Below are 57,671 nucleotides of genomic sequence, written 5' to 3'. Positions count from 1 at the left end.
ATTCTTCGTCAGCACAGTCACCATCAAAAGCAAGGCGATCGTGATCGCGAAAATATCGAACCGTGACAAGTACTTCGGCAGATTGACAAAGGCGCCATCAGGCAACACCAAGGTGATGATCCCCAAAGCGGAAATAAAGAAATCAGGTGAGATGATGATCCGCTTACGCATAATAAACATCTCAGACAAGCCGATCAAGGCCAACGCGATCGCCGCCACGTCGATCCAAACGCCACCTAAAATGATGACTGGAATAAAAATAATCAAGGCGACAACCGCCGTAATAACCCGTTGCTTCATAATCAATGAACTCCTGTCTGTACAATCTCAAAAAATCAAGCTAGCCCACCATAGCGACGTTGTCGTTTTTGGTAGGCCGCAAATGCCTGCTCAAGGTCCTGTTGACTGAAATCGGGCCAATGGACATCAGCAAAGTATAACTCGCTATATGCTAACTGCCACAACAAGAAGTTCGACAGGCGCAATTCACCACTTGTTCGGATCAAAAGGTCGGGATCAGCAAATTGACCTAGACTGGCAGTCATTAGCTGCTGCCCGATCATTTGTTCGTTGATCTCCTCTGGCTGGATCTGACCAGCCGCCACCGCTTGACCCAGTTGCTGGACAGCGCTGGTGATCTCTGCGCGACTGCCATAGTTTAACGCAAAATTCAAGATCATGCCAGTATTGTTGGCTGTCTGAGCCATGGCGTCATACGTAACTTGACGTGTTTTTTCTGGCAATTGATCGAGAAAGCCCATCACCTTGACTTGAACGTTTTCCGCCATTAATTCTGGTAAAAACGTATTGAAAAAGTCGATCGGCAATTGCATCAAATAGTTGACTTCTTCAGTTGGCCGTCGCCAATTTTCAGTGGAGAACGCGTAAAGCGTCAACACTTTGACACCTAAACGACTCGCGACCTTGGTGATCGTTTTGACATTATCCATGCCTGATTTATGACCAAATGCACGAGGGCGATGGTGGGCCTTCGCCCACCGCCCATTGCCGTCCATGATGATCGCCACGTGTTGAGGATTTTTTATGGGCTCCTGCGTCAAGATGTTGCCTCCTTCAGAATAGCCAGAATCAACCTTCAGTGATCTCAGTTTCTTTCAATTTAGCGATCTCGTCAACACCCTTGACAGCTTCATCGGTGACCTTTTGTAAGTCTTTTTCTAAAACATGAAGTTCATCTTCGGAGATCTCACTGCTCTTTTCTTGTTTTCGTAAAGCGTCGAGGGCCTCACGACGAACATTACGAACGGCGATTTTCGCGCTCTCAGCGTCCTTGCCGACCTCTTTAGCCAGTTCACGACGGCGTTCCCCTGTTAACTGTGGGATCACCAAACGGATCACATCGCCATCATTAGCTGGATTCAGACCTAAGTCAGAAGCCAAGATCGCCCTTTCGATCTCGCTCAGCGAGCCTTTATCGTAAGGCTTGATCATCAAAACGCGCGCTTCAGGCACATTGATCGCCGCCAATTGGTTCAACGGCGTTGGCGCACCATAATAATCGACATTGATTCGATTCAACAGGCTAGCGTTCGCCCGACCAGCGCGAATACTTTGTAGATCTCGTTGCAAAGCCTCTTGCGATTTTTTCATATTCTCGCGGGCTTTTTCGATAATTGGGTTCGACATTACTTCTTACCTCCACTGATTTTAGTCCCGATCGCGGCGCCTTCAACGACCCGCTTAATGTTGCCAGGAACGGTCATATTGAAAACAACGAACGGAATGTCATTGTCCATTGAGAGACTGCTGGCCGTGGAATCCATGACCCGTAATCCCTTATTAATAATATCCAGTTGGGTCAATTCGTCAAATTTAACGGCCTTCGGATCAACATTCGGATCAGCATTATAAACCCCGTCAACATTGTTCTTAGCCATTAAGATCACATCCGCGTCGATCTCAGCCGCGCGCAACGCCGCCGCTGAATCTGTTGAAAAATATGGATTCCCTGTGCCACCAGCAAAAATCACGATCCGGCCCTTTTCCAGATTGCGGATCGCCCGCCGCCGAATATAAGGTTCCGCGACTTGACGCATTTCGATCGCGGTCTGGACGCGAACTTCTTCGCCAAGGTTCTCCAAACCGTCCTGCAAAGCCAAGGCGTTCATGACCGTCGCTAACATCCCCATGGAGTCCGCTTGCGCACGATCCATGCCCATTTCCGCACCCGTTTCGCCGCGCCAAATATTGCCGCCACCAACAACGATCCCGATCTCAACACCAAGATCATGAACCTCTTTGATCTCTTGAGCGATCTTTTTGATGACAGGTGGGTGGATCCCAAAACCCTTTTCACCAGCTAGCGCTTCGCCACTCAATTTCAATACGATTCGTTTATATTTGATTTTTGTCATCATCATGCCTCCGTTATCTGCTAAATAACATTCTACCATATGTTGCCAGAAGTCCGAATTCTTTTTACAAAAAAGTTGGCTTAATGGGGGTTTGGTTGTGGGTTGTCGTTGGTGCACTTTATAGATGAAAGTAGGTTGGCCGCAGCTTGCGCTGCGAAATTCGGGGTGAGCTCGCTGTGGGCGTCACTTTGAGCTTCGCGAAGCCCGCGCGAATCTCAAAGCTGAGCCTTGTCCTAAGCGACAAAGCCGCCAAGGACAATTTCACGGCGATCTCACCCCGAATTTCTTCGCTCCAGCCGCTCAACGTTCTAACAGTCGCTTGAGCACTCACGCCGACTTGCAAGCGATGACCACTTGATGGGGAGCCACGCAATCGACGGCTAGAACTAGTGGTTACAAGCTTTAAATTGGTGACACCAGTATATTTTGTCTGATAAACAAACCTAGTTCTCAGTAAATCAGCTGAATCGGTCGGTTTTCAACCAGTGATTGTTGAGGAAACGAGTAGCGATGCTCAGCCTACCCAAAATGTCCCGACCTTCTAATTCAAACCCACCCCACCTCACCTCACCTGCAATCAAGCAAAAGATTAGGGCCAGAGCCAGCAATCTAATGAAAGAAATAGCGCAAAGTAAAAACTGAGCCCACACCCACGGTCGAGCGAACTGATAGATCACCACGATCATGCTCGACGATCGCTTTCGCCAAGGCTAGCCCGATCCCGACACTATTTTGGACGGGAGGTTGCCCGTCTAAGCGTTGAGCCTGATAGAAGCGCTCAAAAATATGAGGCAGATCTACCGACGCGATACCACTACCATGATCAGTCACGGTGATCGTGGTGAATAGCTTATTGCTCGTGAGCTGGATCGAGATCGTGGTTTGTGGTGCCGAATGTTCGATACAGTTTTTAAGGATATTGCTGAGCGCCTCACTTTGCCATTTAAGATCGCACTTGATCGGTATCCCTGTTCCACTTTGCTCAAGATCGACTCCCCGCAGATCGGCCAGCACACTGACTCGGTCGCAAGCCGCACTTATGATTTCCTCTGGTTTGGCCAGTTGAGGGTGAAATTGGACCGTCGCCGCGTCAAATTTTGATAGTTTAAGTAAGGCACTAACCAGAAAATTGATACTGGTGGTTTCGTGTTTGATCCGTTGGAGGAAATCGGTGCGGATCGCCGGCGTCATTTGAGGATCGTCCAAAATATTGTCGACCATCACCAAAATCGAAGTTAAAGGGGTTTTGATTTGATGGGAAATATCAGAAAGCGCGACCTTGAGTAATCTTTTATCCCGAAGCGAATTGTCAGCAGCTTCCCGCAATACCAAGGTAGTCTTGTGCAATTCATTGCGGAGGATCGATAGTTCATCTTCACTATAATCCGCTAGATCTAACTGATATTCACGGCGATTGATGGCAGCCACATCTGCGACGATCTGTTGCAGATCCGCGTCTTTGCGCCGATTATAACGCAAGAAAATAGCCACGATTCCGCCAACTAGCAAACCCACCAAGATCAAATCTCCAGCAATGAACACCCACTGCAGACGATTCAACCCGCCGATCACATTATCGGTCCGGAGATCAAGACCATAATCCAGTAGACTCGCTTGTGCGTTTGTCTTTGGCTGGGCCAACAACCCGATCAATTCACCTTTGGTCACTTGGGGATATTTTGTGGCAACTGTGGTGACGATCGTTGCCAAGGCCTGATTCACACGCACCTTGACCAAATGATCATGCCACCAGAACAGCCCAACTAGCAAGACAATACCAACGGCCACGACTATGCTGGCTTGACGCAACATCCGCTTGAATTCCACTTTATTCTGCATAATATTCACATTCCTCAGCGATCACGATCGATCCGATAGCCTTGCCCTTTGACTGTTTTGATCAACTCGCTACCCACCTTCTCACGGATCCGTTTCAGATAAACAGTCACCGCGTTGTCACTGATGTCATTGCCAGTCCATTCCCAGACCTTGTCAATGATCGTCGCTCGGCGCACGACCTGATTTAAATTCTCTAGTAATAAGATCAGGATCTTCAGTTCTAAACTGGTTAAGTTGACTGGCTGACCGGCCACAGCCACGGTCAACTTGCTTTGGTCAAAAACCAAAGTGCCAACCTTGATCTGACGATTTTCCGGACGCAAATATTTGGCGACACGAGCCAACAATTCCTTGGTGGAAAAAGGTTTGGTCATATAATCCGCCGCGCCTAGATCCAAGCCGTGGACCACATCGTCTTCGTCATCCCGGGCCGTTAAGAAGATCGTGGGTAATTGAGTGCCCGCAACTTCTTCTTGAAAAAAGTCAAAGCCATCGCCATCAGGCAACATCACATCCAAAATCAATAATCGCGGCCGCGTACGCGCTAAAAAATCCCGCGCCGCCGCTAATGTTGTGCAAGTTTGTAGGTGATAACCTTTTTGCTGAAACGAATAAGTTAAACCCAAGGCGATGTTGGGATTGTCTTCCACTAATAACAATGTCATGCTCTATTCCTCCTCTTTCATTATAACGGACTCCAGGCGGCTTCACTAGCCTGAACTGCGCTTGGTTGGTGCGCTTCGTCAAGCGCAGAAGTCAGTTGTGTGCGACACGTTTTAATGTTGTCCGCGGCTTGCGCTGCGCGTGGCAAGTGTGGTGGGGCTCCAGGTCGGGCTGGGAGTGGTGGAACGCGGCGGGCGCGACTTGAAGCTTTTCGGAAAACCACCGAAAATCTTCAAGCTCGGCCTTATTGTAGGCGATAAATCGCCAACAATAATATCGCGGCTGACTCACCCCCAGCCCGACCTTCCGCCAACTAGTAAACAGACCACCAACGCCAGAGTGCGCACCGACCCAGGTAGCTCCTGTGCATTAGCCTAGCAATTGTTTTGGAAGCCGCACTATGCTTCCAAAACAATTGCGTAGCTAAGCGCAAGGAGCTACCCGAGTCGGCGAACACGTTTCAACGCCACGCTCCGATCCAGCCGCTCAACGTTATAGCAGCCGTTTGAGCACTCACGCCGACTGACAAGCTACGGGTCAATGGATGGGGAACCACGTAATTGACGGGCGTGGTTAGTGGTCACACCAGCCTTGAATTGGTGACACCAGCACAGTCTGTCTGATGAACTAAGGCAAGTTCTTGTGAATCAGCTGAATCAGTTGACCTTCACTCAATTATTGTCTAAGGAGCAGGTAAAGTCGGTCAGCCTACACATGGTGGCCCGACCGACTGATTCAAATCCGTTGGTGTTGCTGTACCACCTCAAAAGTGGGCAATTGTTTTGACCTCTAGCCCGCAAAAGCATTTCGTCAAATCCTTCACCTTGATTGCAGATAGGCTCAATTATGTTCAGCAACCGCCTCAGGACGTGTGGCTCAGCGGTGAGATTATTCTTAGCGATTTATCGCTTAGAATAAGGCTCGATTTGAAGACAATTCCCGCTTTTGGAATTGGCTTCAAACGATGCCCACCGCGTTCCAGCCACAACAAACGTCCTGAGGCGGTTGCGTCACCACCAAACCCACCAAACCTGCAATTGGATGAGAAACTCCGATCAGCGGTAACGCTTTTGGAATTGGTTTCAAACGATGCCCACCACGTTCCAGTCCGCAACAGCAGTCCCAGCCGGTTGCGCCCACACCTAAACCCACCCCATCTGCAATCAAGCCAAAAATCAAGAATAGCAACTATACTTTTCAAATCGGTTCAAACCATCCCCATCAACAGACAAAAAGAGCCGCACGAGGCGACTCCTTTTTGACGACAAACGGACCGACGTCATCACAGCTCTGATAATCTAAACGTTCTCTTTGCGGATCGTCTCGATGATATTCTGCCGGTTGAACTTACTGAGTGAATAGCGCATGATCCAAAAGACCAGCAAGAAAACGAAGACGATGGCGAGACCGATCGCCAGCCAAGGGAGTTGGTAATGAACCTGTTCGGCTTGACCGCGATTGAAGCCCCAGTAGATCAGAAGCGCGACCCCGATCCCACTCACAATACCGATCAGCAATGACTTCAGGGAATAGAACAAGGTTTCCAGATTGACCATATGATCAAATTCTTTCTTCGTCATCCCCACAGACTTCAAAACGGCGAATTCCCGCTGTCGCAGGGCCATGTTGGCGGTGATCGTGTTGAAGATGTTGGTGATACCGATCAGTGTGATCACGATAATGAAGCCATACAAGAAAATGCTGATCAATAGCCGCATCGTTTTCTCTTCGCGAATTTGGCCATCAAGATTCCAACTGCCTAATTGCAAAGTGATCTTGCGGACCTCGCGAATGGTGTCTTCTGGTTTGCTCGCGTCCATGACGATCGATTGAAGCACCAGCGGTAATTGTTGCTGGGCCACTTGTTGATCGGCGATCAAGATACTCGGCATGGTCCAATAGAAGCTGACCATATCCGGCAGTTTCCGCGTCACCCCACTAAGGCGGAATTCAGCCTGATACTTCTTATGAGAACTACTTGAATGATCTTGATAGCTCCCGCTGATCAAATCGCCGGCTTGATACCGATAATTATGCACATTGATTTGTTTGCCATTGACGGTCTTGGTGTCATTGTCAAACAGAATCAGTCCCGAAGCCAATTGTTGCTCGGTCAACCCATTGGCCCGACCGTACTTGCGAAAAGCAGTCCGATCCAAAGCAAGCAACTGGAGCTCCTGATGATCCCTGGCCGCAAGACCCGGTGCCAAGTGGTTTTCAACCCCAGCTAATTTCAAGTTGCCGTTTTCCGCTAAGGCGGTCATCACTTGAACGTGCTTAGTGTCAGGCAGCTTGGTGATGGCTTGGATCTGAGCCTGAGTTTTGGCCGATTTGAGCGCCATTCCCTCATAATTCGGCGAGAAAGACAAGTTGAAATCAAGACTATGAAAACGCTGATAGGAAAAGTTAAACGCGGCGGTCACAAAAGCGCTCATTGCGATAAAGGTAAAGACACTGACCGCTAACGAGATCACGGTGGTGCGATATTTCTTCCGACTGCGCCGCAGATTCTTATACGCCAGGACGCCGCCGGACTTGAAGACACGCTGGATCCACTTCGGAACACGCAAATTCTTGCTGGTCAGTTTCACATCTTGCTCATTGCGGATCTGGGCGATTGGACTGACCTTGCTGGCACGCCGGGCTGAACTTGAGGCGGAAAAATAAATCGTTGCCCAGCCCAAGACCACCGCGATCAGTAACCCGATCCATGAGAATTTCAGTTGAAAACTGTTGGCGCGACCAAATAAAAATTGACTGCCGATGTGATTGACCACAAGTCCGAGAATATAAGACGCCAAGACACCCAATCCCAGCCCTAGCGGAATCCCAATCAGCCCTAACTGCCCACTTTGCAGCAAAACGATCCGTTTGATCTGCTTTTTAGTAGCGCCAACACTGGCCAGCATCCCATAGGTTTTCGTTTTCTCAGTGATCGAGATGGCGAAGGAATTACGAATGCAGAAAATACTTGTCAACATGATCACGGCGATCACAATAGTCGCAACAGTAACCAACATCAACAGAGTCTGATCAGAAAATTGTAAAACTTCCCAGTGCAACAAACCATCATTGAGATTATACCGATAACGTGCTTTTTTGCCCTCACGCATTTGTTGATAATTGCGGAGACCCAGCAATTCCGGCAGATCACGGCGAAAATGTTGAGGGTGTTTCAAGGCGAGATAGACGGTATAACTTTTGACGTTCGCCGCACATGTCAAACCTTGATAGCCATATTTATCGGCGCTTAAAACACCCGTGATCCGAAAATTTCGATTCTTGCCCTTGACGACCGTCGCTTGCTCGATCAGCGCATCGCTATCTGGCAATTTTCTTTTCTTGACCGTAGATTTACCGATTTTTAACTGGAGTTGATCACCGATCTTCAATCCACTGGCCAGCAAAGCCGATTCGGAAATAACGATTTCTTGATCCGTTTGCGGCCAAGTTCCCGAGCTGAGATGATAGCCTAAAGTAGCCGGCTTAGTCTGGTTCAGTGATGCCACCGTCATCAACGGGAATTGTTCAATCGCGGCATCCGCATGATCGAAGGCGGCCAGCCCTAAATCACTGGTTGTCTTGATTTGCTTAAAATCACGGTTCTGGCGAATTTTTTTGAGTTGTTGCGGCGTCACATCATACAGTTTGACATGATAATAACCACCCGTATCAATTTCGCGTTGAATCAACGTTTGTCGCAGACTGGTCAGCATCGTTGCCACCGCCATGATCAAAGCCACCGACAAGGTGATCCCAACGATCGTGCCGATGCTACGCTTGCGATTGAGTTTAAAATCCTGCCGGGCGATTTTATGAAGGATCGTCATTTTACATCACCTACCAAATGCCCATCTTCAATTTCGATCACCCGATCAGCTTGAGCGGCGATCTCCAAATCATGGGTGATCATTACGATCGTTTGTTGATAATCGCGATTGGCTTGGCGCAACAAGGCCAAAATTTCCGCGCTGGCCGCAGAGTCCAGATTGCCAGTGGGTTCATCGGCCAACAACAACGCTGGTTCAGTGATCAACGCTCGCCCGATCGAGACCCGTTGTTGCTGACCTCCTGACAATTCGTTGGGCAGATGATCCTGACGTTGCGTCAAACCCAAGCGCGCCAATAACTGCGCCAACTTCTCCGGATCCGCCTGCCGATTATCCAGATCCAGCGGCAAGGTGATATTCTCCGTCACGTTTAAAATCGGGATCAAATTATAGAATTGATAAATCAAACCAACCTGACGCCGGCGAAAAATCGCCAATTGATCATCATTGAAGGAATAAATATTCTGCCCATCGAGAAAAACGGTGCCTTCCGTCGGCCGATCGACGCCGCCGATCAAATGAAGCAAGGTCGACTTGCCACTCCCAGACGCCCCAACGATCGCGACAAATTCGCCCCGGGCCACCGTAAAACTGACATTGTCTAGCGCCACCACTTTCGTACTGTCTTGCCCGTATATCTTGCTTAGATTTGCTACTCGCAATAATTCCATCGCTACTGGTCCCCTTTTCTTGGCTCCTTGATTATCTTTAGTTTACCAAGCCAAAGTGACAACCAAGTGACTAAAAGTGTGAACCGACCCGGGTAGCTCCTGAGCATTAGCCTAGCAATTGTTTTGGAAGCTGTACTTTGCTTCCGGAACAATTGCGTAGCTAAGCGCAGGGAGCTGGGGCGGTGAACACGTTTCAAAGCAGCATGAACCGACCCGGGTAGTGCTTGAGCATTAGCCTAGCCAAAGTAGGTTGCACGCAGCTTGCGCTGCGAAATTCGGGGTGAGCTCGCTGTGGGCGCTGTTTTGAGCCAATCTGCAAAGGGCGCGGCTTGTCTCAAAATCAGGCCTTGGCCTAAGCGGCAGAGCCGCTAAGGCCAATTTCACGGCGATCTCACCCCGAATTTCTCCACTCCAGCCGCTCAACGTTTTAACAGCCATTTGAGCACTCACGCCATTTGGTAAGCTATGGCCAATTGATGAGGATCCACGCAATTGACGGCCGTGGTTAGTGGTCACAAGCGTGATATTGGCGACACCGGAATAATTGGCCAGATAAACCAAGACAAGTTTTGGATCACTGGTCATTAGTTCACGATTGGTGACACCAGAATGGTTTGCCTGATAAACTAAAATAGGTTCTGGCTAAATTAACCAAAGCGGTTGGTATTGTTCGTTTATTCCAAAAATCGCCGGTTGTTTGACCTTCACTTTGCAAAAACACTGTGGCAATCTTTGCGCCTTTCAATTATCGACCACAAACGAAAAAATCCGTTGGCAGCAGACACTGTCAACGGATTTTTTTCAATTCAGTTTCAAGAGAAACAATTTCAGAAATTAGTCCTTGATTTGGCTCATAACTTCTTCCGCGAAATTGTCGGCTTTCTTTTCGATGCCTTCGCCAACTTCGAAACGAACGAAGCTGACCAACTTGCCGCCTTTGCTTTCAACAAACTTAGCAACGGTCAAATCAGGATCCTTCACGAATTCTTGGTCAGCCAAGCTGATCTCAGATAAGAATTTGTTCAGACGGCCTTCAACAATCTTGCCGATGATCTTCTCTGGTTTGCCTTCGTTACGAGTCTCTTCAGTTAAGACTTCGCGTTCGTGCGCCAATACTTCTGCAGGCACATCGTCACGGGAAACATATTTCGGATTGATTGCCGCCACATGCATTGCCACGTCGCGAGCAGTCTCTTCGTCAGCGCCTTCCACAACGACTAAAGCAGCGATTTGGCCACCGTTGTGCAAGTATGAACCGAAGTTTTGGGAAGCTGTTTTCTCAACTAAAGCGAAGCGACGGAAACTGATTTTCTCACCAATGACCGCTGTCAAAGCAGTGATCTTGTCGGAAATCTTCTCGCCAGCGATCGTCAAGTTCAAGACCGCGTCGTTGTCAGCTGGCTTGCCAGCAGCGATTGCTTGAGCGATTTGGTCAACTAGACCAGTGAATTTGTCGTTAGAAGCCACGAAGTCAGTTTCTGAGTTGACTTCAATGACCGCAGCAGCGTCACCCGCGACAGCGATTTGCGCCAGCCCCTCAGCAGCGACCCGATCACTCTTCTTAGCGGCCTTAGCCATCCCTTTTTCACGTAAAAGATCGACAGCCTTTTCCATGTCGCCATCAGCTTCAACTAAAGCTTTCTTGGCGTCCATCATCCCAACACTGGTTTTTTCACGCAATTCTTTAACTTGAGCTGCAGTAATTTTTGCCATTTCAATAGGCCCCCTATTAAAAATTTGATTTAAAAACACCTTAATTTACAAAGAAAGAGTTTGGTAACATAACCAGGTTTTGCGGCAAACTCTCCTTTTTTGTCAATAAGTGCTTGACGAAAAACTATTCAGCGTCATCAGAAGTTGATTCTTCAACTTGATTAGCAATATCTTCGATCGATTCTTCGCCTTCAGCTGCTGCAGGAGCTTGTTGTTCTTCTTCAGCAACTTCATCTTGGCCTTGACGACCTTCGATAACAGCGTCAGCCATCTTCGCAGTGATCAAACGAACGGCACGAATGGCATCATCGTTTGAAGGAATGATGACATCGATATCGTCAGGATCAGTGTTGGTATCAACCATCGCGACGATCGGAATATTCAACTTTTGCGCTTCTTTAACGGCGATCCGTTCCTTGCGAGGATCAACGATGAACATGACATCAGGGATCCGAGGCATATCTTCGATACCGCCCAGGAATTTCTCTAATTTTTCTTGTTCTTTCTTAAGTAAGGAAACTTCCTTCTTAGGTAAGACATCAAAAGTGCCATCAATGGCCATCTTCTTGATGTTCTTTAAGCGTTGGATCCGGCTTTGGATCGTGTTCCAGTTGGTCAAAGTCCCACCTAACCAACGATGGTTAACGTAGAATTGACCTGCACGAGTTGCTTCTTCAGCGATCGCGTCTTGAGCTTGCTTCTTAGTCCCTACGAATAAGAAAACGCCACCGTCAGCGGCAACAGCCTTCACGTAGTTATAAGCATCGTCAACCATTTTAACGGTCTTTTGCAAGTCGATGATGTAGATCCCGTTACGTTCTGTAAAGATGTATGGTTTCATCTTTGGATTCCAACGACGAGTCTGGTGACCAAAGTGAACCCCTGCTTCAAGCAATTGTTTCATTGATAATACTGCCATGATAAAGCCTCCTATGTTTTTTTCCGCCACATTGCTCTTCTCACGTCTGCACCTTGCGGCAACACAAGCGTAATCACAATGTGTGTGAATTTGGTGATAACACCGTTTAAAATTATACCAGAACTCATACAAGATGCAAGTCTTAACGCCAATTTATCTGATGTTTTTCTTCAGGAAAATCAATTCTCGTTGACGACACGCTACGGATGAGATTTGTTGGCAAAAGTAGCGTGGCCGCGGCTTGCGCTGCGCTTGGTGTTGGTGGTGGGCAGATGTGGTGGGGCTCCAGGTCGGGCTGGGGGTGGTGGAACGCTGCGGGCACGACTTGAAGCTTTTCGGAAGGTCGCCGAAAATCTTCAAGCTCGGCCTTATTCTAGGCGGCAAAGCCGCCAAGAATAATATCGCGGCTGACTCACCCCCAGCCCAACCTTCCGCCAAGCGAACGAACAGCCCACCAATGCCAAGCTCCGTTCCATCCGCTCAACGTTATAACAATCGTTTGAGCGCTCACGTCATCTGGAAAGCTATCGCCAATTGATGGAAAGCCACGCTATTGACGGCCGTGGTTAGTGGTCACAATTTTTAAATTGGTGACACCAGCGCAGTCTGCCTGATGAATTCGGGCAGTTTCTTGATGAATCAGCCAAATCGATCGATTCCCAACCAAGAAATGTGTAGATGACCAAGTACAGTTGTGACCAGCACGTTTCCAGTTCCCAACAGCTATTTGTGACTGACGTCTAATTCTGATTGCCAACTTATCTGATGGTCTCTCAGGAAAGCTTCTTTTTCTTGACGACGCTGCCGCTTGAATTTGGCCTCGAAACTCAAGGCCAATGACTTACTGGCGAATTCTTGTTGATACAGCAAGCGTACCGGACGGCGGTTGCGGGTGTATTTGGCGCCTTTGCCCGCATTGTGCGTGGCGACGCGTTTGGCCACGTCATTGGTTGACCCCGTATAGAAGGTCCCATCGGCGCATAATAAAATATAACAATAATAAATAATCGTGCGCCTCCCTTTCATTTAATCGAAATCACGGCCAGTGTGACATTGGGATACAAATCGGATTTGGTGCCACACAACTGCCAACGTAGGCTGCTGGCCTCCATTTCTCTTGTGGGCGACAACAGTATAATCCTTTCGATGAACTCGAGTAGAATCCTGTTGAATCAACCAAATCAGTCGGTTCCCAGAAAAAATCAGTTTAAACGAGTAAGATCCAGCTTTCGGCACTACCCAAAATCTGCCGGCCTATTACTCCGAATCCGTTAACATGCCATACCACCCTAAAAGGTGGACAATTGTTTTCACCTCTCGCTTGCAAAAGCATCTCGTCAAATCCTAAGCCTCGATAGCAGATCAGCTCAATTCTGTTCAGCAACCGCCTCAGGACGTGTGGCTCAGCGGTGAGATTATTCTTAGCGATTTATCGCTTAGAATAAGGCTCGATTTGAAGACAAGCCGCGCACTTTGCGGATTGGCTTCAAACGATGCCCACCGCGTTCGAAACAGAGTGTGAACCGACCCGGGTAGCTCCTGAGCATTAGCCTAGCAATTGTTTTGGAAGCCGCATTTTGCTTCCGGAACAATTGCGTAGCTAAGCGCAGGGAGCTGGGTCGGTGAGCACGTTTCCAGCCACGACAAACGTCCTGAGGCGGTTGCGTTCACACCACAACCCACCACAACTGCAATCAGGCGCAAAGCCAAGAACAAAGCCCCATTTTTTCTCAATCCACTCAACCAATTGCCCACCAAAAATTTATTTCGTTAAATCATCGCCATGCAAAATGGTTTTGACCTGGGGCGTATATTCGTCCTGTTCGGTATAAGCAACGATCGGCGGCAGGATCCGCACGCCATTAGGCCGACCATCCTTGATCGCATCGACCAAAACCATATTCGCTTCTCGATCCGCCTTGGGATAAACGAACTGCAACCGTTTAATGGCCAACCGCGCCGCGGCGCATTTGGTCATGATCTCGTCCAAGCGCTCCGGCCGATGAACCATGTAAAAATGTCCATTAGTTTTCAGCAAACGCGCGCTGGTTGTCAAGACCGCCGCTAAATTGGTTTTCAATTCATGCCGCGCGATCGCGTAATAAGGATTAGGATTCTTCGTACTTTGCGGTTGGTCAACGAAATAAGGTGGGTTACAAGTCACGGCATCCGCAAAGTCTGTGCCTAAGAATTCAGGCGCATCAGCCAAATCAATCGGCAAAACGTTGATCTGATTTTCCAAGTGATTTAGTCGAACTGAGCGGTGCGCCATTTCCGCCAGTTTCTCCTGAAGCTCGATCATCGTGATCGTTTCCTTGGTTTTTTGGCCCAGAAACAAACCAACCGCACCATTACCAGCGCAAAGATCGACCACTTGATCTGTTTTTTTGACTTGGGCGAAGTCCGCCAGCAAAACCGCATCCAGTGAGAATGAGAACACCTCGTCGCTTTGAATGATTTTGATACCGCCGTTGACCAATTGATCGACCCGTTCTGTCATTTGATGACCTCCACATTGACCGCCCAAGAATATCATTGCGAAAAATATCCTTTGACCGCTTTTTCTGCTATAATTTTCTATGAACTCAATTTTAGCATAAAAGGTGACGTCATGTTCTACAAAATCATCCGACCGATTGCCCGCTTCATCGTGTGGCTACTCAACGGTCACACCAAAACCGTTAATAAGGAAAACTTACCTGAAGGCAGTTACATTTTAGTCGCGCCCCACCGGACTTGGTGGGAACCGATCATTTTTGCGCTGGCGGCGAGTCCGAAAGAATTTAGCTTCATGGCCAAGAAGGAACTCTTCCGTAATCCGATCCTGCGCTGGATCTTGGTCCATGCTCATGCTTTTCCGGTGGACCGCTTCAACCCTGGTCCCTCAGTCATCAAAATTCCGGTGCGCACGTTAAAAGCCGGCAAACTGGCCTTGATCATGTTTCCATCTGGCACCCGCTATTCCAGTGAGCTCAAGGGTGGCGCCGCCTTGATCGCCAAGTTGGCTAATGTGCCGCTGTTGCCCGCCGTTTATCAAGGCCCGGTGACCTTCAAGGACTTTCTCAAACACAAACGGGTGACCGTGGGCTTCGGCGAGCCGATCCCCATCGACCGCCGTTTGAAGTTGGACGAAGCGGGGTCAGAAATGATCAATCAACAGATGACCGCTGCCTGGGCCGCGCTAGATCAAGAAATCAACCCCGATTTCCACTACGTACCTGATGAGAAACATTTAGAAGCCGAGAAAGCCAAAAACCAATTGAAATAGCCAAGCGCTAACAAACACTGCCTTAGGAGCACTCTTCGGAGTCGCCCCTAAGGCGGTGATTTTTTTAACTGTTTGTGCATTGTCATCCCCCAAGCGTTCTTACGCCCTGTATCCACACTGCCACTGGAAAAATAACAGTAAGGAAAAAAGTTGGGATTTTGATCATTTTTTGAAGTAAAATGGGCAAACTTCGCGTATTTACTGATTAGTGGCGTTCATCAGCTCCCCCCGCCAAACGCAATTGGTGGCCGCCGCGGAAAAAAGCCGAGCCCCAATTGGACTCGACTCCCTTAACTTGTTAATGTGTCTCCTTTGATTGACGCTAAATCTCACCAGCTAGAACTGACCACCTTGTTTGATTTTGTCAGCCGGACTCGTGAGCGGCGGGCAAGCTTAAGATTCAGCCACACGCCCCCCAAAAAAAGTGTGACGCTGGATTGGTGAACCCGCAAAAAAGCGGCAGTTGTGGTCAGGAGCAGTTAAGCAGTTGGTTCCGCGGTCGCGTCGACCCCGTGTTGCAATTGGTACAACTGATAGTAACGCCCTTTTTTCGCCAATAATTGATCGTGGGTGCCGTGCTCAACAATGTGGCCAGCGTCAAGGACAATGATTTGTTCAGCGTCCTTGATGGTCGACAAACGGTGAGCGATAGCAATCGTGGTCCGACCACGGCGGATGCGCCGCAGCCCTTCTTGGATCATACTTTCCGTTTCCGTGTCAATATTGGCTGTGGCTTCGTCCAGCACCAAGATCTTCGGATCAGTGACCACCGTGCGTGCGAAGGAGATCAGCTGCCGCTCACCACTGGAGAACTGAGTACCGCCTTCAATCACCCGAGCGTGGTAGCCGCGGGACAATTTATTAATGAAGCGATCCGCCTGAACGAATTCGGCGGCTTCTTCGATTTGCCGATCAGTGATGTCTTGATTGAACAAGCGAATATTGGAAGCCACATCACCGTAGAACATGAAGGAATCCTGCAAGACCAAACCCATTTTCCGGCGTAATTCGGTCATGGGATAATCTTTGATGTCTTTACCATCGATCAAGATCTGACCTTCATAAAATTCGTAAAAGCGCATCATGATATTAATGATCGAACTCTTGCCGGAACCGGTATGACCGACGATGCCAATCGTCTGCCCGGGCTCGGCAATGAAGGAAATGTCATTCAGGACTTTGTGTTCGCCATCGTAAGCAAAGGAAACATGGCGGAACTCGATTTTTCCAGCGGTGATCTCGCCAGACGCGTCCGGATGTTGTTGCGGCGCGATCGTCGAATCATCCAAGATCCGGAAGATCCGTTTGCCGGCCACCACCCCATCTTGCATAAAGGACAGCGAGTCCATCATGTCGGAGATCGGATTGAAGAAGTTCTGGACGTAGGTCGTAAAGGCGTAAATAACCCCCGCTTCCACGAAAACATGTTCCGAAAGTAGCCCAAAATAAGCCAAAACAGCGGTCAGCGCCAAAGCGTAGAGTAAATTGATCAACGAGGATAACAGCAGCGAGTTAGTGTGGATCATCGCTTTGCGCGTGGCCAAATATTCGCCGTTGGTCTGCTCGAATTCTTGACCGATCCGGTGTTCCTGCCGAAACTCCTGGATCACGCCAATCCCTTCGATCGATTCATTCAACTTCACGTTCAGTTCACTCAAACGTTCCCGCATCCGCCGGTAGACCCGCGAGCTGTAACGGGCGTAATACCAGATCGCCACCAGCAAAATCGGCAAGAAGGCCAAGACAACCAGCGCCCCAGTGCCATTCAAGGCCGCCATCGCGAAGTAGGCGGTAATGATTCCCAGCAACCCGGTCAAAATCGACGCGAAGAATTGCAAGAAATCCATCAAGGACATGGTATCGTTGGTCACCCGGGAGACGATCGAACCAGCTGGCGTCAAGTCAAAGTAGCGCATCCCTAAAGTGTGCAATTTACTGAATAGCGCGCGCCGGACACTTTCCAGCGCCTTCTCGGCCCCAACGGAGTAAAGATAATTACTGACAAACTGGAGCATTGCTTTCAATAAAACACCAAGAAAGTACAAAGCGGCAAAGCCTAAGATCACCCGGGTAGTTCCCCGGGCTGACGTTAGATATTTATCCATGAATTCCTGCAAAATCCGCGGCAAGAAAACATTCAGTAAGGACAAGGCGGTGGCGCTCAAGATGGCGATAATGAACAACCACTTGAACGGCAAAGTGAACTTCAGCATACGCTTGATGATCTGACCTTGTTCCTTCATGGGAATGCTTTGCGCCCAAACGGATTGATTCTCGCTGGTCGCGGTCGTTGCGTCCGTTGGCTCCTGGTGATCAGACTGCTGCTTGGTTTTCTTTTCTTTATTCTGCGTCATGCTGCTCACCTCCTAATTGTGATTCAACTTGTTGTTTGGCCCACATTTCCGCGTACCAACCGGCGCGTTGCAGTAATTCTTGATGATTGCCCCGCTCGGTGATCTGACCATTGTCGATCACCAAGATCTCATCCGCGTTCATCACGCTACTCAAGCGATGGGCCGCGATGATCGTGGTTTTGTTCTGTCGATCATGCTTCAAATTTTCCAGAATCGTTTCTTCCGTTTTGGCATCCACCGCTGACAACGCGTCGTCTAAAATCAGAATCTCAGGCAAGACCATCAAGGCCCGTGAGATTGCCAACCGTTGCTTTTGCCCGCCGGACAAGGAGACCCCTTTTTCACCAACCAGGGTTTCATATTGTTGACTGAAGTGCAAAATATCGTCGTGGATCGCGCTTTGGGCTGCCGCGTGCTCAACGGCATCTTGATCTTGATCCATCGCCGCGAACCGGATATTGTCGCGCACGGTGGTGGAGAACAAGAAATTATCTTGGGGAACGTAACCGATCGCGCCTAAAACACTGGCGGCCGGCACATCACGAACATCCTGACCACCAATCGTGATCTGGCCTTGATAATGGTCGAATTCCCGGAGTAATAATTTCATGATCGTTGTTTTCCCAGCGCCAACGCGACCCACTAAGCCCAGGGTTTGACCTTGGCGTAATTTGAAGTGGATCTGTTGTAAGGCCGGGCGTGGATCATCAGGATAGCTGAACTGATCGATTTGATAATCCAGATCGCCGCTGACAACCGGCGCACTGGCCACTTTCGGCGCCACCGCTTGGCTCTTTTCAGAAAGAAGTTCATTGACCCGATCGTAACTGGCGTTGCCCCGTTCGATGACGTTGAACAGGCGACCGATGGCAAACATCGGCCAAACCAGCGCGCCAATATAGGCGATGAAGGAAATCAATTGGCCCACGGTGATCGTCTGGTTGACCACCAAGGTGCCGCCATAAATAATCGTGATCACGTAGGTCAGTCCAATAATGATCGAGATCGCCGGATCGAATAACGAATCGATCCGATAAACCTTCTTATTGATCGTGATCGTTTTGTCGACGATTTTGTCGAAATCCGCCACATCTTCGTCTTCTTGGCCGAATGTTTTGATGACTTTGATGCCACTAATCGATTCCTGAGTTTTATCATTCAAACGGGAGAAAGCCGCCTGCGATTCGCCGAACGCCGTGTGCAAATGGCTCCCCAACACCCGCGCCATAATCGCCAACAGCGGCATGGGCAAGATGGCCATCAAGGTCAAGCGCCAGTCGACAAAGATCAACATGGCAATGATCGTGGTGCTCCCAGTCAAAATCGAATCGGCCAAGGTCAAGATCCCAGCGCCGGCCACGTTCTGGATCGCGTTCAAGTCATTGGTGGCGTGGGCCATCAGGTCACCGGTCCGATGTTTCTGGAAGAAAGTAGCGTCCATTTTCAGGAAGAACGCGAATAAACGCGAACGCATTTCCCGTTCCAAGGTAGCCGCGCCGCCCCAGATCATCGTCCGCCAGCCAAAGCGGCTCACATACTGCACGATCGCGGCAAGTGCCAACAACACCAACCATTCTGCCAACAGTGACAGCGTTAATTGCTTATTACCCATTTTGTCGGCCAAGATCCCCATCACCCGTGGCGGGATCAGTCCAGCCAAATCGACCAAGAGTAGGAAAATCAATCCCCAAATATAGCGTTTCTTTTCGGCTTTGAAGAACCAGCCGAGTTTCTTAAATATTCCCATTTCTTTACCTCACCTTAAAAAATTCCACAAAAAAAACAGGTGCAAGCACCTGCGATCATTACAGTATGAAAGTTAAAGTTGGCTACTTCTTGTTTTCCTTTTCAGCTTTAGCTTGTTGGGCCTTCATGGCACTCATCATTTGGTGCAGCTTCTTTTCAGAAGGCTTTTGCCCCATTTGTACCATCATCGCCCGCATCATATCCGTATTGATCGGTGGATTGTCACGAAAATACTTCTTCATATAGGCCCGCGCGCCAAAGAAGCCCGCTACTGCCCCTAATAATACTCCTAATACAATAAATAAGATCCATAATCCTGTATTCATCGTCGCCCTACTCCTTAATCAAAAATGCTAATCTTATTTTACCCAGATTACACCAGTACATGCAAGGGTAATTTACAAATTTATAACGTGTTTTTTTAAAAAAAGAAAAATCTCTCATGTGATTCTCATTGCGTGGCCTAGAAAACCTGATCAGATCAGGCGATCAACGTTGCTGCCAACAGTGGTCACCATAGCTGATCAATCGTCGCGTAAATTTTTTTCACGTTGGACCCGCCGAACTTTCTCAGGCGTGACTTCTTGGCCTTGCTTGTTAAAAACCCGAATATTCTCAACTTGGGTTCGAAATCCCGCCCGAAATTGTTCCAAGTAAGCATGACGTAATTCCTGTCGTTCAGCAGTTTCTTCAGCTGTTAATTCACCACGCTTGGCTTTAGCCGCCAATTGATTGATCCGCGCGATCAATTTTGGATCGATCTCCGCCATATTTCTCAACTCCTTGCAAAAGGCCGCCAAATGGGGAACATCTGTTTGCCACGGCCTAAAATTTATGCTAATATCTAAGTATACTACATTTGAGGTGCCTTATGACAAAAGGAATCAGCAACAAACAACTTGAAATTTTACGCTTCATTTATGATACCGTCAACGATTGTGGTTATCCACCAACCGTTCGGGAGATTTGTGCTGCTGTTGACCTGTCTTCCTCCTCAACTGTCCATGGTCATTTAGCACGCTTGACGACTCGCGGCTACCTTGACCGCGACAAAACTAAACCAAGGGCGATGGAATTAACTGACATGGGTCGCGACGCGATCGGGGTCAAAGAAAGCTTGATCCCGCTACTAGGCGTGGTCACTGCCGGGGAACCGATCTTGGCCGTGGAAGAAGCAACGGATTATTTCCCACTACCACCCAATCTGAATTTAGATGATAACAATCTCTTCATGCTGACCATCCGGGGTGAAAGTATGATCAACGCTGGTATTTTTGACGGCGACCAAGTGATCATTCGTCAACAACGAGCCGCCAATAACGGTGAGATCGTCATTGCCATGAATGATGAGAATGAAGCAACCTGTAAACGATTCTACCGTGAACACGGTCACATCCGTCTTCAACCCGAAAACGATACGATGGATCCGATCATTTTGCCAGATGTCACTATTTTAGGTAAAGTTATCAGTTTATACCGGGCCCATATTTCTTGATTTTGTTTCACCGCCCTCTCAATCCGAAACACGTCAAATCAATTGATTTCAAAAATAGCGCGTGATCAGTTTTTCAACCACTGATCACGCGCTATTTTTGAGACGTGCTCCCAGCCCAGTACTTTCCGCTTAGCTATGTAACTATTCCGGAAGCAAAGATCAGTTTCCAAAACAGTTACTGGGCTAATGCGCGAGCACTACCCGGATCGGGTCGCACTTTGATTTTGAAACGTGCTGCGCGAGGATTGGCTGTTGTGCTTAGCTACGTCATGGTTCCGAAAGCAAAAAGCGGCTTTCAAAACCGTGACTAGGCTAATGCTCGCAGCCACCCATCCTCGCTCGCACTCTGATTTAGAAACGTGCTTGCCAGCCTAGCATCTTCCGCTTAACTACGCTAGGCTTCCGGAGGCTAAGACCTGCCTCCAAAATCCTAGCTAGGTTAATGCTCAGAAGCTATTCAGGCTGGCTCGCACTCTTTTTTATTTCGAATGACGACCGCTTTGATGCCAAAACTTACGGAACCAACTTCCTAAAGTCAGTAATCCTAAGGTCAAACCGCCTAGAACGATCGGCCAGATATGCCGTTGTTCTGAGGTCTGTGGCAATCCTTTTTGAACATTCTGACTGTTGCCGCGCCAATCATTTGTCAAGATAGCTGGGCGTTGTGGCGTTGCTAGCGGACTTGGCCGACTTGAGCTAGGTCGGTTAGGGCGACTTGGTTGCACTGGCTGAGTCGGTTTAACAACTGGAGCGTTGGGATCGACTGGTTTCGTCGGCGCCATTGGTTTAGTCGGTTTTTCAGGTTGGTTAGGTTCTTCAGGCTGCTGGTATTTCGCCACGACCCGTAGTTTAACCGTGATCTCCTCGCCTGAGGCAGTTGTCAAGGTCACCGGATAAGTACCCGCTTTAGTCAGATCGGCCTGACTCAAATCGAGGAAGGCTGGCTCAGGTTGACCATCACGATCGGTCGCCACCGCTTTAAAACTGGTAGCTGTCGGCAAGGGGTCACCAATAAACATGGTGTAATTTCGCGCCGTTAAACTAGCCAGATCGGCCTTGACGTCTAGATGAACAGTGTAACGCTGCCCATCGACTGCCGTTAAGATAACTGGATAGCGCCCGGGTTGGTCAGCTTGCACTTGACTAAGATCCGCGATCACGCCGATCCGCTGCCCTGTTTTATCAGTGGCGACCGCTGCAAAATCAGTCACCGTCGGCAACGGTTCGCCAACATACATCGTGTGGTCTTGACCGGTAATGTGTTGCTGATTCGCCAATAAATGCAATTGGACCAAGAGAGTTTGCCCATCACTGGCAGTCAACTTGACCGGATAGTTGCCCGCCGTCTGAAAGTCAATGCCAGTCAAATCCGCACTGACCGGCAAACTATTCCCAGCCATATCCGCGGCAACAGCTTGAAAGTCGGCCACTGTTGGTCTGGGATCACCAACGTACATGGTATAATCCTGGCCATGGATCCCCTGTTTATTTGCCAATAAATGTAACTGAACCACCTTGGTCTGACCATCAGTCGCGGTCAACGTGACTGGATAATCGCCGGCGAGTTGCCAATCCACTTGCGAAAAGTCAGCGTTGACCACCAATGCTTGACCAGCCGGATCGCTCGCCACCCCTTTAAAGTCAGCAACAGTTGGTTGGGACTGACCAACGTACATGGTATAGTCTTGACCAGAGATCGCTCGCTGACTGGCACGAACATGGACGATGACCGTCAGTTCCTGACCATCCGCTGTTGTCAGTTTGACCGGATAATCGCCGACAGCCCCCATTTGAACTTGACTAAAATCAGCAGCGACCGCGATCTCCTGACCACTTTTATCTGTGGCCTGAACGCGCAGATCAGCTAAACTCGGCAGTGGTTGGCCTTCATAGGTATCAAAATCTTCACCAGTCAATGATTGCCGATTCGGCAACAACACCAATTTGATCGTCTTGGTCAAGCCATTGGCCGCGCTCAATTGCACCGGATAAGTGCCTGCCTGTGTGAAGTTGACCTGGTCAAGATCAACTTGCACCGGGAGACTGGTCCCATCCTTGGCTGTAGCTTGAGCGCCAAAATCCGCAACAGTTGGTTGCCGATCACCGACATACATCGTGAAATCATTACCAGTCAGGCTGACGGCGCTGGCTTTGACGGTCAAGGTGACCGTTTTGCTTTGACCGGAGGCACTGGTGACTGCCACTGGGTAGCTACCAGCCTGTGTGAAATCGGCTTGACTCAAATCGATCGTGACTGCGCTAGCAGCCCCCGTTTTATCAGTCGCGCTGGCTTTGAAATCAGCGCTTATTGGTTGGGGATCCCCAACGTACATCGTAAAATCACTAGCCGTAATACTTTCTTGGTTGGCTAAAATCGTCAAATTGCCAGAAACTGTTTTAACATTGTAATTTGGATTGGCGGTTGGCGTTGTTTGCACCGTGATCGGGTATTCACCAGCAGTTTCACCGCTTTGACGCGTCAGGTCATAGACTAGCGGCGCGCCCCCAGTTTGCTCCGCCGGATTAGCCACCGTCGCCGTCAACGTTGGATCCGCGTCACCAGCATATTTTGTCAAGTCAGCGGCAGTGATCGTCGCAGGGGCTGGAGTAATCGTAAACTTAGCGGCCTCAGGTTTCTCTTGAGTCCATTGATAATAAGTATTCTCGGCATTGATGCCTTGAAGATCCGTCAACCCTTGAGCGCTTAATTGAACCTGATATTGACCAGCATCCTGCGCCGCGTTAGTCGTCGTTAACTCGAGATCACCATTTTTCAGCACGTAAGTCGTCCCGTTCGATAAAGCCAACTGATACCCACTGACCTCACTAGGACCTTGAGTCTGACCACTATAGACTGTCTGGCTGTTACCCGTCAAGGTATACGTGCCGGGCCGCTTCTCCACCGTTACAGACACCGTCGTCTGATAGTTACCATATTGGTAAGTTACGCGATAAACGCCGGCTTGAGTCGTGTCCAATGTTGGCACCGTTTGACCAGTCGGATCTTGGATCGTGACGGTCAAATCATTCAGGTCCAAAACCTGACCATCATCTAGGATGGCACTGACGAAATTATCGTTTTTATCCCAAGACATCCCCATCAGTACGGTGGAATCAATGGCCTTGATCTCCGGATTACTAAGCACGACATGGTAACGACCACTATAAACATTCTGACCATTCTCAGGCAGGGACCAGTCAAAGTAGAAATCTTTGGTCCCAGTCGGTACCGTAAATTCACCAGCACGATAAGTGACCCCATCACTCAATTGATCGATGGTCAGATCCTGCTCGATCGCGCTCCGACCGTTGTAAGCCAAACTAAAATAATCCGCGATCGAAACATGGGCCGGATCGGTGAAGATCGTCGCCATGTTTTGGCGGCCGATGACGTTGTCGTTGACCACCGTATTGCCATGGATCGTCGTGATGCGGTTATAAGTGAAGACGTCATTACCGAGCTCGACCCGATCACCATCCAAGATCACCGCCTCTAATTGATTCCCTAAGAAACCGTCAGCGCCGATCGCCGTGATCGAACTTGGTACTCGCAAAGTCCCAGTGATCGCGTTATAGGCAAAAGCACTCGTGCCGATCGACTGCAAAGCATTCGGAAAACCGATCGCCGTAATATGATTCCCGGCAAAAGCCCCAGCAGCGATCGTGACCAGATTTTGGGGCAGATTCAGCGCTCCAGTCAGACCGCAATATTCAAAAGCTTGATCCTGGATCGCCGTCAACGCCGACGCCCGATTGAAATCAAGCGTCTTCAGGCCCCCATCATAAAGAAAAGCCTGAGCACCGATCGCCGTCAAATTTGGACCAAAAGCGGCACTGGGTAAAGCACTGGCGCCAAGAAAAGCCTGCGCGCCTAACGTAGTCAAAGTATCGGGAAAACGAAAGTCCGTCAACGCGCCATCGTACATAAACGCCCCCGCCGCGATCTCCGTCAGTTGCGTATCCGTCGGGATCGAAACAGTAGTCAACTGACCGGCACCGGCAAAAGCCTGCGTCCCGATCGTTTGCACCGTCGCTGGTAACGCAAATGAAGTCAAAGCCGCATTATAGGCAAAAGCACTGGCCCCGATCGTTTGTAACTGCGAGCCTGGCGCAAAATCGACCTGACGCAAAGACGTACAACTGGTAAACGTCTCTGGCGCGATCGCCGTCAACCCGGCTGGCAACACAACTGTGGTCAACTGACCATCATATTCAAACGCCGCCGCTCCCAGTTGCGTCAAACTTGCCGGCAGCGCTACCGCAGTCAAGCTACCATTAGATTGAAAGGCATTATTACCGATCGTCACTAGATCAGTCGCTTGACTGAAATCAACTGTGGTCAGTTGACCGGCATAAACAAAGGCATTGTCACCAATACTGCGCAAATTCGAACCAAACGCCACACTCGTCAAAGACTCTTGGCTTTGAAAGGCGCCCGGGCCGATCGCCGTGACGGTGTAATTTTTACCAGCCACGCTGACCGTATCAGGAATCACGACTGCGCCTAACACCACACCACTATTGACCCCCGTCAAAGTTGCCGTGTTCGCACTATCATCAAGCGACCACTGAAAATCACTTTGTGCCGTCGCCACACGTGAAGATGACGCTGGTGACACTAATGTCTGACCAGACACCGCGGCCACCGCCGTCGTTGCAACAGCCGGTGTTACCGCCTGCGCTTCATGCGGTGGTTCACCCAATACCAATAATGTTGCCATTCCCACCAATGACACAACAAAAACATGTTCCTGATGATGCAACTTAATACTTTTAACTGTCAATTTGACCACACCCTCCCCCAGGTTGGACCAACATTCGTTTAAACCGTTTTCAAGCTGATAAATCTTGTCAAAGGCATTATATAAATTTCCGCCGCAAAAGTCGCTTATCCCGTTCAGCACCAGCACCAACCAAAACAGCAAAAAGCCACTCCGCACCAACACGGAATGGCTTAAAATCAAGCTTGATTCAATTAAATTCAGCAAAATAAGTTATTAGTCTGCTTGTAAAAAACTAAACTAGACAACCAGCAGCACTGATCTTGGTTGCGTTGGCGACAGTTTCTGCCCCACAGTAACCGTCACGATCCAACCACATCTTGAAATAACAAAAAGCCACAATACCGCTAAACAGTATTGTGACCTCCTCAATAGCCCATTAAATTGTTAGCCGCGTCGGCGCAAACGGCTAGCACCCAAAACAGTCATAATCGCCAAGATCCCCATCGCTCCCCATAGAGCCAATAGACATATTATCAGTAGGTTCATTGTGATTACCTCGGTTTCCATCGATCCACTAAATCAATCAGTTTAATTGATTGATTAACGTTAGTATAGAAGAAAACCTATCAAAATCAACAAATCCCCCTTCGTCCTATCATTTTCTTTACTATGTTTAGAAAAACGTAAGAAATGGGGGCGGCTGTCGAGAGCGATTTTGAAATGCAGGCCCAACCTGCATTTCAAAACCGCCCTTGACATCTATCCGAAAGCGAACGATTTCTTGCTTCTTTTTTTCATAAAAAATATCATAGAAATATAACGAAATAGTTATAGATAATCTGAGATGGAAACATAATCCGCAATTTGGCTGAATGCTTATTATCAAGCTCAGAACTTTCTTAAGATCTATTTTTAATCGAATGATAACTAATCTTTAAGTAGGAATTGAAAGTTAAATATCGCTATTTCCCGCCATTATCCAGAATTTCTCTATATAAAGTAGACGTAAAAAGCTCCTTACTAGTTTAGTTGTGCAAGAAATTATTTTTTAACACAATAGAATTATTTCATTACTAGGTTAGAAAGCTATAATTATTAAGGCTTAACTACTTTTCCAATATGATGGGATTACAGTTAGGCAAATTAGTTATTCAATTTACTCCTTCTTCACTTTTACTAAGCTTCTAGCCCTTCTCAATAGACTGGTTGAGATACTCATTAGTTGTTTAATCACCCATGAAAATAAGAAACTACTCAAAAGCACAAAGACAAGTAGAATAAAAAAACTAAAGACATTATCTATATTGATGTCAAGTAATCCGATTAATTTAGAAAATACCGAAATAAAAAGTGGATGTACTAGATAAATATAATAGGAAATATCAGCCTTTAAATAGTTAGTAAAATCAAAATTCGAGTTCAAAAATGTGATAATAAAACTGGTAGCAAAAATGGTCACAACAGGATTCATTGTGGTTGTTGCAAGTGATATATTATGTGTTAATGAATAGTATATATAATTAAAAGAAATCAAGAGTATAAAACTCACTACCAACAAAACGTAGAATAATCTTATATTTCTCTTAAAGCTCTGTTGCGTGATTGCCAAATATATACCTAACACAAAATAAAAAATTGAATTGAAAATATTATACTTATAAAAAGTAATGATTCCAATAATACCAAGAAATTGTGAAACCAGTTGTAATGTGAAAAAGATAAAGAGCATCATTTTGGGAGTACGCCGAACCATTCTTGATAAGAGTGGAAAAATCAAGTAAAAAATAAAGAGAAGAACAATATAATATAAATGATAGTATGCATTACCGGTCAGGATGGTTGCAATTCCATCAATTGATAAAATGGAAAAAGGTTGTTTTGAGAAAACTAAATAATAGAAAATTGAAGCAATCAAAAAGATAATACCAATTTTATTAAACCGACCTTTAATATACTCTAAATAACTTTGCTTATCTTTTTTTGAAACAATTAAACCATATCCTGAAGCCACCAAAAAAGCAGGCACCGAAAACCTACTAAATTGATTTAAAAATAAGGGCCATAGGTTTAATTCATTATCAGAATTAATTATAACTAATGCCGATACATGAATAACAACTACAGCCAACAAAGAAATAAACCTTAAATTATCCCATTTTGTTCTTGTGTACATGATAGGCCTCCTGTTTGTGATAGTTTTATTATAATTGATATTTAAAAAAATAAAAACTCAATTATACATTGTACGCGGTGTGCTTAACCAATCCATTTCGTTCAATTCCAGTCACTTCATGTCGGAGTGCTGGAATATTCTGACTCTTTCTATGCAAATTAAATCGTGAATTCCCAACAAAATAGTGTTTAGCTCAATAAAAAACAGAGATTTTCAAGCCGTTGTCACAAAGGCATCTCTGCTTTTTCATAATTTTTGAATGGTTATTCTCGTTTTTCTAATTCTACGACAAATAGGATTCTAAATCGGCGTATTTTCGCTCATTTAGGTATTTCGATATTTCAAACCTGACAGAAGTTGGATATTGCGTCGAATCAATATTATTCATCCTACATGTTTAAGGATACTAAACAGAATCACATTGACTGTTGCACCAGCCGTACCAGTGCTGAATAAGAAGGTTTTAAGCCCCATAACATACACCTTTATGTGCGTTCTGAGATGTTATTACTCCGATATTGATTATTGCATCAACATTCTCACATTCACCAGCGCACATAGTACTTCTCGCCCAAAACCACTCTTCAACAACACATTGGTAACCTCACACCAGCTCCAGAATCACCGTAGGATAGTCCGGAACGTGCTACAACGTCACCTTCACCGACAGTTTTTGCCATTGATTCCCCAGTTGAAATATTTGATTAATTAACGTAAGCTTAGACGAAAACCAATCAAAACCAACAAATCAGCCCCATCATTTTCTTTACTATTTTGTGAAGAACATAAGAAAATCGAATACGGTTGGTCCTTTACGGATACAATAATCAGTTACTCATAAGCAAATATACAATAATAAAATACCCACAGTGATGAGGTAAAAAGAAGTTCAAAAGCATCCTATTCCTTACTCAAAATATTTTTAATGTCAGCCATTGCCCACGGCATAGTATGCCACCCCAGGTATTTGATTTTTGCTTTTGTGGTTGGAAATGATGAGAGTGATGTTGTTTCTCCTGTAAATGAATCAAAACGAGCTTGCACTTTTGGTTCTGGTATTCTCCAGCGAGGATTATTGATAAAGTTTTCTAAGCAACTGGTGAGACCAGAGTGCACAGATGTAAGACGTAAATCTTCCCCGCAAAGAGAGAGCATCTTGCTGTTGTCAAAAGTTCTGTCGAATAAACGATCATATTTAGTCTGATATTCGTTATCAATCGTCTTTATGATTTTGTCGCTGGTCATCGGCTGCCAAAGTTTTGGCCTGTTGCCCGTTTTTCGTTCTAATACGCTACAGTAAATATCTTTTACTTCCTGCCACGTTATTGACTCAGTTCCTGTCAGGTGCACGGCCTGTGTCATGGCCAAGGGATTTCCAGGTAGTCGCGCCATTGCCTCTGCTACATCGGCACCATAAGTCAGAGTAGTCCTGTGTGAGGCAACATCTTGGGGAAATGGGATGCTTTGCCCATGCAATGCACGCCATAACCAGATATCTTTTTCCAATGTACCAAGCTGGAGACGATCAGTGTTGTAAGTAATGTAGGGCCGAATAATTGTCCAGTTTGTTTGCTTTGACTCAAACAACATGTTCTCTTCCCTGGCTTTTGCAAGCGCGTATTCATCCGTAGACAGATATGCAGCATCTTGGCATACATCTAATAAGCGAGGTGAGTCCTCGTTCAGGGGTGTTTCTGAATCCGCATAAACGCGGCTGGAGCTAAGGAATAAATAGTGCCCAGTCTTACTGAGCAAGGACTCTACCCGCGCCCTAAATTCACTGGGTTGATACACCATAAAGTCAATAATCGCGTCAAACTTCCCCATTTCGAGCATCTCTTGCAAAAACACAGCGTCATGGGCATTGCCCTGGACAAAGTACAAATTGCTTATTTCTGATGTTCTTACGATGCGAGTTGTCACATAGACCTCATTTCCGCGCGTCGCCAGTTTCCTAGCAAGCGGTGTGCCCATCGCGCCTGTTCCACCTAAAAGCAAGATTTTCATGACCGTTTCTCCTTCTATTATTAGCCGACAGAGGAAAATAGCCATTTCTGTCGCGCTCACAGATAATGGTCCAACTATTACCGATCACATAACTGATATCGTCAGCAATAGGTTCCTCAACATTTTTGATCATGACCTGGCACAACCCCCTAAGTTTTCTTGCATTGTATATCTTCAGACTGCTAAATTCATTAGTCACCTCTTGATAATACTTTTCAGTGCTGTGACACCCTTCTCACCAATGATCCTCTTGACCGCATGTTTTGCCGCACCTTTTGTGTTTACCTCTAGATTATATAGAATTTCAAGAACCTGACTTTCATTCGCACTGTCTGTGAATACCTCAAACAGCATTGGTTTATCCGTTATCTGGTTCGTCAAGAAGCGTGGCAGATTCATCAAATACTCATCTTTTCCAGATGCCGTCATATACTCAAACCCTAAATCTTGAGCATAGTGTTTCACCAGCTCACGTGATTGCCTACCAAAATGTCCAGCAGCTGCCATATATGGATCGGCATCCTCTCCAAATCGCGCAGCCAGATGCATATAATTACGGAACTCTGTGCCTCGCCCATTATTTACAAGCAGCAAGCGAACATTCTTACCAAAGAAGCGATTGCCCAAAACATTCATATCGTAGAAAAACGCCAGATCGCCAACAACACCAAAATATAGCGTATTGGGGTGCGCTAAACTTGCACCCAGCAGAGAAGATACGTCTCCATCGATTCCAAACCCGCCCGTATTAGAATACGAGCAAACATTATCAGGTATTTCAAACAGGTTCCATGTACGCAAACTGTTCAAAATACCAAGATGTAGTACACTGCCCTCAGGTAGTTTAGATGATGTTTGCTGCGCAAGCCATGCATTAGAAAATGGAAGCTCAGGTACTTTTTTTGCAATATGATTACACTCACGCTGCCACTGCTCTAAGTATGTCTCCTGTAAAGTTGGTGTTTTGTCATTGTTTATACTCAAGCCGTTTTCGTTATCCGGTTCTATACCATCTAATTGTTCCAGCATTACCGTTGTTGTCGAACCTTCCTCAACAGTATTTCTTCCCATTCTTTCGTATGCCTTGAAAAAATCTTCTTCCTCCATTTGAAACACGTATGTGGTCTTATGCATATGATCACGAATAATACCATCTGGGTTTACCCGCCAAACTTCATTGGGCTTCATTCCCATCTGTGCACCGGTTACATATCCAATATAAATCATCACATCCATTGTTCGGCATGGTGAATCATACTGTGTCTGACTGCAGACGAGACTTGGCTCTACCTTAAATTCGCCCTTATAGTTACTGGCATGGTCGCAGAGTACAACTGCTCCATAGGCTTTGCAGAAGCTATTTATTGCAGACGTAAGACTTTCATTCCATTTTTCATGAGCACCAACATAAACACCCACTCTTCCTTTTTTTAATTTCGGAAGCGCATTATGATAACCAATATGACGAATCACTCGAGTAGACGGTAGCGTCTTGATGCTGAAGTCTTTACTATAGCCCGTTATTAAATTGATATGTACCGGACCACCACCATTTTTCCGTAATGCAATCAGGGCACGATTTAATGAAACATTCACTGCCCATTCATCCTCAGAAGTGACAGGTATCTCCGCTTGAACACTACAAACAACAACATCATTTGGCAAGACAACTCGATCTGTAACTTGCGGAGTGTAACTACCAATCCTCCCTGAATGCTGGGATGAAGTAATTGCGAGGACAGGAAGCCCGCGATAATATGCCTCTGTCAGTGCCGGATAATAATTCCGTGATGCCGTTGCGCCAGTGCAACTTAAAGCCACTGGCTCTCCACTTTCGGCGGCCAACCCACAAGCCATATAGGCTGCAGAACGCTCGTCCACGCATGAGTATAATGTAAAATAAGAATCATTCTGTATGCTTCCAACAAAACACACATTAGTCGCCCCGGGGCTAACCACAACCTTTCTCACATTACTTGCTTTCATCAGGGCAATCAGCATTTGTACATTCTTTTCACTACTGTAATATTTTCCCATGAAATTTTCCTCCAGTTGATATTCTATGACTCCTTGGCTATGACTTTTTAATGCTAATAATTCTTTTGACCTGTTTGATAAGTTCTTTTCGCTTTACGAACAGAGCAACACATAGGATAAGAATAATTCCGTATCTAAGAATCACATTTCTGTATGTCAGCAGAAGAGAGAAACCCAGAAGCATAAATATGCCAGTAATAATCAGAAGTATTTTTGTGCTATACGGGGAAGCACCGTCAAATTCAGTCTTGCAAATCTTTTTCATGAAATAAAAATGATAGATTGCAAATATAATAAAACACACAAGTGTTGTATAGCCTGCAGCGTAGTACCCGAAAATTGGAATAAAGATATAGTTCAGAACAATATTAAGTATTGCACCGAAAGTTGTTGCGGCGGCAATATATTTTGTTTTTTCGTAGTAAAACTCAAAAACAGCAAAAAAGGTATATGCAAACGTAAAGTAAACACTCATCGCAACCGGTGGGATCACCCAAATAGCATCATAGTAAGAAGCGGGTGCGAATATTGAAACAATTTCGGGTGCGAGTGCAATCAGTATGATGTTTACTGCCGCAATCAAGCCAAAAGTCGGATAAGCAATCAAGGCCATATCGCCTATCCGTCTTGACTTGATTTTTTTGTAAAGCCACGGCTCAATCGTCTGCATTAGCGAGATATTGAAAATCGTCATGATTTGTGAAACAGAGTAAGCCAGACTGTATATACCTGCTGCATCCGGACCAACCATGCTGTTAATCATAATCCGATCTGAACTGTTCAGAACAGTCATCGAAAGATAATGCGGTATCAGCGGTAAATTGAATGCAAGCGCATATAGCCAGAATTTTTTATCAAAGAATCTTTTCCCTCGCCGGATTTGCGAGATAAACATCCAGGTATAGGCAATCAACTCAACAAGCGCCAATCCTAGGATTCTCGCAGTTACCTTATCTTTCGCCAGTAGGACGAATATGACCCCAAGTACCGGCTTCGATAATGAAACAGCAACGGAAACAATTACCAGCCTTTTATACTTAAAGTCAACTCTTTCATATACCGACCAAAAGTTGAATACCGCTGTTGCCCAAATCATGCAAAGCATTGCCAACATTTGCACGGTAGTTAATGTGAACAACTGGTTCCAAAAATTATGGAACAACAGATAGATAACTGTCCACACCACACAGAGGGTTAAGCATAGTCCTTGTAAGGAAGAGGCAAACTGGTTCTTCTTGTCCTCAAACTTAACGAGTCCCTGTGTAAAGACACCAGAAAATAGGTTTACGGTTACAAATACAGAGACGATGCCCATCCAAGAATTAAACACATTATACTCACCATATTCGGCAGTTGTAAGCAAACGTGTAAAAATAGGTGTAGTTATAACGGAAATTCCTCGTTGTAAAAAAGCGCAAATCAGAAACCAAAAAGAAGCCTTTATTGGTGTCGGAAGACTATTATACTTTATTATATATTTTTTTATCTTTATTTTCTCCAATTATTACAACCACCCACACTGACTACTTATTATTAGATATACAATTACTTCTGAGGTAACCTACACCACTCGCCCGCATTTTCTGTAAAATATTCATAGCTGTTTTGGCTTGTGGCTTTATTTCTTGCAGTGTTTGTGGTAATACCTCTGCCAAGTTATCTGTAAGATAAAAGGTCTTCATCAACGATTCAAGTCGAGAATTCATTGAATTTGGATCACCTTCTCGAAAGCGCTTAAGAACAAACACACGCGTACCAAAAATCATGGAAAAAGCGGCTGCGTGAAATGAGTCCGTAATTACAACTTTTGCATCGTAAATCAACTCCAGAAAACTTTCAACCGATTGATTCTCCGCAAACAAAGTTGTATTTCTATTATCCCATTCAAACGCTTTAAAATTCAAATACGGAATATACTGCATCACAAGATGATTTTCCAATGCAAAGCGCTTGGCCTGTTCGCGATGTGAGATATTGTCTCCCAGTAAGTAAACAAATACAAAAGGCTGCGTCGTCTGATTTGGCGTTGCCATTTTCTCCCATTCCTGCGCAGGGAGCAAAAAAACAGGATCGGGAACAATTTTCACTTTTTTGTCCAAAAGAATATCGTTTAAGATCTCTGCAGAACGTTCCTCTCGTACCGAAATCGCGTAAAAATCTGTCAAGTATCTTGTAGCATACGCCTTCTCTGATTCTGACAAATCATTTCGAGCCATACTAGCTGCATAGCTAACCTTCTTGTTGCCGGTGGTAACAAAATCAAGAAATAACGTTGGCTGCCAACCAATAGGGTTCCAAATCTGGTCACTGCCACAGACAAATAAATCGAATTGCTCATTTAGCTGTGCAATTGTATCAGCAGTAACAAGTTCCGTATGTGGAATTTCATCTGCAAATTGTTGTATTATTATATCTCGCTTTTTTCTTTTTCGGTTCCAAAGAATTCGTTTGATTTTATTCGAAACCCTTGGTATCAATTGATTTGCCGAAAAACGCCTTTTACGTGATGGATATCCAGAACTGAGTTCATAGCTAATTTGCTTCGCTCCAACCTCCAAATCTGACAAGGCTTTCTGCAAGGCATAGGCCTGTAGGAGTGCACCGTAATTCGTATTCCCGTGATAAAGTGTAAGAATTGCAATATTCATATTATTGTTCATTTTTCCTCGTCATCCATATATTGGGTAATTTTTTTAAAAGAATTTGATAAAGGAATAAGTTAAATACAATTACAGTGTTGAGCCAAAATTCTCTCTATACAAAGATTACAATCCCAGTTTTCTTAGTTTATTGAATTTGCTCTTTTAAAACAATAATCACGCTTTGACTTTGCTTTGTCGGCTCTTTCCACAAGTCAATTACTTAAAGCAGTCTCAAAACTTTGGCACGCCTTATCATAATCCAAGAGGGGGGTCACGGAATTACATCCACGTCTTGCGATCTTTATTCTGAATTCATTATTCTCAATAAAAAAGCAAATGGCCCTTGTCAATGCTTCAACATCTGACGGCTTACAAATTAATGAATTATTCTCATCGGCGTATTCCCTAACACCCAGAGTATCTGTCGTCACCAAGGCACAACCACAAAAAATACTTTCGGCCCCTGTTAGCCCAAACCCCTCCGCATGACTGGCGCACAAAAAAATTGACGAACTATTATATATGTTCAATAATTGTTCCTGAGTAGCACTTTTTGTATAGCTTATCCACTCTGGTAGATCAATAGGCTGATCGGCAATTCCGAACATCTCAACATGAAGCGAGTCATGAACCTCCTTGACTCGCTTGAGTGCCTCTATCGCCTCCGCAGAGCCCTTATACTGTTGCGGATGATACAGCATTGCCACCGTTGCCGATCTTCTTAACTCTATTGGTTTCTTGACATAAAATATCTTTTTATCAATACCATTGGGTATATAAAGCGATTCTCTCTTTGACTCATTATCCACAATCACCTTTAGCCACTTAGCAATGACTATATTGTTCATACCGAGAGAATAGGTTTTTCGCACCTCTGCTTCATCAAGAACCCAATCCTCAAAGCCTTGAATAAAATAATACTTTCTTCCCTTGGTAGCACTCAAAGCGCAGACCTCGACTGCCGTGTCTACTGCAGTCGCGACAATAGCATCACCATCAGCTATATTCTGATTCGTTATTGTTGTTATGATTCTGCTTTTAATTCTTCTGTCTACGTTGAACCAAATCACACCCTGATACATGAGAATCTTGGAAATTATCATTTTTGCCCAAAAAGGGATTTTATAATTCGAATATAAAACGTTTTTTCTGCATCGATAATATATCGTAACTTCGTGATTATTTTTTACCAGAAAATTGGCATATTGATATATTATCTTATATCCTCCACTTGCCAATCTGATTGGCTCATTAATCACAATGTTGATTTTCATTCTTTTCACTTCCAATTAGTTGAGATAAATAAAGCCCAAATATCATCAAAAACGTTAAATTTAAACTCCCAATGACATTCAATGTACCATAAATAAAAAATCCCAAAACATACGAATAGTATGGGATGATTGAAGTTTCTTTTGTTCTAATCGCAACAAGGGATAGTTTGAAAATAAAAAAACAAAAACATAACATTCCTATAATACCCACCATAATCAATAATTCCAGATACATGTTATCCAAAACCAATGGATATCCTGCTGATTGCCATATAGAACGCCCAAACAATTGTTGGAAAATGTTTCCCGAAGAGAAATATTTTAAAGCGTTATTCCATGATATTATTCGAATATTCATACTCGTAAAATCAGTAATTATACTTCTTGTGGCATTTTGAGTAATCGATCCTAAATTTATCTGCATAAAAATCACTGTCAGAAAAGAGAATATAGTATAAAGCACTGTTAAATTTTTCTTTAATTTGTATTTTTCTTTAAAACAATAATTAATAAGCATACCGACCATAACAAAACCTAAAAATAGATATATATTTCTTGTCCCTGTATACCATGTAGCATAAATAAAAAAAGTAATTAATAATACTCGTTTCCATGTTTTCAATTTTTTTTCGCCAATAACAAAGAGCATTCCAAAAATCATTAGAGCGCCCGAATCTAATCCAGACATGCAAATTCCAGGACATCTTATCGCTAACTCAGAATTATAATACTCTGAAGATATAAAAAATAACGTATTTCCGAGATCATCAACATCAAAGGGCCAAATTAAATTGTTACTAAAATGTTGTACTAGAACAAATACAGCGTTAATGAATGCCATTATTGCAACTGCTTTTAATATTGGTCTAAAGTTAAATTTGATTTGAGAACCGATAATTATTAATACAACAGGCATAATCCAATAAAAAATATAATAGAACTTCCAATAAAGTGGTGTATCCACATTAATGGCAAATCCAATTAGCCAAAAAAAGATCATAACTAAAACAAAGTTGATGCTTAGTATGCAAACGGAATTTAAATATATCTTTTTTCTCAATATAAGGATAATGATTAAAAAAAAGCTTATTATTAATTCAATAACTCCTAACGTAAATAGTGTTATTATTTTTTTTCCGAATAGCATTAATTGAAATTCAGTTATAGGAATAATAAGGATCCACATTATGAAATGGACCCAAATTAGCACTTTTATTACTGTAGAATATTTAAGTTTCATCGACAACACTCTTAATTGCTTCCAAATATCCGTACCCATTCAACTTATCAGGTTCTAAATAGGAGCTCTCTCCCCATTCATTCCAAGCATTGATAACAATTATCTCTTTATTCTCTCGACAACTTTTTGAATATATCTTTTCGAAATACTTTTCAAATAATACAACCGATGCTCCAATAAAAGTTACAGACTTCGATCTATATCTAGGCGTGTTATCCCAATCAACAAAAAAACCATATATTTCATTTTTATCCATTTTCCGATTTAGTATTGCTTCATACGCCGCTTTTATACTATACTTTTCTTGAATACTATGATTAGGTCTAATTTTATTATTAGCCCTAATTAGTACTGTCTTTATTCTCCTTCTTGTTGCATACATCACACTTGTATTTATACCATTTGACCTGTAATTCATTGGCTCAAAAATAAAAGATTTCTTAATCCATTGATTCTCTAATAACTCAACAGATTTTAGATTAGTGTTTGATTTAGTGCCAATAATATAAAGACCATCAAATCCATCTTTTTTTGCTAATTGTTCCCAAACATACATCATTTCATTAAAACATTTGATATGAAAAACATTATAAATAGCAAATACCGGTTTTTTTTCTATTTTTAGATACCTATCATCTTTAAAGAATTTGGATAAATATCGGTAATGCTCGATCCACGTTTCCTTATCTCCATATTCCTGCTTTCTTAATAAGTGCCCATCACCACCAAACCATTGCTTTGCAAAATCGTGATTAGCCCAGCTAAAATAATATTCAATATCAATATCTTTTGCATTTAGTAATAATTCTGCCGGTCTATACATTTGCAATTTTCCAGCTGAATAATAGTGGTAAATACAAAATCCATCTATTCCATATTTTTTTGCTAAATTCGCTTGCCATCTGATATTATTGACATCTAATAAATCATAATAATTATTATTTAAAGGCAGACGTGGTTGATTATGCCCAATATAGTTTGGTTTGGCCGTTTTTACTGCAACCCAATCAGTATAGCCTTTACCCCACCATTCATCATTTTCAGGGGTTTCATGATACTGGGGCAGATACAACGCAAATATTTTACTTTTCATAATCGTTTTCTAACTCCATTATAACTCTTTGTAATCCTTCCAAATACTTATACCCATACTGTTCTGAAGGCTCAAGAACAGGCCCTTCCCCCCACTCATTCCAAGCATTTATAACCATATACTCTCCTGATGCATTTACACGTTTCCCGTGTGCAAGTCGCCTAAAATAATTTTCGAATTTCTCAGGTGAACCACCCTTGAGCACTAATCCTGATTTTCCTTTACGTGGAGTATTATCCCATTGAGTAAAAGCACTTTGTATTATTTCTCTATTTCCATATATTCTTTTTCTTTTCAGTAAACTAGTCCATATTTGATCAAAACTAAGATATTCTGTAGTTTTTAGTTTTTTACATATTATCCTATATAATTTTTGTATCGGAGTTATACCAAATCGATTTGAATACATTGGCTCAAACTCGGTCACTGCTTGTGAATATTCACTAATAGCATCTCGATTTACCGTACTAATAAACTCCACGAGATATATACTATCATATCCATATTCTTTAATTCTTGAATTCCAGTATTCCATCATTTCATCAAAATGAGGAATCTTACTTGCTGAATATACAAAAAGCATAGGGCAGTTTCCACGTTTAATATATCTCTTATCATTAAAAAACGTCAAAAAATACTGAAGATGATTCTCCCAGTCCTCTCTTCCGCCAAACGTTTGAGGCATCAAAATCTGGTTATCTTTACCATCCCAAGTTTTAGCCCACTGTTCATTAGCCCAGCACAAACAATAGTCAAAATCTGTATCCTTAGAATCTCTATATATTTCCACAGGCCTCTCAAGCAATAGCTTGCCATTAAACCAATAGTGATAATATACAAATCCCGATAAGCCATATTGTTTTGCCAACTCGGCTTGATAAACCACATCTTCTTTTTTTGAAAGATCATAGTAGTATTCACCATAGGGGACCATAGGTTGAATATGTCCTTTAAAAAGTGGTTTACCGCTTCTAACATTGTCCCACTCTGTAAATCCCTCACCCCACCATTTGTCGTTCTCCGGAATCTGGTGATATGCTGGAAGATTATACGCCAGTACCTTCATCGCTTTACTCTCCTCTTAAAAAAATCTTGTAAATTATTTTTCTCAATTTATTTGGCAATATACATACAAAGGCCTGACCCACTCCACTTATACAAAAATCCAGAAACAGCATATCATGTTTTATGAAAAGATTCCATTTGAACCGTAAAACTGTTTTTGCGTAAGCTAGGCCTCCACGCCTCTCATAGAAGTCATCACTCGTCCTAATATGATATAGCGACTCTTGAATATTATAACATTTGACATTGGTATCAAAAATCATTCGAGCAAATAAATCATAATCTTCATATTCCGCAAAAATCGATTCTTCTTGGTAATTTCCGGCTCTAATTACATCATTCTTCTTAAACACTACAGTGGGATGAAGAATAGCGCACCTTCTTCGCATAAATTTTCGTATTTCTTCGTCTTGCTCTGGCACTTTGTGAACTGCAACTATATTCTCTTTCGTATTTATGAATTCAGCCTCATACGATCCTACCATCCCAAGTTTGCAGTCTTCTTGGAATAACTTCAGTTGTTTTTCGCATCTTTCAGGAACAGAATAGTCATCTGAATCCATTCGCGCAATATATTCGTTTCTTGCTTGTTCAACGCCTTTTCTCAATGCGGGGCCCAATCCCATATTTGTCTTGTTCACAATTAATGTAAATAGGCCAGGGTATTTTTTAACAAATCCATTAATAACAGAGTCAAGTTCCTCACTCAAAGGACCGTCTTTTACAATAATAAACTCATTAGGGCTTTCGGTCTGGTTTAACATAGACTGAATCGCTATTTTTAAGTATTGCGGTTTTTCTCTGTAGTACACTGCCATTAGTACGCTATAGTTTTCAGCCACGTTTCACTTCCTCTTTCTATACCTTATTCCATTCGTTTGCACCCTTAAACCTAAAAATTCTATTCTTTTTCACTTGGATCAAACCATTTACTATCGCCTAGATGATAACCAAACCGCTGGTTATTTCTTCAAAGCTACCTGAAAATATTGACCCTTAATGTCGTCCCAAAATAATTTCATTTTCATCTCCAGCACGATAGAAAGCAGTAATCTTGTAGCAGACATGACCACACTTGAAAGAATCAGAAAGACGTGCGTGAGTCCACCTAAAATATAGGACTATTTTATAGTTTTAAATTAAACCACTATGAAACACGTCTGTAGAAAACGAATCATCTCTATTTCTTCACGAGTAGCTTACATGCATATATACAAATCTGGTACATCCTTATCCATTTTCTGATGTCATCCATTCTCTCGTTAAAACCTTAATATTTTATCCTGAGATAACAGAGAACAACCTTTCACTACTATTTTATCCAATATCCTTGTTCTATGTTTTTTATTATAAGCCAGCATAATCATGCAGTCCTTCAATATCGACTGCAAAAACTTATCTTCGAAATCATTTACTGCAATCAAATGATTTAATGTCTCTGGAGATAATATGAGCCATACTATTTTGGGAAACCATAAACTTCATGGTATGTATTTTTCTACTTTACTGATTCTCCCTTCCACATAAGTAACAAGAAATCAATATAGCCATCACCCTTTTATAAGCAAATGATAGCAAAATCAAATGCTGAAAAAAGGATTAATCGGATTGTTAAAAATATTCACGAGGTTATAGCTAATACGCACCGTTAGGACGCAGCATAATCCCTACTGTCCTAAAGATGATCTTCAAATCTAGAAAAATTGAGCGTTTCTCAATATATCTAATATCAAGCTCAACCATTTCTTTAAAGCCAACATCATTACGACCACTGACCTGCCATAATCCAGTACAACCCGGTTTGACAGCCAGGCGTTTTCGATCATAGTCAGAATACTGAGCAATCTCGCGCGGTAGTGGCGGTCGTGGTCCCACTAAGGACATATCACCTAAGAAAACATTCAGTAATTGTGGCAGTTCATCAATACTTGTCCTGCGAATAAAATGCCCAATTTTTGTGATGCGCGGGTCCTCTTTCATTTTGAACATCGCGCCATCAACTTCGTTTTTATCAAGCAATTCCTTTAGCTTCTTATCCGCATCAACGCACATCGAACGAAACTTAAACATCCGAAACTCTCGCTCCTTGCGACCTAAGCGCTGTTGTGAATAAAAAACTGGACCCGCCGGATCATCTAACTTGATCATGACCGCAATCACTAAAAACAATGGTGATAATAGGATCAAGCCCACAAAACTAGCAAAGAAATCAAAAACACGCTTGATCAACACATAGCCCAAGCGCCCAGCGGCATGCGCGTCCTGCCACCAATCGACTGTCACTTGCCAATGTGACAGCTTGATCTGCTCACGTGCATTGCCCACGAGCTGTTTAGCAACTTTCTCCTGTTTCTCCAAATCTATTCCTCCAAAATCGATCACTCAGACACCAATAAAGTCTCTCAATGCTCGAAATCAATAGTTCTTGAGTTGCCCAACCCGTCCGTTGTATCATCCACTGATTCGCTCAATTAACATCTATTATATAAAAAGGGTATTGCACAATTAACCCGATTTTTCGCCAAAAAAATGATTGACTAGCCTAACCCATGACACTCCAACCATTGATGGTGTTAATTTTTTTGCTATTCAAAGAATGATTGTGCCTATCTAGACATTCTGTGAACAGTTATTGTTATTTTTGCCACCAACTATGTTTGCGGATCGGTTGTAAGGAAATCTGTTGATTCAGGATCTCACCATTTAAAAGATGCTTAGAATTCTCGAAGAAAATCGGTCCGAAATCGCGATCGATTTCATCTAAAGCCAAGTAAGCCTCACGCAATGCAAACTTGCGGTTCTTTAAGGCATGGGCATCAGAAGCAACCACTTGGACTAAGCCATGCTTGACTAGATCTATTGAAAATTTCCGTAATTTCTTACCAAAGCCACCCACCAAACTTGTCGCCGTCAATTGTGCGAGCGCGCCCTCAGTCTCGAGCTCGTACAAAATCTCTGGCTGCTTCAAGATTTGCGCATTCCGTTCAGGGTGCGCGATCACCGGAATGATATCCTGACAATTTAGCTGGAAAAACAATTCTTTCGTATAGGTGGGAACTTCCTGATGAGGAAATTCAACCAACATATAGTGCATATTTTCATCGATCCCTAGCAGATCAGGCAATCGTTTAGCCAAGTCCCCATTGAGGTGAACTTCTTGGCCAGCGAAAATAGTCAGGGGGATCTGGGCCTGATCAAGCTCATGCTGGAACTTCGTCACTGCCTGCTCGACATCAGCGCGATGATTAATATATTGCCGATCCAAATGATGGGGGGTCGCCAAAATATAGCCAATACCTTCCCTGACTGCAGTCTGTGCCAGTTCTAAAGAAGTCGCTAAATCAGGCGAACCATCATCGATACCTGGCAAAATATGACAATGCAAATCGACTAAACTATTTCGTCTCACTTTCGTAGCCGTACCCGTATCCATAATAGCCATCTGCTCCTTTGACTTGAACATCATTCAGGATCACACCCAAAATATTAGCATGGACCTGCTCCAATGAGTTCTTGGTCTCTTTCACATCAGCTTTCGACGTGCGATTTTGGCGCACCACTAAAACAACCCCATCAACCATACTTGCGAGAACTTTGCCATCTGTCACGGGTAAAATCGGTGGCGCGTCCACGATCACTAAATCGAATTGTTGGGTCAGATCCGCCAGAACTTTACGCATCGATTCACTGCCAACTAATTCAGCAGGATTCGGTGGTGTTGGACCACTAGGAACTGCATACAGATTGGGCACTTCCGTGGGGTGGATCACATCCTTGATACTATCAAAACGGTGGATCAACACATTGGTCAAGCCCCGATTGATGTCGCGGATCTGGAAAGTTCGATTCAGGGTTGAACGACGCAAATCAGCGTCGATCAAAACGACCCGCTTGCCCGCATTGGCAAATTCAATTGCTAAATTGACCGCAATCGTGGACTTGCCTTCAAAAGCCAAAGCAGATGTCAACATAATACTCTTTAAATCTTTTGCTTCCTGGGTGAAGCTTAAATTCGTCCGAATGGTTTTGATCTGCTCAGTGATCACTGAAGTTGGCTCATTCAAAGTGAAGAGTTGCGCCGCCTTAACTGGTTCTGGTACTGCTTTTTTTCTACCAAACATCTGCGCTACTCCTTTCTAAACTCGTTTCTTGGGACTTCGATTTAAGGAAGCCGATTGCTGCGACGTCGCTACCGGAACAGGGATCGGTCGTGGTATTGGCGCGATCCGGGTATTGGCCGCCCGCGCATGATAATGACTGACCATGCCCAACTTAGTCAAACCTAGTTCGTCCGTTAAGAAGTCCATGTCTTTGACATTATGATCGGTCAGATCGATCATGATCGCGACCACAGCGCCGATGATCAGCCCTAATAAAAGCCCGATCAATAAATTACGCTTTTTATTGGGTGAGATCGGCGCCTTAGGCATTTTTGCCTTAGAGATGATGGTGACATTATTGACGCTTAGAATATCCCGCACTTTTAATTTGAAGACCGCACCGATCTTATTCGCCACGGTCTTGGCCCGAGCCCGATCGGTATCGGTGACATCAACAGTAAAGACTTGCGAATTTTGTTCAGTATTAACCGTGACCATACTCTCCAGCTCACTTAAGCTCAAAACAATACCATCCTCATTGGCCAAGTCATCCTGGACCGGTATTAAAACGACCGACTTGGTAATAATATCTTTGTAGGTATTGATCATATTGACATCAGCCTGTTGGTCACTCAATTGCGCGCCAATGCCATCATCTTTTTTACGATTGACGAGAATATCGACTGATGCTTGATATTTTGGGGTAATGATCATGTAACTCAAGACAAACGCGACCAGAGTCGTTAATACCGCCGTCACTGCGATCAAGACCCAGTGTTTTTTTAATGTTTTAAAAACATCGCCTAAATTGATTTCTTGTTCCAAAACAAACTCCCATTTTCTTTTAAATTTTTTTGAGTGCTTCCGCTTGATGAGCCTAATTGCTTGGTGGATAAACAACAAATTGTTGACTGCTGCTGCCACCTTCAAATTGGAAACCATTCTTCAGGTTCAATTCGTTTTGCCGGGTTTCTTGGTTGGATAACGTTTCTTGCTTCAAGCCACTTTGTTCTCGCAAATTATCGGAGACTCGTTGTAACTCCGCCGTTGTCGGGATCTGGATCATCGCTTTGCCCCACATGGCGCCAACACCCTGCAAGTGGTCACTGACCATATTAGCAGCATAGCCGCGATAGTCGGTAAAGATGCTGACCATATCATCAAAAGACAGGTTGCTGACCATATTTTTGGAGATCGAGCTGAGCACACTTTGGAAATTCGTCAAAGTTCGGGTAGAAACCGCTGCCTTGACCGCAGAAATGATAACTTCCCGCTGCCGATCCTGACGGCCATAATCACCTTTAGGGTCGTCATAACGCATCCGTGAATAGCCTAAAGCTTGTTGGCCATTGAGGTGCATTTTACCTTTGGTGTAAGTATTGCCTTCATAGGTAAAGTCAAAAGGCACATTGACATCAACACCTCCGACCGCATCGACGATTTTCGTCAAGCCGCCCATATTGATCGTGACATAATATTGGATCGGAACATTGACTAATTTGGAGAGCGAGTTCAAGGCCATGGTGGACCCACCGACCTCATAAGCCGCGTTGAGCCGTTGATAATTAAACTCGTTAGCGCCAACGATCTCCCCCATCGTATCCCGGGGAATACTGGTCAATGTCGTCTTTTTATCTTTTGGATTGATCGTGGCGATGATCATCGTATCAGTCCGACCTTGATAAGTTCGGCCCAATGCACCAGTATCCGCACCCATCAACAGGACATTTAGTGACTTCTTCTCGGCCACGACATTTTTTGCCTGTTGCTTCTCACCCGCTGACTTATACGAATCATTGATCGCACTACGCGCCGAGAAATAGAACCAACCAATATAACCTAGAACAGCCACCACAAAAACACCCAAAATGATCAGGATCGTGTTGCGCACACGATGATGGCGGTGGTGATGATGTTTGTGCCGCCGCATCTGATCAGTTTTCTTTTCATTCTGACTCAAGCTTGACTCCTCCTTGTAACTCGATTAACAGATTGCTTTCATTCTACCATATTTCATTGTCAAGAAAAAACACAACTTCACATTGACACAACAATTTAATCTTAGCATGTAATCAAAGCGGGCGCGCATTTTTCTAAAATTTTTTTCTCCAATAACTTCTATAAAGTTTGCTTTTGTGTCATCATGGACATTTAATGTCCGAATAGGACTGAGCTATTTAAAAAAGCGTTTCGAATTTTCTCGAAACGCTTTTGCTGCCGATGAAGAAAAGATTTGATGTTTACAATTACTACAAGATTTGAGTTGCACTTACTCCCCGCGATAATTCTCGACCGCCTGAGCAAAGCGGTTCAGGCCGTCTTGCAGGCGCGCTCGGGGGCAGGCGTAATTCCAGCGGAGGAACTGGGCGCCATTACCGCCATAGACCTCCCCGGCAGTCAAGAACAGACCGGTTTCTTGGCGAATGGCATGGGCCAATTCTTCTGAATCTTGGCAGATCTGTTGACAGTCTAACCACGCTAAATAGGTTGCCTCACTTGGGATCAAGCTCACTTCGGGCACTTTTTCAGCCAGAAAATCTTGGAGCAAGCGGCGATTTCCCGCTAAATATTGGTTCAAAGCGTCCAGCCAAGGGCCCCCTTCATTAAAGGCTGCTTCCAGAGCTTGGATCGCGAAAGTGTTGGGTTCCGCGACTTCGTCAGTATTGATCTGACGGTCGACTAATTGCCGCAAACGCGGATCTGGGATCACGATCGCCGAAGTCTGGATCCCAGCAATATTGAAGGCCTTCGTCGCGGAAACACACATGATCGTATTGGCTGCGATCGCTGGTGTCAAACTCAGCATTGGTACATAATCGTGTCCTGGATGAGTTAGATCACAATGGATCTCATCGCTAAGCAAAACGACGTGGTAGCGTAGACATAGTTCACCGACTCGGGTCAAAGTTGCCCGATCCCAAACCTTACCGATCGGGTTGTGGGGATTACAGAAGATCATCAGGGACGTATTCGCGCGCGCTAGTTTTTCTTCAAGATCGGCAAAATCTATTTTGTAGGCGCCGTCCTGATAGCTTAACTCACTGGTCAAGATCTGCCGTTGATTATTGCGGATCGAATTATAGAAGATATTATAGACCGGTGTTAGGACAACGACGTTATCGCCAGGATGCGTCAGTTTACGGACCGTTGATGAAATGCTGGGGATGACTCCGGCTGAAAATAGTACCCAAGCCGGATCCAATTTCAGTTGATGTCGTTTTTGCCACCAGTTGGCGATCGTCTGCCCAAAACTGGCAGGGATCTCATTATAACCGTAAGCGTCCTGATCCAAACGTTGTTGCAACGCTTGTTTGATCACTGGCGCGACCGCGAAATCCATATCCGCGACCCACATTGGTAATTCGCCTTTAGCTACATCCCATTTAACGGAATTGGTGCCTTCACGGTGTGGCGCTTGCTCAAAATCAAATGGCATCTGAGAGTACCCCCTTGTTTTGCGTGGTGCTGATCGTGGTCTTAGTAGGATCGATTTGAGGATCATCAAAGATGAGCTGTTCGATCGCGGCGGCCTCGATCCGACCACTGATCGGATTTTTGACACTATTGATCTTGCTCTGGATCGTTGCGTCAACGGTCGAATATTCAAACGCCAGATCGGTGTTCAATAAACGACAATTTTCTAATTTGAGATTTTCCATATAACAAAAACCCTGATGACTCTCGATCGTACAATTGATCAAGGTCACATTGCGTGAATTCCAACCGAAATATTCGCCGATGATCGTTGAATTTTTGATCACCACGTTTTCACAATTCCAAAAAGCATCCTTGGCGATCAGGCGCGCATGATCGACCACGATATCACGACCACCGTCAAATAAATAATTGCCAGAGATCGCCAAATGATCGGCGGTGATCTGCTGGCTGTTCATGCCGAAATAGTCGCCATCTGCGGTAACATGATCCAGTTCGATCTGCCGACAATTCCACAAAGTCTCTTCGGCGTGGGTCAATTCAACACGGGTCAATTTGATCTTCTCACTCCGGCGGAAATTCTTAGGCGCTTGGATCAAGCTATCACTGATCGCGATATCTTTGGTGTACCAGATCCCTGAACGCGCCATTTCCAATAGCGTCAAATTCTGAGCCTGAATGTGCTGACTGTACCATAAAGGGTATTTCCATTCAAAAGTATCATTATTCAAAATCAGATCATGACTTTCCTTCAGTGGCGATTCGCCATTAGCGAAGACCGTTTCACTGATCGCCAGATCATGACCTTGAAAAAGCGCACGCTCACCAGTTAAATATTGTTGCTTGATTATTTCTGACATTCTTTTTTCCTTCCCTGGTTGCCTGAATAGACGACCTTGATTCCCTATATTCTTATTTTGATCTCATCATAGCCAATGATGGAAAGATATCCTCACGTCTATCATACTATAAGTAAGTTGAATCTGAAAATGCTTTTTATTTTACCGGCGATGCTCGTCAAGCATCGCGGTTCGTTTTTTGCTTAAAAAGCCAGCGCCAGTGAACCCCGTCCAGTTAGTAGTTTAAACCGCGGTGAAAGATCTGTCTAATGCTCATTTCTCATGAAAGCTATACGCTAAAGTTATTATTACCCAACAAAATAGCCGCCCAACTATAAAAATAGTTACGACGGCCGGCTTTTATTTAATCAGCGTTTGCGACTTATTTATTGGACGACTTGGCTTCGATCTGTTCTTGCAAAAGATTCCGTTCGATCGTAAACCGCGGTCGTTGCTTGACTTCGGTAAAGATTTTGCCAACATATTCACCGATCACACTGATACAGATCAATTGAACGCCACCCAACGCCCAAACTGAGATCATGAGTGAAGACCAACCAGAAACGACCCGACCTTGGATCTTCTGGACCAAGGTGTAGATCAAGAGACCGATGCAGATCAGCACGATCAAAAAACCCAGATTCATGATCAGTTTGATCGGCGCCGTTGAGAATGACGTGATGCCATCAACGGCGAATCTGATCATTTTTTTCAATGGATACTTAGAAACGCCCGCTACCCGTGCGTGACGTTCATAAGACACCTTCGCCGAGCGGAAACCTAATAATGGCACGATCCCGCGCAAAAAAAGATTTCGCTCAGGATAATCCAATAAGGTTTGGGTCGCTCGCTGGCTGAGTAAGCGAAAATCAGCGGAATCAGGCACCATATGCACCCCTAAAAAGTTCATCGTCTTGTAAAAACCTTCTGCCGTTGAGCGTTTGAACCAAGTGTCGGTCTGCCGGCTACTGCGAACACCGTAAACCACTTCAGCGCCAGCTAAGAAGCAATCGACCATTTGCTTGATCGCGTTGACATCGTCCTGCAAGTCAGCATCGATGGTGACGACTGCATCAAAGCTCGAAACGACCGAGGTCAGTCCGGCAATCAAAGCGTCTTGGTGACCAAAATTACGACTCAACTTGATGCCGGTGACATGATCATCACTATCAGTGAAGTGTTCGATCAGCGGCCAAGTCTGATCATGACTACCATCATCAACGAAAACGATCTGACTATCAACGCTGATTTTCTGCGCTTGGATCAGTTCGAAGATCACGCGCTCTAATTCTGGCACGGTGATCGGTAGAACTTCTTCTTCATTAAAACAAGGCACCACTATCGCCAATCTTTTCAAACTATTTCCCCCTAGGTCCTTATTGAACTGTAACCATTTACACAAGGCTGCGCTAATCTCTATTATAGTGATAGCTTCTCTGTTTTGACAACACTTAACCTCAAATATCTATCTAACTCGTAACGTCCACGTGCTGATTCTACTGATGGATGACGCCGGATAACGATGTGTTTCACTAGAATATAAAGCAAAATTCATTTATCTTTCATAATTAGGTCAGTTATTTTTCATTCTTTTTGACTATACTTTTATCTATTACTCATTAACTTTAAATTAGTTAAAGGTCGTTAGGAGAAAATCGATTGAAATTAAAGCACCTAGTTTCTTGGCTCTTGATCGGTGTCGCGTTACTCGGCGCCGGTGTTAAACTATTAGATACAGCACAGCAGACAGGTTCTTCAAGCGTTGCCAAAGCGCAAGCAAAAGATGACCAACAGGCGGTGCTCACCCAAGCGAAAACAGCCGCGGTAAAGAGCCAGCAAACGGCTGCCACAACGAAGACAACTTTGCAAGAAACGCTTTTAGCACAGTGGCAGGCTATTCTTGATCAGACTTCAAGTCGCGTTGACATCGCCATTTATTTGCCGGAGCGTCAACAAACGATCCAATTAAGTAATGACGCGACTACAAGCACCCATGCTACTGCCAGTATCATCAAAGCGACTATCCTGACCCAAGTCCTCCATCAGGCGGAACAACAAGGCACTGCCTTGACCACGGCTGAAAGTGAACAGGCCACCGAAATGATCGAGAATAGTTCAAATGATGCCGCGACTTACTTTTTGCAGACGATCCTCGGTGGTTATGGTGCCACTGATCAACTTTTTTCGGCCTTAGCGATGACTGATTCCAGCGCCGATACTGAGGCATGGGGTTTAACTCAAACAACGGCCAGCGATCAGCTCAAACTTCTAAACACGATTTTTTACAACAGTGCTTACTTATCGACTGCTGATCAAGCCTATATCCAATCATTGATGGGCCAAGTCAGCGCCGAGCAAAGTTGGGGTGTTTCAACTGGTAGCGCCAGTTGGCAGTTGAAGAATGGCTGGTTAACTGATGAAGGCAACACCATGATCAACAGTATCGGGCACGTCACGACCACTGGCGGCAATGATTACACAATCGCCGTCCTGACAGATCAAAATGAAAGTGAAGCCACTGGCCAGGCCTTGATCGGACAATTGGCTCAAGCAACAGCCACCGTCATCGATCAAAATTGACCTTTGTGCGCTACTATTTTCATCAAAAAACCGCATCGCCCTTCATTCAGGCAATGCGGTCTTTTTATTTATCCTTATATCAGGATCAGCCGGCGGTCAAGATCTCCCGCAAACGCTGTTCCAAAACTTTTTGTTCTGGTTGCGGTAGTTCTGTAGCCCGGACGGCGGCAGTCACAGCAGTCATCTGCGCGTCATCGGTGATCACGCAGGCCCGAACCATTGTCGCCAAGCGTTGTTGGACCGCTGGTAAAAGATCGGTACTAAACGGTGGTTTCAATAATAGAACTTTCTCCTGATCAGCGCTAGGTAACTTGACAGTGCTGATGATCAGGTCATAACTTTGTAATTTATGCTCGGTGACCTCATAGACAGCCGCTAGATCGATCTGATCACTGGGCATCAACCGCGAAAGCTGATTGCGTAGGATATGCGCCAAAGCGGGACCTTCAACACAGACCACTAGGATCCGCGGCGGTTGCCAACTTTGCGGTTTTTGCTTTTCCAACTCACTGGCATAAAAGGCGGTCACCAGTTCAATATCCGTCGAACTAAAACAAGGAATAGCGAATTTTGTGATCCCCGCCGCCACGATCTGACGTAAGTGCTGCTGATCCCCCGGCATAAACTCGCTTGGTGGGACTACTGGTGGCAACTCATTCTCCTCACGAAACAAAACGCGACGCAAGTGATGGCTCAACACATTGCTGAACTGAGCAGAAAACGGAACGGTCAATCCTAACGCTTGTTCCACATGCTGATTCAGTTGGTCAGTCAAAGTCCGTTCCATCGCCAGATCACCTTGGCGACCGTTGGCAAAAATCTGCTCGGCTAATTCCGCCAAGGGCAAGACTTCACTTTCAGCGGCCAAACGCGGCGCCGCAGACATTTCCGCTAACTTATAGTTTAAGATCGTCAACAAGAAGAAATCTGTGTCGTCGATTCCCGTGGTATCTTGGGTATAAGTCATGGTCTTCTTCAAAGCGGTCAATAACTGATCTAATTCAAAAACATTGAATAGGACTAGCTCGCCCATTTTCGAATAGATATTATCGCGATAATAAAAACTATAGATCTCGCGAATATTGATCGTACTCATCAATAATCGTAGAAAAACAACTAATTTTTTGAAATTTGGCCCCTCAACTTGGTAGCCGGAGCGTTTTAAATGTTCCAACTCCAGCCCCAAACCGGCGCAGATCGCCCGCACTTCATTCAAAGTTTTGACCACGGTGGTCCGCGAACGATACAGCGCACTCATGAAGTAGTTGGTGCTCAAGGGCTGCTCGCTCAACAATAGTTTCAACAAAATGAAACGTTGCATCTGTGTCTGCGAATAGCGGAACTGCGCTGGCGTGGTATGGGAAACGAAATATGCTAAGGCTTTTTGTGTTTCCTGAGGTTGTGGCAATGTGAGCCGATCACGGTCAAGATTGACCCAGCCAAGCCCCTTTTGGGACAAAAAGTGATTGATCTTTGATAAAGCATAACGGATCTGGTGCTCAGATAAGGACATTTCCGCGCCGATTTGAACTAAAGTCACCGGTGTTTCTTGATGTAGCAGTTGATTCAAAAGGTCGATCTCGCGTTGCGTTAATTTCGGTTGCGCTGTCATCGTCATTTTACTCATCTTACTCCCCCATTTTATCCTGAAATCTTGTCCCTAGTCGCTTTAAAAAACGTTCCTGCCAAGTAAAAACTAAGCCAACAAGCAATAAAGCTGTTGCTGGAAAACACCACATCACCAAAAAACAACCTAGATCTATGACCAATAACCCAGATAAAGGCCCACCTAAGGCACAAACTTCTTGTAAATGACGTTTGTGCCCCAGCCAGCCTGTCGATCCTCTCAACGCCAAGCGATGTTGCGACCATAATAGCCACATGCCACCTAGCCAAGCGATCAAGATCGTACCGCTCAAATGGAGAACTCCCCCGACTCCCACCATTTGCGGCACCATCTGAAAGTTAAACAGGATGGCCAAGATCCAAAGCCAACCAAATAGGGTCAAGATCAACGCCTTTTTGATCAAGGACCACTGCCAAACACCTGACCACCAATCCTGGCGATCACTGGTGTAGCGCTGAGCCAAAATCAGGCCTAGACCACCACCGACTATTGTAACAAATCCAGCTAGGATGAGTAAACCTGTGAATAAAATTTTTCCTAGCCGATCGAGCTGTTGCTCAACAAATTGCTTGACTGTCGCCAACACCTTAGGCCCTCCTATTCTTTGACCGCGCCATCGGTAATACCGGAAATCAATTGTTTACTGAAGAAAATGAATAAAACTAACAAAGGTAAAGTCGCTAATAATGTGCCTGTGATCACTAAAGGATAGTTGACCGAATAGATTCCCTTCAATTGGGTCAAAGCCAACATCAAGGTATATTTCGCCTCATCGTTGAGAATGATCAAAGGCCACATATAATCATTCCAAGAACCCATGAAAGAAAACAGCGCCAAAAACGCTAAGGCTGGTCGCATGATCGGCAACGCCACCGACCAATAGATCCGAAAGGTGGAACAACCATCAAGCTTAGCCGCTTCTAATAAACTATCCGGAATAGAATCGGTACAATATTGCTTGATCCAAAAGATGCCAAAAGCGTTGGCCATCCCCGGAATGATCAAAGCCTTATAGGAACCGACCCAGCCCAATTTATCCATCAGATAAAATGAAGGAATGATATTCAACTGACCGGGGATCATCATCGTCCCTAGGAGGAAAGCGAACAGAAACGCTTGCCCACGAAAATGTAATTTCGCAAAAGCAAAACCCGCTAATGAGTCAAAAAACAGGACTAAAAGCGTTGAGGTGACCGCAATGAACAACGTATTGAACAAAGCATGGAAGAAACTAGTTTGAGCGATCACAGCCTGGATATTGTGCCAAAGCTGATCACCGACCCACAAGCTTGGTGGCGTGCGATAGATCTCACTATTTTTTTTGCTGGCCATGACCAACATCCAATAGAAGGGAAAAAGCGAAAGTAAAACTGCAAGTCCAACCAGAAGTCGGATACTGCCATGCATGATTCGTGTCATTTAGTTGACCCCCTGGATCCGTTTAGTCGTCACATACCAGTTCACGGCCGAGAAAAGGACGATCAAGGCCACTAAGCCCCAAGCAATCGTAGAGCCATAACCAAACTGGTGATTGGTGAAGGCCGTATTGTACAGATAATAAACGATCGTCATCGCGCCGCCTTGCGGAGTAGCGCCAGATGGAACTAAGACCTGCGCTTCTGAGAAAACTTGCAGACCGCCGATCGTTGACATCATCACCGTGAACAAAATGATCGGCTTCAATTGTGGTACGGTGATTTTCCAAAAAATCTGCCGATTATTCGCGCCATCCATTTGCGCCGCTTCACTGTAATCTTTGGAGATCCGCGCGATCCCAGTCAGATAAATGATCATGTTGTACCCGGTGTATTGCCAAACATTGACCGAGGCGATCACAACACGCACCCAGTTAGGACTGGTCAACCAATTGATCGAGCGCAGACCGAACAAATGTAAGACGCCATTAGCTAGCCCGTCCAGATTAGAAAAAATCAGGCCAAACAAAATCGTGATCGCCACGACTGAAGTGATATTTGGCAAAAATAATAAAGCTTTTAGTGTCTCTTTATGCTTGAACATCTTGAGACTGAGCATAAAGGCCAGGACCAACGCCAAGAATAACATTGGAAAAGTCCCCAAAGCCCAGATCAAAACAGTATTCTTCAGCGATAACCAGAAATCGGTATCCTGAGCCAAACGTTGGAGATTCGTCCAACCGGTAAATTGGATCTGTCCGATGCCATCCCATTTGCTCAATGCTAAATAACCGGAGAACAAGATCGGAAACAAGCCAAAAACGAGAAACAGGAGATAGAAAGGCGCGATGGCCAGATACGGCGTTACCTTTTCTAAATCAAACCGGAAACGGTGCCGCTGGTGCTTGGGCGCCGTTTGTAGCCCGGTGCCGTGATCACTGACTTCCATTTCTTCACTTCCTTTATCATACTTATGTCAGTGTGTGGTGCGATGGCGCCAAGAATGGTGGTCACTTAGGTCAAGCGGCCACCACTGGCTGTGCTAGTCTAAAATTCGTTCAATCCAACTCATGGTGACTGCAATTGATTTTGCCGCTCATCTGATCGCCTTGATCAATCAATGGTCTTCGCCTTTTTGACTGCGTCGGCCCAGGCTTGATCGGGATTTTTATTTTGATCCTGGATCAATTGCATTTGATCTTCAAAGATCCGTTGGACCGTGCCACTGCGCGGATCACTCTCGGTGTATTTCATCGCGTTCGCCGCATCGACAAAATAAGGATTGTATTGTTCATCACCAAAAAGTTTATTGGTCGTCTTCATGAAAGCATCATCATAGACTGCCTTATGTGTTGGGAAGAGGCTGAGCTCTTTAAAATTGGCCCGCTGGTTCTTTTCATTGGTCAAATAGCGCACGACCTCGGCTGCTTCTTGCGGATGTGCCGTCGTTTTTAAGACTGCCAAGTAGGAGCCACCAGTGTTCGATGGCTGACCTGGCGCCTTGGCGATCAACCAAGTTCCTGGTTTCGTGCCATTTTCTTCCAGATCGGCGATTGCCCATGAAGCCTTGTTCATCGCCGAATACAATCCTTTTTGTTGAGCATTGGCATTGTCAGCGCCGCCTAACTTAACGTCTAGTGTATAACCACTTTGATAGGCTTTGACCGCAAAGTCCCACGCTTCTTTCAATTGACCCTCGCCTAAACTCAATTCACCGTTTTTGAAAATACCTTTGGTCATTTTCTGTTCCCGATCTTCAAACAGCGCGACCGCAGAAAGAAACATTGGCAAATTTGCCTTCTCTTTCATTTGCGCAGCTGCTTTCAGATAATCGTCTTCGGTCTTGATCAATTCACTGACTTGTTTCGGGTCGGTTGGCAGACCCGCTTTCTCAAAGTTGGCCACATTGAACATCAACGCTTTAGGACCAATATCGATCGGCATCGCGATCTGGTAATCCGGATCCGCATAAGTGGAATCCCATTTCCAAGTCACATAATCTTTGGCCAATTTCTTGGTGCCGTACTTGGTCAGATTAACAAATTTGGTCTTGTAGGGTAAATAATCTTCAATATTATTATTGATCGCAGTGATATCCGGCGCTGCTTTTGAACCAAAACTTGCCTTCAACTTGGTGTCGAAATCCTCATTTGAGGGCACTTGCTTGAATTGTAACTGATACTTGGAAAAGTGTTCTTTGGTGTTCGCCATGGCCTCTTTACTGATCGCGCCATTGTAGTAATTGATCGATAGCTTGATTTTCCCTTGGCTGGCTTGGGCATTCTTTTTGCCACAAGCGCCTAATGCTAAACTTGCGCATAGGGCCAATCCTAATAGCAACCCATATTTCTTAAGTTTCATTTGCAAATCTCCCCAAATCTTTATTGTGGCTTTTCGCCGTGCACCCAACGATCATCGCCGCACTCGAGTTAATGCACTTGGCTTCCAAACGTTAGGTGTCATGTCTTGTGATACAAATTGGAGTTTAGCATCTAGGCGCCTTTTTTCGCAATTTTTCTGGCGACTTTCTTTCGGTCGATTCATGCAGAAAAAGTCACTGAGCCATCTTGTTAGTCACCGCGAAAAAAAGTAATTTGAAGATATGGTTTTTTTCACGAATGCCGCTCTAAAAATCGCCGGCATGCGACCACTTTTACACCAACAACGATTCGAAAATCCCGAGGAGGACTCCTATGCAACTCATTAAAGAAAATGGCTTGAAGATCATGCAATTGACTGATATCCACATTGGTTCATACCCTTTTGAGCCCAAAGACATCCGTACTTTCGCGGCGTTGCGGGCAGCGATCGTCGCAGCTGATCCCGATTTGATCATGATCACTGGTGATTTGATCTGGTCAGAGGGGGTCGATCGCCCGCAACGAGGCTATCAAGCGCTGGTCGACTTATTCAACGAATTTGACTATCCCATCGCAATGACCTATGGCAACCACGATTCAGAAGAAACCATCGATCGTAGTGACCTACGTGAACTAGAAAATGGGTTCAAGAATCGCATCGCCAAGCAAAACAGTTTCATCGACCACCGCGATAAAGAATGCTATACCTTCGAGCTGGGGAACTCAGCAGGCATCACCAATGTTTGTTATGTCTTTGATTCTGGTAATCATGGCGATCTACCGGGAACTGATTATGATTGGATCTCATTGGAACAAATCGCGTGGTATGAACGGACCCATGCGGATTATTTAGCCAAGATCGGACCGACCCGTGATTTGGTTTTCCTACACATCCCCTTACCAGAATATCTCCAAGCTGGCGAACACATCCTAGCAGGACATTTCTGGGAAGATGATCGACGGGTCTCTGGCGCCGTCTTGAACAGTGGTCTTTTTGCCCACCTACGTTACAATGATCATGTCGCTGGTGTCTTTTGTGGTCATGATCATGACAATAATTTTTTTGGCGAATTTCTAGGCTTAAACTTGATCTATGGCAATGTTTCTGGCTACAACTGCTACGGTCAACTTCCGCGTGGCTATCGGATGATCGAGGTCAAACCAGAGGGCCTGACCACCTCACTTCACCAATATGGTCCCACTGCCCCGGTCAAAAACATTCCCTTTCCTCATGAGCATTTGGCGCAACTGGCGCGCTTTGCCTCCGATGATCTGGAGAAGCCCAATAATTTCTGGAAACAATGAGCTCTGATCAATTTATGCTGTGATAGGCAAGCTTGCTGTGGCAACTAACTATATCCGTTCTAATCTTGGCCGCGGTCTGCGTTGCGCGTGGCGGGTGAGCTCGCTGTACACTCCTGTATCTTGGCCGTAACTTCCACTGCGTGGTTCGGGGTGAGTTCACTGTGATGTGGGTAGCTGTTCCGTTTCAATCTTGGCCGCGGTCTGCGCTGCGTGTGGCGGGTAAGCTCGCTGTGGGCGCTGTTTTAAGCCTCGCTTTGCGAGTCTTAAAATCAGGCCTTGATCTAAGTGGCAAAGCCACTAAGACCAATTTCACGGCGATCTCACCCGCCACACTCCACTCCGCCCGCTCAACCGTTTTAAGCAGACTAAGCTGCCACGCCATAGTGCCTGCGCGTGCAAATTGACAAATCACCACGCAATTGATGACCATGGCTAGCGATCACAAGTTCGTACAAATAGCCATATCGTAACAATCGACTTGATAATCATCGACAACTGAATGGCGTATCATAGAGTTGGCGTAAAGTTTAAGTGGGTAGATTATCTGAAGATAAAAAGGGAGCGATTCCCTTTATGCTAGAATAGTAATTGACAAAACAACTTTCTAGGAGGAATCGCTCTTGAAATCTATTCTACAACAAATCAACACAGAAATGTTAACTTCCTTTGGATCTGAGGTCAAAAAACTATTTAATGGTCAATTGGATTTCGCTGACTTAGTTCTACATGGGCAGGAGATTTTTAATTTAGCGTTATGCGATACGCTTGGTCTAGTCTTGACTCATCAGGACGATCGAATCAAAAACGGTTCTTTCTAACGTTTGGCGAATGGCCTTAAAATTTCTCGATAATCGCGAGTCTTGCTTCTGGAATTTGAGAAAT

At 44.9% G+C, this 57,671-nt stretch carries 45 protein-coding genes (1 of these 45 running past the window's edge); 5 read left to right on the top strand and 40 right to left on the bottom strand.

The window, feature by feature from the left end; all coding sequences use genetic code 11:
• The 12 genes from OCU21_RS00225 to OCU21_RS00170 all read right to left on the bottom strand — a co-directional run.
• Positions 1-300, bottom strand: partial view of a phosphatidate cytidylyltransferase gene (locus OCU21_RS00225; protein WP_261805499.1) — the 5' end (the start) only. 498 nt of this gene lie to the left of the window's left edge; the window shows 300 of its 798 coding nt (coding positions 1-300); it begins with the start codon at positions 298-300; its stop codon lies off the left edge, out of view.
• A gap of 35 nt (positions 301-335) precedes the next feature.
• Positions 336-1,016 carry an undecaprenyl pyrophosphate synthase gene (uppS, locus tag OCU21_RS00220; protein WP_261805627.1) on the bottom strand — a complete coding sequence of 227 codons (681 nt, stop codon included), beginning with the start codon at positions 1,014-1,016 and terminating at the stop codon, positions 336-338.
• 73 nt (positions 1,017-1,089) lie between these two features.
• Entirely contained in the window at positions 1,090-1,647 is a 558-nt protein-coding gene (gene frr / locus OCU21_RS00215; protein WP_261805498.1) for a ribosome recycling factor, read from the bottom strand.
• Positions 1,647-2,375 carry a UMP kinase gene (gene pyrH / locus OCU21_RS00210; protein ID WP_261805497.1) on the bottom strand — a complete coding sequence of 243 codons (729 nt, stop codon included), beginning with the start codon at positions 2,373-2,375 and terminating at the stop codon, positions 1,647-1,649. The genes frr and pyrH overlap by 1 nt, the downstream gene beginning before the upstream one ends.
• Positions 2,376-2,984: 609 nt before the next feature.
• Positions 2,985-4,214, bottom strand: coding sequence for a sensor histidine kinase (locus OCU21_RS00205; RefSeq protein WP_261805496.1), 1,230 nt, complete (start codon positions 4,212-4,214; stop codon positions 2,985-2,987).
• 14 nt (positions 4,215-4,228) lie between these two features.
• Positions 4,229-4,879 carry a response regulator transcription factor gene (locus OCU21_RS00200; protein WP_261805495.1) on the bottom strand — a complete coding sequence of 217 codons (651 nt, stop codon included), beginning with the start codon at positions 4,877-4,879 and terminating at the stop codon, positions 4,229-4,231.
• Positions 4,880-6,175: 1,296 nt separating this feature from the next.
• Complete coding sequence (locus OCU21_RS00195) at positions 6,176-8,707, bottom strand: ABC transporter permease (protein ID WP_261805494.1); 2,532 nt, start codon at positions 8,705-8,707, stop codon at positions 6,176-6,178.
• Complete coding sequence (locus OCU21_RS00190) at positions 8,704-9,378, bottom strand: ABC transporter ATP-binding protein (protein ID WP_261805493.1); 675 nt, start codon at positions 9,376-9,378, stop codon at positions 8,704-8,706. The genes OCU21_RS00195 and OCU21_RS00190 overlap by 4 nt, the downstream gene beginning before the upstream one ends.
• A gap of 834 nt (positions 9,379-10,212) precedes the next feature.
• Complete coding sequence (gene tsf, locus OCU21_RS00185; RefSeq protein ID WP_261805492.1) at positions 10,213-11,091, bottom strand: translation elongation factor Ts; 879 nt, start codon at positions 11,089-11,091, stop codon at positions 10,213-10,215.
• Positions 11,092-11,215: 124 nt separating this feature from the next.
• Complete coding sequence (gene rpsB / locus OCU21_RS00180) at positions 11,216-12,010, bottom strand: 30S ribosomal protein S2 (RefSeq protein WP_125596263.1); 795 nt, start codon at positions 12,008-12,010, stop codon at positions 11,216-11,218.
• A 723-nt stretch (positions 12,011-12,733) separates the two neighbouring features.
• Positions 12,734-13,036 carry a GIY-YIG nuclease family protein gene (locus tag OCU21_RS00175; RefSeq protein ID WP_261805491.1) on the bottom strand — a complete coding sequence of 101 codons (303 nt, stop codon included), beginning with the start codon at positions 13,034-13,036 and terminating at the stop codon, positions 12,734-12,736.
• Positions 13,037-13,772: 736 nt separating this feature from the next.
• Positions 13,773-14,510: a tRNA1(Val) (adenine(37)-N6)-methyltransferase gene (locus OCU21_RS00170; protein ID WP_261805490.1), complete on the bottom strand. Its 738-nt coding sequence runs from the start codon at positions 14,508-14,510 to the stop codon at positions 13,773-13,775.
• A 111-nt stretch (positions 14,511-14,621) separates the two neighbouring features.
• Here OCU21_RS00170 and OCU21_RS00165 point away from each other — a divergent pair, with 111 nt between their 5' ends.
• Complete coding sequence (locus OCU21_RS00165) at positions 14,622-15,278, top strand: lysophospholipid acyltransferase family protein (protein ID WP_261805489.1); 657 nt, start codon at positions 14,622-14,624, stop codon at positions 15,276-15,278.
• A gap of 479 nt (positions 15,279-15,757) precedes the next feature.
• Here OCU21_RS00165 and OCU21_RS00160 read toward each other — a convergent pair whose 3' ends face one another.
• The 4 genes from OCU21_RS00160 to OCU21_RS00145 all read right to left on the bottom strand — a co-directional run bounded on the left by OCU21_RS00160 (position 15,758) and on the right by OCU21_RS00145 (position 20,148).
• Positions 15,758-17,521: an ABC transporter ATP-binding protein gene (locus OCU21_RS00160; protein ID WP_261805626.1), complete on the bottom strand. Its 1,764-nt coding sequence runs from the start codon at positions 17,519-17,521 to the stop codon at positions 15,758-15,760.
• 97 nt (positions 17,522-17,618) lie between these two features.
• Positions 17,619-19,379, bottom strand: coding sequence for an ABC transporter ATP-binding protein (locus OCU21_RS00155; protein ID WP_261805488.1), 1,761 nt, complete (start codon positions 19,377-19,379; stop codon positions 17,619-17,621).
• Positions 19,380-19,461: 82 nt separating this feature from the next.
• A complete protein-coding gene (locus tag OCU21_RS00150; RefSeq protein WP_261805487.1) occupies positions 19,462-19,704 on the bottom strand; it encodes a YneF family protein in 243 nt (80 codons plus the stop codon).
• 198 nt (positions 19,705-19,902) lie between these two features.
• Complete coding sequence (locus OCU21_RS00145; RefSeq protein ID WP_261805486.1) at positions 19,903-20,148, bottom strand: DUF896 domain-containing protein; 246 nt, start codon at positions 20,146-20,148, stop codon at positions 19,903-19,905.
• 101 nt (positions 20,149-20,249) lie between these two features.
• Here OCU21_RS00145 and lexA point away from each other — a divergent pair, with 101 nt between their 5' ends.
• Positions 20,250-20,873 carry a transcriptional repressor LexA gene (lexA, locus tag OCU21_RS00140; protein WP_261805485.1) on the top strand — a complete coding sequence of 208 codons (624 nt, stop codon included), beginning with the start codon at positions 20,250-20,252 and terminating at the stop codon, positions 20,871-20,873.
• Between the two features lie 479 nt (positions 20,874-21,352).
• Here lexA and OCU21_RS00135 read toward each other — a convergent pair whose 3' ends face one another.
• The 19 genes from OCU21_RS00135 to OCU21_RS00045 all read right to left on the bottom strand — a co-directional run bounded on the left by OCU21_RS00135 (position 21,353) and on the right by OCU21_RS00045 (position 48,859).
• Positions 21,353-25,657, bottom strand: coding sequence for a leucine-rich repeat protein (locus OCU21_RS00135; protein ID WP_261805484.1), 4,305 nt, complete (start codon positions 25,655-25,657; stop codon positions 21,353-21,355).
• A 1,096-nt stretch (positions 25,658-26,753) separates the two neighbouring features.
• Positions 26,754-27,770, bottom strand: coding sequence for an acyltransferase (locus OCU21_RS00130; RefSeq protein ID WP_261805483.1), 1,017 nt, complete (start codon positions 27,768-27,770; stop codon positions 26,754-26,756).
• A gap of 900 nt (positions 27,771-28,670) precedes the next feature.
• On the bottom strand, positions 28,671-29,777 hold the full coding sequence (locus OCU21_RS00125; RefSeq protein WP_261805482.1) for an NAD-dependent epimerase/dehydratase family protein: 1,107 nt from the start codon (positions 29,775-29,777) through the stop codon (positions 28,671-28,673).
• A gap of 195 nt (positions 29,778-29,972) precedes the next feature.
• Positions 29,973-31,814 carry a thiamine pyrophosphate-binding protein gene (locus OCU21_RS00120; RefSeq protein ID WP_261805481.1) on the bottom strand — a complete coding sequence of 614 codons (1,842 nt, stop codon included), beginning with the start codon at positions 31,812-31,814 and terminating at the stop codon, positions 29,973-29,975.
• A 37-nt stretch (positions 31,815-31,851) separates the two neighbouring features.
• Positions 31,852-33,315: a lipopolysaccharide biosynthesis protein gene (locus OCU21_RS00115; RefSeq protein ID WP_261805480.1), complete on the bottom strand. Its 1,464-nt coding sequence runs from the start codon at positions 33,313-33,315 to the stop codon at positions 31,852-31,854.
• A 22-nt stretch (positions 33,316-33,337) separates the two neighbouring features.
• Positions 33,338-34,474 (bottom strand): polysaccharide pyruvyl transferase family protein, encoded by a 1,137-nt coding sequence (locus OCU21_RS00110; RefSeq protein ID WP_261805479.1) that lies wholly within the window; start codon positions 34,472-34,474, stop codon positions 33,338-33,340.
• 194 nt (positions 34,475-34,668) lie between these two features.
• The gene (locus OCU21_RS00105) at positions 34,669-35,730 is read right to left on the bottom strand and encodes a glycosyltransferase family 4 protein (protein ID WP_261805478.1); all 1,062 of its coding nucleotides are present in this window, start codon (positions 35,728-35,730) and stop codon (positions 34,669-34,671) included.
• Positions 35,708-36,970, bottom strand: a complete 1,263-nt coding sequence (locus OCU21_RS00100; protein WP_261805477.1) for an O-antigen ligase family protein — start codon at positions 36,968-36,970, stop codon at positions 35,708-35,710. The genes OCU21_RS00105 and OCU21_RS00100 overlap by 23 nt, the downstream gene beginning before the upstream one ends.
• On the bottom strand, positions 36,960-38,063 hold the full coding sequence (locus OCU21_RS00095) for a glycosyltransferase WbsX family protein (RefSeq protein WP_261805476.1): 1,104 nt from the start codon (positions 38,061-38,063) through the stop codon (positions 36,960-36,962). The genes OCU21_RS00100 and OCU21_RS00095 overlap by 11 nt, the downstream gene beginning before the upstream one ends.
• Complete coding sequence (locus OCU21_RS00090) at positions 38,053-39,129, bottom strand: glycosyltransferase WbsX family protein (protein WP_261805475.1); 1,077 nt, start codon at positions 39,127-39,129, stop codon at positions 38,053-38,055. The genes OCU21_RS00095 and OCU21_RS00090 overlap by 11 nt, the downstream gene beginning before the upstream one ends.
• Before the next feature lie 4 nt (positions 39,130-39,133).
• Positions 39,134-39,970: a glycosyltransferase gene (locus OCU21_RS00085; protein WP_261805474.1), complete on the bottom strand. Its 837-nt coding sequence runs from the start codon at positions 39,968-39,970 to the stop codon at positions 39,134-39,136.
• Between the two features lie 793 nt (positions 39,971-40,763).
• On the bottom strand, positions 40,764-41,411 hold the full coding sequence (locus tag OCU21_RS00080; protein WP_261805625.1) for a sugar transferase: 648 nt from the start codon (positions 41,409-41,411) through the stop codon (positions 40,764-40,766).
• 352 nt (positions 41,412-41,763) lie between these two features.
• On the bottom strand, positions 41,764-42,594 hold the full coding sequence (locus OCU21_RS00075; protein WP_373875445.1) for a tyrosine-protein phosphatase: 831 nt from the start codon (positions 42,592-42,594) through the stop codon (positions 41,764-41,766).
• Positions 42,524-43,249: a CpsD/CapB family tyrosine-protein kinase gene (locus OCU21_RS00070; RefSeq protein ID WP_261805473.1), complete on the bottom strand. Its 726-nt coding sequence runs from the start codon at positions 43,247-43,249 to the stop codon at positions 42,524-42,526. The genes OCU21_RS00075 and OCU21_RS00070 overlap by 71 nt, the downstream gene beginning before the upstream one ends.
• Positions 43,250-43,264: 15 nt before the next feature.
• Positions 43,265-44,053 (bottom strand): YveK family protein, encoded by a 789-nt coding sequence (locus OCU21_RS00065; protein WP_261805472.1) that lies wholly within the window; start codon positions 44,051-44,053, stop codon positions 43,265-43,267.
• Between the two features lie 52 nt (positions 44,054-44,105).
• Positions 44,106-45,188 (bottom strand): LCP family protein, encoded by a 1,083-nt coding sequence (locus OCU21_RS00060; protein ID WP_261805471.1) that lies wholly within the window; start codon positions 45,186-45,188, stop codon positions 44,106-44,108.
• A 309-nt stretch (positions 45,189-45,497) separates the two neighbouring features.
• Entirely contained in the window at positions 45,498-46,664 is a 1,167-nt protein-coding gene (locus OCU21_RS00055; RefSeq protein ID WP_261805470.1) for a MalY/PatB family protein, read from the bottom strand.
• Positions 46,654-47,523 carry a DUF3737 family protein gene (locus OCU21_RS00050; protein ID WP_261805469.1) on the bottom strand — a complete coding sequence of 290 codons (870 nt, stop codon included), beginning with the start codon at positions 47,521-47,523 and terminating at the stop codon, positions 46,654-46,656. The genes OCU21_RS00055 and OCU21_RS00050 overlap by 11 nt, the downstream gene beginning before the upstream one ends.
• Before the next feature lie 361 nt (positions 47,524-47,884).
• Entirely contained in the window at positions 47,885-48,859 is a 975-nt protein-coding gene (locus OCU21_RS00045; protein ID WP_261805468.1) for a glycosyltransferase family 2 protein, read from the bottom strand.
• A gap of 302 nt (positions 48,860-49,161) precedes the next feature.
• On the opposite strand from OCU21_RS00045, the gene OCU21_RS00040 reads away from it, so the two are divergent.
• Positions 49,162-50,082, top strand: a complete 921-nt coding sequence (locus tag OCU21_RS00040; RefSeq protein WP_261805467.1) for a serine hydrolase — start codon at positions 49,162-49,164, stop codon at positions 50,080-50,082.
• A gap of 85 nt (positions 50,083-50,167) precedes the next feature.
• Here the strand turns inward: OCU21_RS00040 and OCU21_RS00035 are convergent, their stop codons facing one another.
• The 5 genes from OCU21_RS00035 to OCU21_RS00015 form a co-directional block, all read right to left on the bottom strand.
• Entirely contained in the window at positions 50,168-51,709 is a 1,542-nt protein-coding gene (locus OCU21_RS00035) for a BglG family transcription antiterminator (protein ID WP_261805466.1), read from the bottom strand.
• Between the two features lies 1 nt (position 51,710).
• The gene (locus tag OCU21_RS00030; protein WP_261805465.1) at positions 51,711-52,292 is read right to left on the bottom strand and encodes a hypothetical protein; all 582 of its coding nucleotides are present in this window, start codon (positions 52,290-52,292) and stop codon (positions 51,711-51,713) included.
• Positions 52,293-52,306: 14 nt separating this feature from the next.
• Entirely contained in the window at positions 52,307-53,128 is an 822-nt protein-coding gene (locus OCU21_RS00025; protein ID WP_261805464.1) for a carbohydrate ABC transporter permease, read from the bottom strand.
• Positions 53,129-54,073 carry a carbohydrate ABC transporter permease gene (locus tag OCU21_RS00020; protein WP_261805463.1) on the bottom strand — a complete coding sequence of 315 codons (945 nt, stop codon included), beginning with the start codon at positions 54,071-54,073 and terminating at the stop codon, positions 53,129-53,131. It abuts the gene before it with no gap.
• A 164-nt stretch (positions 54,074-54,237) separates the two neighbouring features.
• Positions 54,238-55,485, bottom strand: coding sequence for an ABC transporter substrate-binding protein (locus OCU21_RS00015; protein WP_261805462.1), 1,248 nt, complete (start codon positions 55,483-55,485; stop codon positions 54,238-54,240).
• A gap of 332 nt (positions 55,486-55,817) precedes the next feature.
• On the opposite strand from OCU21_RS00015, the gene OCU21_RS00010 reads away from it, so the two are divergent.
• On the top strand, positions 55,818-56,789 hold the full coding sequence (locus OCU21_RS00010; RefSeq protein WP_261805461.1) for a metallophosphoesterase: 972 nt from the start codon (positions 55,818-55,820) through the stop codon (positions 56,787-56,789).
• A 620-nt stretch (positions 56,790-57,409) separates the two neighbouring features.
• Positions 57,410-57,607: a hypothetical protein gene (locus tag OCU21_RS00005; protein WP_261805460.1), complete on the top strand. Its 198-nt coding sequence runs from the start codon at positions 57,410-57,412 to the stop codon at positions 57,605-57,607.
• Positions 57,608-57,671 lie beyond the last annotated feature (64 nt).

The sequence above is a fragment of the Lapidilactobacillus luobeiensis genome (genome assembly GCF_024345205.1).
Lineage (GTDB): Bacteria > Bacillota > Bacilli > Lactobacillales > Lactobacillaceae > Lapidilactobacillus > Lapidilactobacillus luobeiensis.
Note: the sequence above shows the minus strand (reverse complement) of the source record. Positions and strands in the feature narration are given on the sequence as shown.

Bases quoted from the DNA above. Each gene is read 5' to 3' on its own strand.
- OCU21_RS00205 (WP_261805496.1), bottom strand. From the start codon at position 4,214: ATGCAGAATAAAGTGGAATTCAAGCGGATGTTGCGTCAAGCCAGCATA.
- OCU21_RS00160 (WP_261805626.1), bottom strand. From the start codon at position 17,521: ATGAAGGAACAAGGTCAGATCATCAAGCGTATGCTGAAGTTCACTTTG.
- OCU21_RS00090 (WP_261805475.1), bottom strand. From the start codon at position 39,129: ATGAAGGTACTGGCGTATAATCTTCCAGCATATCACCAGATTCCGGAG.
- OCU21_RS00175 (WP_261805491.1), bottom strand. From the start codon at position 13,036: ATGAAAGGGAGGCGCACGATTATTTATTATTGTTATATTTTATTATGC.
- OCU21_RS00125 (WP_261805482.1), bottom strand. From the start codon at position 29,777: ATGAAAATCTTGCTTTTAGGTGGAACAGGCGCGATGGGCACACCGCTT.
- OCU21_RS00010 (WP_261805461.1), top strand. From the start codon at position 55,818: ATGCAACTCATTAAAGAAAATGGCTTGAAGATCATGCAATTGACTGAT.
- OCU21_RS00020 (WP_261805463.1), bottom strand. From the start codon at position 54,073: ATGGAAGTCAGTGATCACGGCACCGGGCTACAAACGGCGCCCAAGCAC.
- OCU21_RS00070 (WP_261805473.1), bottom strand. From the start codon at position 43,249: ATGTTTGGTAGAAAAAAAGCAGTACCAGAACCAGTTAAGGCGGCGCAA.
- lexA (WP_261805485.1), top strand. From the start codon at position 20,250: ATGACAAAAGGAATCAGCAACAAACAACTTGAAATTTTACGCTTCATT.
- uppS (WP_261805627.1), bottom strand. From the start codon at position 1,016: ATGGACGGCAATGGGCGGTGGGCGAAGGCCCACCATCGCCCTCGTGCA.
- pyrH (WP_261805497.1), bottom strand. From the start codon at position 2,375: ATGACAAAAATCAAATATAAACGAATCGTATTGAAATTGAGTGGCGAA.
- OCU21_RS00015 (WP_261805462.1), bottom strand. From the start codon at position 55,485: ATGAAACTTAAGAAATATGGGTTGCTATTAGGATTGGCCCTATGCGCA.
- OCU21_RS00110 (WP_261805479.1), bottom strand. From the start codon at position 34,474: ATGAACAATAATATGAATATTGCAATTCTTACACTTTATCACGGGAAT.
- OCU21_RS00190 (WP_261805493.1), bottom strand. From the start codon at position 9,378: ATGGAATTATTGCGAGTAGCAAATCTAAGCAAGATATACGGGCAAGAC.
- OCU21_RS00150 (WP_261805487.1), bottom strand. From the start codon at position 19,704: ATGAATACAGGATTATGGATCTTATTTATTGTATTAGGAGTATTATTA.
- tsf (WP_261805492.1), bottom strand. From the start codon at position 11,091: ATGGCAAAAATTACTGCAGCTCAAGTTAAAGAATTGCGTGAAAAAACC.
- OCU21_RS00050 (WP_261805469.1), bottom strand. From the start codon at position 47,523: ATGTCAGAAATAATCAAGCAACAATATTTAACTGGTGAGCGTGCGCTT.
- rpsB (WP_125596263.1), bottom strand. From the start codon at position 12,010: ATGGCAGTATTATCAATGAAACAATTGCTTGAAGCAGGGGTTCACTTT.
- OCU21_RS00165 (WP_261805489.1), top strand. From the start codon at position 14,622: ATGTTCTACAAAATCATCCGACCGATTGCCCGCTTCATCGTGTGGCTA.
- OCU21_RS00095 (WP_261805476.1), bottom strand. From the start codon at position 38,063: ATGAAAAGTAAAATATTTGCGTTGTATCTGCCCCAGTATCATGAAACC.
- OCU21_RS00055 (WP_261805470.1), bottom strand. From the start codon at position 46,664: ATGCCATTTGATTTTGAGCAAGCGCCACACCGTGAAGGCACCAATTCC.
- OCU21_RS00200 (WP_261805495.1), bottom strand. From the start codon at position 4,879: ATGACATTGTTATTAGTGGAAGACAATCCCAACATCGCCTTGGGTTTA.
- OCU21_RS00025 (WP_261805464.1), bottom strand. From the start codon at position 53,128: ATGACACGAATCATGCATGGCAGTATCCGACTTCTGGTTGGACTTGCA.
- frr (WP_261805498.1), bottom strand. From the start codon at position 1,647: ATGTCGAACCCAATTATCGAAAAAGCCCGCGAGAATATGAAAAAATCG.
- OCU21_RS00100 (WP_261805477.1), bottom strand. From the start codon at position 36,970: ATGAAACTTAAATATTCTACAGTAATAAAAGTGCTAATTTGGGTCCAT.
- OCU21_RS00145 (WP_261805486.1), bottom strand. From the start codon at position 20,148: ATGGCGGAGATCGATCCAAAATTGATCGCGCGGATCAATCAATTGGCG.
- OCU21_RS00075 (WP_373875445.1), bottom strand. From the start codon at position 42,594: ATGATGTTCAAGTCAAAGGAGCAGATGGCTATTATGGATACGGGTACG.
- OCU21_RS00170 (WP_261805490.1), bottom strand. From the start codon at position 14,510: ATGACAGAACGGGTCGATCAATTGGTCAACGGCGGTATCAAAATCATT.
- OCU21_RS00195 (WP_261805494.1), bottom strand. From the start codon at position 8,707: ATGACGATCCTTCATAAAATCGCCCGGCAGGATTTTAAACTCAATCGC.
- OCU21_RS00120 (WP_261805481.1), bottom strand. From the start codon at position 31,814: ATGGGAAAATATTACAGTAGTGAAAAGAATGTACAAATGCTGATTGCC.
- OCU21_RS00130 (WP_261805483.1), bottom strand. From the start codon at position 27,770: ATGTACACAAGAACAAAATGGGATAATTTAAGGTTTATTTCTTTGTTG.
- OCU21_RS00035 (WP_261805466.1), bottom strand. From the start codon at position 51,709: ATGAGTAAAATGACGATGACAGCGCAACCGAAATTAACGCAACGCGAG.
- OCU21_RS00105 (WP_261805478.1), bottom strand. From the start codon at position 35,730: ATGAAAATCAACATTGTGATTAATGAGCCAATCAGATTGGCAAGTGGA.
- OCU21_RS00155 (WP_261805488.1), bottom strand. From the start codon at position 19,379: ATGGGAATATTTAAGAAACTCGGCTGGTTCTTCAAAGCCGAAAAGAAA.